This window comes from Beggiatoa leptomitoformis (genome assembly GCF_001305575.3).
In the GTDB taxonomy this organism is placed as follows: domain Bacteria; phylum Pseudomonadota; class Gammaproteobacteria; order Beggiatoales; family Beggiatoaceae; genus Beggiatoa; species Beggiatoa leptomitoformis.
This window is the reverse complement of sequence record NZ_CP012373.2, coordinates 1,787,819-1,845,489: the sequence shown is the minus strand read 5'-3', so window position 1 is coordinate 1,845,489 and position 57,671 is coordinate 1,787,819. Positions and strand designations below refer to the sequence as shown.

Below are 57,671 nucleotides of genomic sequence, written 5' to 3'. Positions count from 1 at the left end.
TGTTTTGTAACTATTATTATAGGTTTATATAAATAACTTAAACCGTAAACCTCACCAGTGCGAAGTCATTTGCACCTAACCTGTTCCCTCTTTTTAAGCTCCCAATACACCATGAAACGTTGGCTCAAACGCTTATTGCTGGTTTTACTGATTGGTTTAATCCTTGTGCTACTCATGGCAGGTTGGGGAGCAGGGACAGAAACAGGCTCACACTGGATGATTCGCCTTGTTCAACATTGGATACCCGGTGAATTAACTATCCAACAAATTGATGGCAGTTTATTAAATCGGCTGGTATTAAAAAACGTACATTATCAACAAGAAAGTGCAATCGTTGACGCAGAAACCCTTGTGTTTGCGTGGCAACCAACCGACCTATTTGATTTAAACGTACATGTGCAACAAATCATGGCGGAAAATGTCAATGTCATTATCCCGCCCAGCACAACCACATCCCCCCCCTCAAAAGACCCATTCACACTACCCGAAATCCGCCTGCCCGTTGGCATTACAATTGACGATGTACAACTAAAAAACTTCACTTTACAAACAGGGGATAAAAGCACGCCGTTTACCCTAACCCTAGAACAAGCCCAATTAGGCGCGACAATTAAAGAACAAATAAGCCTTTTAAATCTATCTATGACAGGCGTACAAACACAAGGTATTCATGCAGGGTTACAAGCCAAAGGACATTACGGATTAACACGTCCCCATGCCGTTTTACTAGATTTACAATGGACAGCACAACTACCACAAATCGGCGAGATTAATGGTCAAGGGAAAATTGACGGTGATATTAATAAATTATCACTAACACACCACGTTAGCGAACCGATAGCCTTACAACTTAACGCCAATGTAACCGAATTGTTCAACAAATTAGGTTGGCAAGCTGATATTCAATGGCAAGATATATTTTACCCCTTAGATAACTCGCCAAAACTGATTCGCAGTCAAGCAGGAAAAATTACCTCCAATGGCAATTTAGAAGCCTATCAACTGACTATTCAAACAGCACTAAGCGGTAAAGACGTTCCTGCAACCGCCTTACAACTCAATGCAAACGGCGATTTACACAGTTTGACGCTAGAAAAACTACGGCTGGCATTACTAGAGGGGGTCATTCAAGCACAAGGGAAAATTGACTGGCAAACCCTACTACAAGCGAATTTACAACTGGATATTAGCCAGTTAAAACTTAACAATTATATTCCTAACCTGCCAGAAAATGTGCGGTTAAATAACCAGTTAAGCGCGACACTGACCGACAAAAACTGGACAATAAATCAACAAACCAAACTCAGTAACACCACAACACAATTAAATTTGACAGGAAAAGGCACACTCGTTGACCTTAACAACCCTGATATTAATGTCGTGCTTGATTGGCAAAATGTGCAATATCCCCTTGTTGGACAAAGTATAATCAACATTCCAACAGGAAAAGCCACACTTGCAGGACAACTCCAAAACTATCAACTAGAACTCACAACCCAAGTAAAAACCCCCCAAATCCCCGATAGTCAATGGAAATTAACCGCACAAGGTGATTTAAACCAACTTCAACAAGGGCAATTAAAAGGCGAACTGCTGCAAGGACAAATCGTTGCAAACGTCAACGCGCAATGGGCAAACCAACTGCAAGCCATGCTCGATGTACAAGTATCAGAAATACCCCTTGCACCCTTCATGGCAGAATTGCCGCCTAGCGTTAAACTAAATGCTGCTTTTTCTGCAAATTTACAAAACGATAAAGTTAAGATTCAACAAGGACAAATCAGTTTACCGCCAACCGCTGCCCAAATAACGTTGGCAGGTGAAGGCTTATTAACCCCTGCGGATAACCCCAGTTTTCAAGCAGATTTAACATGGAAAAACCTGCAATTTCCGCTCATTGGCGAACCACAAGTACAAACCCAACAAGGCACGGTTAAACTTTCAGGCACACTGCAAGCCTACCAATTAACCTTAGACAGTGACTTAAGCGGACAACAACTGCCTAAAGGACAATGGCAAGCTGAAATAAATGGCGACACACAACATATTGAACTACAAAAATTACAAGGGGAATTATTGCAAGGCTTGGTGACGGCAAATGGCAAACTAGAATTACAACCATTAAAAGCCACTCTATTACTTTCCTTAGATAAACTGGTCTTAAATACACTTATTCCCGACGTTCCCGCTACCCATAAACTCAGCAGTCAACTCCGCGCCGAATTTGCCGACCAACAACTTCACCTTGCTGAATTTAAACTGACATTACCGCCTAGCAATATCAACATTGGAGCGCAAGCGGATGTAAATCTCAACGATGCAACCAATCCAAGCTTTACAAGTCAACTAACTTGGCAAGGTTTACGTTATCCACTAGAAGGTAAGCAATTATTACTAAAAGATGCAAAAGGCAATATCGAGCTAAAAGGGACGGCGAATGATTACCAACTGGCGTTATTAGCCGATATTGTCGGACAAGAGCAAATTCCATCAGGGCGCGTGACTGCGACAGGTAATGGCGATAAAAAAGGCTTTAAACTTAAACAATTACAAGGTAAGTTACTAGACGGTGTGCTAAATTTAACAGGGCAAGTTGCATGGTCACCGGCTGTGCAATGGTCCATGAACCTTATGGGGAAAAAACTTAATCTCGCACCCTACACCCAACAACAAAGTAATATTGATTTAGATATACGCTCCACAGGAAAATTAGAAAATAATCAATTAAATGCTGAAGTAAAAATCGTCGATATCAAGGGTAAAATTGGCACATATCCATTACAACTACAAGCGGAAGCCACTGCACAAGGCGAGCGTTATAACCTGAAAAAATTCAATTTTGTTTCAGGCAAAAATCACATTATTGCCCAAGCAGACTATGATAAAACCATCAATGCAATGTGGACGATTGACGCGCCCGCACTAGCAGAACTCCTGCCACAAGCGGGTGGTAGCTTACAAGGTAGTGGAAAAATTAATGGCTCACTCAATAACCCCAAAATTAATGCGACCTTACAAGCCAAACAACTCGCCTATGCAGAAAACCGCCTAGCCAGCTTAGACGTAAAAATCGACGCGGATTTACAAGGCAAACAAGGTTTAAACCTATCGTTACAAGCCGCCGATTTTTTTCAAAGTAATGAAAAAGTTATTGATAAAATAGAAGTTAATGGGCAGGGGCAACTGGCACAACATAGCCTAACAGCGACCATTAAAGCCCCTGAGAATAATTTATTCGTCAAAATTGACGGTGGTCTAGTCCTTACCCCCTTACGCTGGCAAGGACAAATCAGCCAAGTAACCGCTAATTTAGAAAAAGCGGGGCAATGGTCACTCCCAAAACCTGCACCTATCAACGCCTCAGCAGACGCGGCGCAGCTGTCTAATTTCTGCGTTCAAGGCTATTTAAGCCGTCGTCAACCCGATAGTTTGACTAGCATTTGTGTAACAAGTGGTTGGCAAGCCAAAACAGGCGCGAAAGGCGATATTGTGTTGAGCAAAATTCCTTTACGGCTGCTCGTGCCTACCGTAACAGGCACAATAGAAGGACATTTAAGCGGTACATATCAACCTGATGGCACACTCCGTGCCGATGCCCTGCTGGATGTTTCGCCCGGTCGATTGCTCCCCGCAACGGATGATCCTGCCACCAAGCCCATTGCACACAATGGCGGCAAAATAAAGCTAATTATTGATAATACAGGTTTAAATGGCAGCATATTTTTAGACTTAGCTAAACAAAATACGATTAATGGCACAATCACCATGCAAGGATTTAATCGTCTTCCCCTGCGTCCCGACCAACCTATTCAAGCAAATTTACAAGCAAACTTTAATGATTTAGGGTTGTTACCCGATATTTTATCGCAAGCAGAAAAAGCGAAAGGCGCGGCGAATTTTAATCTAACCATTGCAGGAACAGTTGCCGACCCGATAGTACAAGGACAGTTTTTAATCAAAAAAGTCGAGGTTGGTTTACCCGATTTAGGCTTAGAAATTAAAGACTTTAATGCCGATATAAAAACCACTAGCCGTGACACAATAGATATTAATATGGGTTTACAATCAGGCAAGGGACAACTAAAAATAACAGGCAACGTTAAATTACTCACCCTAACGGATTGGCAAGCGGCTATCGCCATCAATGGCGAAAATGTTCAAGTCGTTAATACCCCTGACGCAATCGCCGAAATCACCCCCGATTTACGCCTAACCATGAGTGCGGGCAAAATAGATTTAAGCGGAAAAGTCCTGATTCCCTACGCGAATATCACACCAACAGGTGCAGCGATTAGTGGCACTGGCGGTGGTAGTGTGATTGGTATCTCGCCCGATGTTGTCATTATCAACCCTGATAAACCCAGCACTGCCGAAAAAGCCACAAAAGGCTGGGAAATCACGAGTACAATTAACGTTGTGCTTGGAAATGATATTCATCTTGCCGTTATGGACTTTAATAGCAGTTTCACAGGGGCGTTATCCATTACCTTAAGCCCAAATCAAACCATGCCCAGAGCAACAGGCGAATTACAAATTTTAGACGGCACATATCGCGCGTATGGACAAGATTTAGAAATTGAACGCGGACGAATTATTTTTGCAGGGGGGGGGTGGATAATCCTGTATTAAATATTGAAGCTATTCGGAAAATTCGTGACCGAACCAAAAAAGTAGAATCTGCGGGTGTGCGCATTCATGGCACTGCGCAAGCCCCTCAATTGACTCTTTTTTCAACCCCACCCGTGCCAGAAGGCGATATTTTATCCTACATTGTGACAGGCACTGCATTAGGTGAAGATGTAAGCAACGCTATGTTAAGTTTAGGCACGTATTTAACACCTCAACTATATGTAGGTTACGGGCTGAGTTTGGTTAATCAAAATAGAATTTTTAACATTCGCTATGAATTAAGCCGTAAATGGGGTGTTGAAGCCTCCATAGGCACAGAAGATAAAGGGGCTGATTTTTCGTATATTTTGGAGTGGTAGAAAGATATTACCGCTTCAAATGCTTTCCCGTTTTCATGTATTCTTGCTTGTTGTGATAACAGCCATAAAAAAAGCGTGTGACCTTTAAAAATCACACGCTTATCTTTGGAGCAACCTTAACCCATTATGATTTAACTGCGCGGTTCGTCACTAAATGATCAACAACGCTTGGGTCTGCTAAGGTGGAGGTATCCCCTAAGTTTTCTACCTCATTCGCGGCAATTTTGCGCAAAATACGGCGCATGATTTTACCTGAACGGGTCTTAGGTAATGAAGGTGCCCATTGAATCACATCAGGCGATGCAATAGGGCCAATTTCCTCACGGACTAAACGAACTAAATCTTTTTTCAATTCTTCACTGGGTTCGATGTCTGCCATTAAAGTAACATAAGCATAAATACCTTGTCCTTTAATATCATGTGGATAGCCGACAACTGCAGCTTCCGCAACGGCTTCGTGTAATACCAGCGCACTTTCTACTTCTGCCGTTCCCATACGGTGTCCAGAAACGTTGATAACATCATCAACCCGACCCGTAATCCAATAGTAACCATCCTCATCACGACGTGCGCCGTCACCTGTAAAATAGTTACCCGGATAGGTTTTGAAATAGGTATCAATAAAGCGGTCATGATCACCAAATACTGTCCGCATTTGGCTTGGCCAAGGACGAGTAATAATCAAATTACCTTCAGTTGCCCCTTCTAATATATCCCCTTCATTGGTCACTAACGCAGGAACGACACCAAAGAAAGGCAGGGTAGCTGAGCCGGGTTTCAGCTTGGTTGCACCCGGTAATGGGGTAATTAAAATACCACCTGTTTCTGTTTGCCACCAAGTATCTACAATAGGACAACGGTCTTCACCAATAATATGGTAGTACCATTCCCATGCTTCAGGATTAATAGGTTCGCCAACGCTACCGAGTAAACGTAAGCTCTTACGGCTTGTTTTAGTGACTAATTCATTACCTTGTCCCATTAACGCACGAATGGCGGTGGGTGCAGTATAGAATATATTAACCTGATGTTTATCAATAACTTGCCAGAATCGTCCTGCGTCTGGGTAGGTGGGTACACCTTCAAACATTAAGGTAGTTGCACCATTAGCCAGTGGACCATAGACGATGTAAGAGTGACCAGTTACCCAGCCTACATCAGCGGTACACCAGTAAATATCCCCATCATGGTAATCAAAAACATATTTATGCGTCATCGCGGTGTAAAGAATATAACCACCTGTACTATGCAATGCGCCTTTAGGTTTACCTGTAGAACCAGAGGTATAGAGGATAAATAACGGGTCTTCTGCGTCCATTTCTTCGGGCGCGCATTCGGCGGAAACTTTTTCTATTTCTTCGTGATACCACACGTCGCGTCCAGCAACCATATCCATGTGACGACCTGTATGACGTACAACAATCACTGTGCGCACATTAGGACAATGGGCTACGGCTTTATCGACATTGGTTTTTAAAGGGACAGGACGACCACCCCGTAAGCCTTCATCAGAAGTGATAACAACTTCACAACCAGAATCTAATACGCGGTCTTTTAGGGCTTCAGGAGAAAATCCACCAAATACAATAGAATGAACCGCACCAATTCGTGTACATGCTAACATGGCAACGGCGGCTTCTGGAATCATGGGCAGATAAATACAAACGCGATCGCCTTTCTTAACCCCTTGTGCTTTTAACACATTGGCTAAGCGGCAAACTTTTTCGTATAACTCGCGGTAAGTAATTTTTTTATCAGATTGAGGATTGTCACCTTCCCAAATGATAGCGACTTGATCACCGCGTTTTTCTAAATGACGATCTAAGCAGTTGTAAGATACGTTTAATTTAGCCCCTTCAAACCAACGAATTTTCCCTTCATGGTAATTCCAATCTTGGACTTTATCCCACTTTTTAAACCAAGAAATAAACGCATCCGCCTGTTCAGCCCAAAAATTGTCTGAATCATTCACTGAACGCGCATACATTTCCTTGTATTGCTCGGCATTGATGTAGGCGTTAGCGGCGGCTTGTGGTAACACATCATAGACCTTTTCAGACATGCTTATTCTCCTTTGTTGTGTTGTAGCTCCACCCCTTGGGGCAGGGTTGGTAAGTGACCAAAAAATCTTATTTTAATGCCAGACTAGTTGACATATCTACTTTCTTAGCAGGTAGTTTTTCTACTTTAACAGTACGTTACATCTATTTTTTGTTTTTATAGAAATAACAAATTGATTTTATTATACATTACAAGCATTATCCCAGAAAGCACGTTTTATTGTAATCCGCTTTTTATAATGCTTCCTTAATATAAATAAATTTTAATGGTTTTCATAATATTTTTGATAGATGTAATGTGATTATTTATGGAAAATTTCTCAACTGAAACGCACTATTTTAGTGCAACCTTATCATGCAACCGCATTTTATGCAGCACAGCTTTTCATTTATATTAAATAAATTCAATAAAATAATGCTATTTTTTCAATCGGCATACTTATTGCGACATTAGCCACGATTTATTTTGGAACATAGGCATGATACAAGCAAAACTCGCACAGACTATTTTAGAAAATCTCACTATTGCAGTTTTATGGTTTAATCAGCAATTGCGCTTGCAAGCCATGAATCCTGCCGCTGAGACCTTGCTCGAAATTAGTGCAAAGCAAGCGAAAGGACAGTCTGTTAATGAATTGTTTCCTGACATGACATTATCAGGCAAACCACTGGTTGAACTCATGCAACACCATCGTGCAGTAATTGAACATGGTATCCGTTTACGCTTGCCATTGGCGCGAATGATTACCGTAGATTGCAGTATTACCCCGATATTAGACGAACACGCGCAAACCCATTTTCTTGTAGAATTCACAGCGATTGACCAACACCTGCGCATTGCAAGAGAAGAAAACTTGCTACTACAACAACAAGCCGCACGCAATATCGTGCGTGGACTCGCCCACGAAATAAAAAACCCCTTGGGTGGATTGCGCGGTGCAGCACAACTCTTAGAACGGGAACTCCCTGATCCACGACTGAAAGAATATACCACGATTATTATTGGTGAGGCTGACCGATTACAGAATTTAGTCAATCGTATGCTAGTCCCTAATACTGCAACGCACAAAAAATGGGCAAATATTCACCAGATTTTAATCCGTGTTAGCCAACTCATCGCCTCAGAAACACGAGAATGCATTACCATTGAACACGATTTTGACCCCAGCATTCCCGAAATATGGGCAGATGCTGACCAACTGATTCAAGCCGTCTTAAATATCATGCGTAATGCCGTACAAGCCATGAATGGCATTGGCGATATTATCCTGCGTACCCGTATCACTCGGCAAATGAGCATCGGCAATAAACGCCACAGATTAGTTATTCGTTTAGAAATTATCGATAACGGTCCGGGCGTTCCTGCGGACATGATTGACCATATATTTTATCCACTGGTGACAGGACACGCACAAGGAACAGGGCTAGGACTCTCAATAGCTCAATCGCTGGTCAATCAACATGGTGGCTTAATTGAATGTACCAGCAAACCCGGTGAAACGGTGTTCACCTTATGGTTACCAATGGAATATGGAGAAAATGGGGTATGAAAAAATCAGCAGATGTATGGGTTATTGATGATGATAAATCAATTCGTTGGGTATTAGAAAAAGCCCTCACCCAAGGCGGGTTTAATGTCACCTGCTATGACAGCGCGAATGGTATTTTAGCAAAGCTCAATCAACAACAGCCACAAGTCATCATGAGTGATATTCGGATGCCGGGCATGGACGGATTTACGCTTTTAGAAAAACTGCATGATTTGTATCCACATATTCCTGTTATTATCATGACAGCTTATTCCGATTTAGAAAGTGCGGTTGCGGCTTATCAAGGCGGTGCTTTTGAATACCTACCTAAACCGTTTGATGTGGACGATGCAGCAGAACTTGTACGCCGTGCTATTCAAAAAAGTGAAGAAAGTAGCCCTACGCCTGAAATTGACCCCAATGTCAAAGCCAGCGAGATAATTGGCTCTGCACCCGCAATGCAAGAAGTTTTCCGCGCGATAGGACGGCTTTCACGTTCTAATATTACCGTTCTCATCACAGGCGACTCAGGTACAGGCAAAGAACTGGTTGCCCGTGCATTACACCGTCATAGCCCGCGCGCCGAAAAACCATTTATTGCCTTAAATACAGCCGCTATTCCGCGCGAACTACTAGAATCCGAATTATTTGGACACGAACGCGGTGCATTTACAGGCGCATTAACCCAACGGCGTGGACGTTTTGAACAAGCTGATATGGGAACACTGTTTTTAGATGAAATTGGCGATATGCCCGCAGAACTGCAAACGCGCCTCCTGCGTGTACTTGCGGATGGTACATTCTTTCGCGTGGGTGGACACACCCCCCTAAAAGTAGATGTTCGCATTATTGCAGCAACCCATCAAAACCTAGAACTACGTGTACAAGAATCCACTTTTCGCGAAGATTTATACCACAGACTCAATGTTATTCGGATTCACCTGCCACCATTACGTAAGCGTCGTGAAGATATACCCGCACTTATGCGACACTTTCTTCTTTCAGCCGCTCGAGAACTCAGCGTAGAAGTAAAGACACTACACGCCAATACAGAACGTTATCTTACCCAATTAGATTGGCCGGGTAATGTTCGCCAATTAGAAAACGCATGTCGTTGGTTGACCGTCATGGCATCAGGACAAGAAATTTTATTAGATGACTTACCGCCAGAATTACGTTTACCCAGCGTTCAAATCCAAGACCGACTAAATTGGGAAGAAAGCCTAAATCAATGGGTAGAACAACGGCTTGCATTGGGAGAAGAAGGCTTATTAAATGATGCTCTGCCACGTTTTGAAACCGTAATGATTAATACAGCACTCAAATACACAGGCGGCAGACGACAAGAAGCCGCAAAATTATTAGGATGGGGACGTAATACATTAACCAGAAAAATTAAAGAACTAGGAATGGGTGAAGAAACGGAATAATGGATATAGGCTTAATTTGACAGATAAAATTAAACATTATTTTCGTTTAGCGTTATAAAAAACGGATACCACCGCCTAAAACGGTAGTATCCCTGTATTATTTAGACCGTTCTGATGCTTTATTTAGTGCCAATCATAAAAAACAAACTATTACTGTGATATCCATATCAATAAAAAAGCACCCAATACCAAACGGTAAATAACGAATGGCATCATTCCCATTTTTTCTAATAACCCCATAAATAAGCGAATACATAAATACGCACTTATTGCAGAAAATAAAACACCTAACCCCATATCTAACCAAACTAATTGGTCAGCCTGTTTTAATAATTTCAATGTTTCCATTCCCCCCGCCAAAATAATAATCGGGATAGATAATAGAAAAGAAAATCGAGCTGAAGCAGTGCGATTTAACCCCACCAATAATGCAGCCGTCATTGTAATACCTGAACGCGACACACCGGGAATAACGGCTATTGCCTGAGCAATCCCAATAATCGCAATATCACGCCATGTTAATTGATATTCTGTCCGCCGATGTGTTCCTGTTTTATCTGCATAACCCAATAATAAACCGAATATAATTGTTGTAATAGCAATAATTAAAGTTGTGCGCAGTGCTTCATCTACATCTAATACCGACATAATTAAACCAATTAATGCGACAGGTATTGTTCCTAATCCTACGCCCCATACCAGACGACTCTCATCCGTTAATTGACGTGTTAGACATGATTGCCACCACGCGACCAATAAGGGGCGTAAATCATGGCGAAAATACCATAAAATGGCGGTCAGCGTCCCAACATGCACGGCAACATCAAAAGCTAATCCTTGGTCTTTCCAACCCAATAATTGCGGAATAAAAACCAAATGCGCCGAGCTAGAAATAGGCAAAAACTCTGTTAGCCCTTGTATAACAGCCAAGATGATAATATGTGAAAGTTCCAATCTTTTTTCCTTTTTTAATACAGATGTTATAGATAATAAAACGGATAACACCGCTTAAAGCCGTGCTATCCGTGCTTGTTGATGGTTTACTGTAACAGCAAATAATTCACAACGACTATTAAATAAACGTTATCTACGCATCAAATAAAAAAGACCTGATGTCGTTAAACATCAAGTCTTTATTAATATTTCGCGTGAATTGTTTCGCTTTTATTCAAAAACAATTACATATCTGCTGGTTCTTCTTCTTTCACCATCAAGCGTTTTTCATCCGCTTCAAAGCGTAAGACAATATCGTCTTTTTCTTCTTTCACAATCACATGTCCGCCTTTCTCTAGCTTACCAAATAGCAATTCTTCTGCCATGGGTTTCTTGATTTTATCTTTAATCAAGCGAGCCATTGGACGCGCGCCCATTAAGGGGTCATAACCATGTTTTGCCAACCATTTACGCGCCGCATCTTCAACTTCAATCGTCACGTTTCTATCAGCTAATTGCGCTTCTAACTCAATAACAAACTTATCAACCACGCTACTAATCGTATCTTCTGCTAAGGACTTAAACTGGATAATAGCATCCAAACGGTTACGAAATTCAGGACTGAATAAGCGTTTAATCGCCTCCATTCCATCTGTCGTATGGTCTTGCTGATTGAAACCAATAGAAGAACGGCTGACTTGTTCCGCCCCTGCATTAGTTGTCATGATAATCATTACGTTACGAAAATCTGTCTTGCGCCCATTTGTATCGGTCAATGCGCCATGATCCATCACTTGGAGTAACAGATTAAACACATCAGGATGGGCTTTTTCAATTTCGTCCAGTAATAACACAGAATGCGGATGTTTATTAATGGATTCTGTTAATAAACCACCTTGGTCAAATCCCACATAACCGGGCGGCGCGCCAATCAAGCGTGATACTGTGTGGCGTTCCATGTATTCAGACATATCAAAACGTATCAATTCTATGCCAAGAATACGGGCTAATTGGCGTGTTACTTCCGTTTTACCCACCCCTGTAGGGCCTGCAAGCAAGTATGAACCTATCGGCTTTTCTTGATGTCCTAAGCCAGAACGTGACATTTTGATAGCGGCGGCAAGCATACCAATTGCATCATTTTGTCCAAAAACAACCATTTTCAAATCACGTTCCAAATTCAACAAAACATCTTTGTCGGACAGGGAAACGTTTTTCGGTGGAATACGGGCAATTTTTGCCACGATATTTTCAATATCCGCAACATTAATAATCTTTTTGCGTTTAGAAACAGGTTGTAACCGTTGTTTCGCGCCTGCCTCATCCAACACATCAATGGCTTTATCAGGCAGATGACGGTCGTTAATATAACGTGCAGAAAGTTCTGCGGCTGCACGTAGGGCTTGGCTGGCGTATTTAATATCGTGGTGTTCTTCAAGGCGTGATTTGATGCCCTTTAGAATTTGAATCGTTTCTTCTACAGAGGGTTCTGGCACGTCAATTTTTTGGAAACGACGTGACAATGCACGATCTTTCTCAAAAATACCACGATATTCTTGATAAGTGGTTGAACCAATACATTTTAACTCACCAGAGGCTAACGCAGGTTTAATTAAATTAGACGCATCCATTGCCCCACCCGATGCAGCACCTGCACCAATAATGGTATGAATTTCATCAATAAATAACACTGCATTGGGTTCTTTACGGAGTTGTGCTAAAACGGCTTTTAAGCGTTTCTCAAAATCACCACGATATTTAGTTCCTGCCAACAATGCGCCCATATCTAGCGAATAAATAACGCTATTTAAAAGCAATTCTGGTACTTTACCATCGGTGATTAATTTAGCTAATCCTTCTGCAATGGCCGTTTTGCCGACACCTGCTTCCCCAACAAATAAGGGGTTATTTTTCCGTCGTCTGCACAAAATTTGTAACGTGCGTTCGATTTCATTTTGCCGTCCAATCAAGGGGTCAATCTTGCCCATGATGGCTTGTTCATTCAAATTTACGGTATAGGCTTCTAACGGATTTTTACTGCCTGAAGGTTCAACCGTTGCTTCTTCATCTTGTGAAGGGGATAAATCCGTATGTTCGGGGTTGTTTTCAATTTTAGAAATGCCGTGAGAAATAAAATTCACGACATCTAAGCGGGCAACATTTTGTTTATCTAGGAAATAAACAGCTTGTGATTCACGCTCACCAAAGATAGCCACTAACACATTTGCGCCTGTCACCTCTTTTTTACCAGAGGATTGGACGTGAAAAACGGCTCGTTGTAAAACCCGTTGAAACCCTAACGTTGGTTGAGTATCACGGTCGTCTTTTTTCGACAGTTTTGGCGTACTTTCTTCTAAAAAGTTACTTAAATCACGCCTTAACATGTTCATGTCGACACCGCAAGCGCGTAATACCTGCACAGCAGACGAGTTGTCTAGCAGGGCTAATAATAAATGTTCAACCGTCATAAACTCATGCCGCTTTTGACGGGCGTTTTGAAAGGCGGCGTTTAAAGTTGCCTCTAGTTCCTTACTTAACATGTTTTTTATGACCTCTAATCAATTACGCGCTTATCAAGCCGTCTCCATCGTACAGAGGAGGGGGTGCTGACTTTCACGAGAGTAGTTATTTACTTGGGCTACTTTAGTTTCAGCAATTTCACGGGTGTAAGTACCACAAACGCCTTTCCCTTGCGTGTGGACTTGCAACATCACACGGGTCGCGGCTTCCCGATTCATCGTGAAAAAAACTTCTAATATATGCACGACAAATTCCATTGGCGTGTAATCATCATTCAACAGTACAACATTATAAAGCGGTGGACGTTTTAATTTTGGTTTGGACTCTTGAACGCTAAGATCGTCATCTAACTGGGGTGTTGGTAAATTTGCCATACGTATCAATTACTATAAAATTCAACTATGAAATGGGAGGTTGTATATCAGCGTATCTGGTTATCTACTATCTGACAATCCCTACGGCTCTGTCTATTTGGTAGCTAACTAAAGGATTTTACAATACAATTCTTTTTCATAATCAGTCTATTATTCACCGTTAAAATTATCTAACGGCTTTTGATCAAAGTTTATATTCAAGCGTAGAGATTTCAAGTATGTCACCGTGTATAAATCCCACAGAATTTTTTGCGGGTCAACCTGTCAGTTTGGCACGTCATGTCGCCGTTCTCGTTTATGAGAGTTTGTTACTCTTTGCCGTTTTGTTTATCGCGGGCTTATTAGTGTTGCCAGTGACACGGGGTAATCCAAGCATTTTTTATACCCTTTACTTATTATTGGTGAGCTTTGGATATTTTGCTTGGCATTGGCGTAAAGGATGCACTTTAGCCATGCAAGCATGGCGAGTTAAAATACGCTCTGTAGATGGTCAACGTATTACGTGGAAACAAGTGGTTATCCGTTTTACAGTTGCATTTTTATCCATTGCTTGTTGTGGGTTAGGTTTTTTTTGGTTGTTATTTGATAAACAAAAACGCACATGGCACGACATTGCCTCTTGCACACAGTTGGTGCATATTCCAAAAAGTAAATAGCAGAATCTTTTTAGCGTATAAAGTAAAAATGAATAACGGAGAATTCTGCATAACGCAGCGTTCTCCGTGCTGCTGTTGCAAAAAGTTTATTCAACCGATTTTTAGATTTATCTCCGCAATTTGTACTAATCCCTGCTAATATTTTTATCCATAAAAAATAATAAATTAAATCGTAAAATAGGATTTGATAGCGTAGGTATTTTCTCTCACTTTACAAAGTTGCATTTCTAAACTAAGATAGTTTCGTATAGAAAATAAGGTCGGGCAGTTAGATTATTTAATAACCCAGAGGTGAGTATTATCATGAATTTACAATTTCTTATCATAGACCCGCAAAATGATTTTGCGAATCCGAAAGGTAGCTTATTCGTTACAGGTGCAGATAAGGATTCTGAACGCCTTGCTGCCATGTTAAAGCGGCATATCAGCAAAATTGATGATATTCACGTAACGCTTGATTCTCATCACTGGATGGATATTGCGCACCCCATTTTTTGGATGGATAGCAAAGGCAATCATCCTGCACCTTTTACGACCATTACTGAGGATGATGTAAAAAACGGTAAATGGCGAACGACGCAACCTAACTGTCAAGCACGCGCGTTGGCTTATGTACAAGCGTTAAAATTGGGCGGACGTTATGATTTAACTATTTGGCCACCCCATTGTTTGATTGGGCATTATGGACACAATGTAGTTGACCCAATTGCGAAAATGTTAATTGAATGGGAAAACCAATTAGCCATCGTGGATATGGTAACTAAAGGTTCAAACCCTTGGACAGAACATTACAGTGCGGTACAAGCCGACGTACCCGACCCAGAAGACCCCAGCACACAGTTAAATACACGCTTGATTAATACCCTAGAGGAAGCGGATTTAATCGCCCTTTCGGGGCAAGCCTTATCGCATTGTGTCGCAAATACCATTCGGGATATTGCCAATAATTTTGGCGAAGCGAATATTTCTAAAATGGTGCTTATTGATGACACAAGTTCCCCTGTGCCGGGTTTTGAGGCGATGGCAGAACAATTTTTACGTGAAATGAAAGGACGTGGAATGCGGACAGCGAAGTCCACTGAGTTTTTAATATAAATAATCGTCTTTTTATTACACTGTTTTTAAAGGAGAATATATCATGCCTAAATTTGACAATATGCAAACTACGGTATTAGCAGGCGGTGGCAATTTCCAATTTTCCGCAATTCGTCCTGATAAGTTGGGCGCGACAGAATATACTTTAGTCTCTATCGTTGTAGATGTTAGCTCTAGCGTGAATAGCTTTAAAAAAGCCTTATTGGACTGTATTAAATCTATTATTCAAGGTTGTCAGCGCAGTCCACGTGCGGATAATTTGATGGTACGTTTATTAACGTTTAATGATAGTCGTCAAGAAATACATGGCTTTGTTCCGCTGAATCAGATAGACCCAAACAGTTACGCAGCCTTGCAATGTAGTGGTGCAACTGCCCTTTATGATGCGTGTTACGATGCTATTGCGGCAACCAATACCTATGGAAAAACCCTGTTTGACCAAGATTTTGGAGTGAATGCAGCCGTTTACATTATCACGGATGGTGAAGATAATCGCTCAACCGTTACGCCGAAAATGATTGCTAAACAAGTGCATGATATTAGCAAAGATGAGTTTTTAGAATCGATGATTACCGTCTTGGTTGGCGTGAATACGGCTAACAGTACGTCATCAGGATATTTACAGCTTTTTCAAACCGAAGCAGGGTTAAATCAATTTGTTGAAATTGACGCGGCAACGCCTGATAAATTAGCAAAATTGGCGGCGTTTGTAGATAAAAGCATTCGTTCACAAAGCCAAGCACTGGGTACGGGTTCAGCCTCACAACTGCTAACGTTTTAACCAACGACGCGCAAAAAAAACACTGCCCCGCTTTGTCTTATGCAAAATGGGGCAGTGTTATTTAAAAATCTTGTTCTACTAAATGACTGAGATTAGCCTTTAGATAAGGTGACTTGATAACTGGGGTCATTCTTTGGGTTAGATTGGTTAGTAAAGACAGAACGGTCGTTTTTTAACGCGATAACTTCAAAAAACGGCGTGAAGCGTGCCTCACTAATACCGAAGGCTTGTAAGAATTTCCCAAACATAGCCTGTTCTTGGGGTTCTGCCTGTCCATCAGATAAAGAAGAATCAATTAAATTAGTAAGAATACACATTTTTTGCGCGTCACTGAGTAAGGGCGTGGCTTCTGTTAAAAATTGGTCAACAGAATGGCTTCTCGTATAGCGTTGCGCACTGTCTAACAATTGCCGACTATTTGCCCCGACACCAATCGTTCCGCCACTTTCTTCCCCGCCTAATACTGCCAGCAGTTGTCCGACTTCTTCGTTATCAATTTCTCCATCAGCACTAATCATGTAAAGCAAGGAGGTTGCAAAGGCTAAGTGTGGTGTCATTGCCGCGCCTGAATCCCCTTTAAACATATCAAATAAACCCATCTTTAAGACTCCTTAATCAAAAATAGTTATGGTCATATTGCTAAACACAGAAGTAGCTAAAAACATACACATCATAAATAGCTTTGACATAATATGGCTGATAAAAATGAAGTCAAGGGGGAATTCACAAAGACAAAACACTTTTTAACGGATTACAACAGACACTCATCCCCTATGTCATACACCACTATTGTTTTTATCCGCATTAGAATTTACTGGGCTATTAAAACTTCCAGAATTAAAACAATGGGGTGTTTGCCACAATCTATCTATTTAATAATTCAGTTCTACATGGCTAAGTGCATTTTTTGGATGCGCTGGATTGGTAAAAACAGAACGGTCATTTTTTAACGCGATAACTTCAAAGAAAGGAGTGAAGCGTGTTTCACTGATGCCAAAAGCATGTAACAATTTACCAAAAAGAGTTTGTTCTTCTGATTCGGGTTCGCCATCAGCAAAAGAAACATCTATCAAGTTGACGAGAATACACATTTTTTGTGCATCACTTAATAACGAAGCAGTATCAGCAATAAACTGTTGCATAGTATGACTTTTTACGTAACGTTTGGCACTTTCCAATAATTGTCGACCATTTTCGCCAACACCAATCACATTATTCTTCTTTTTGCCACCTAACACAGAAAGCAACTGTCCTACCTCTTCATTATCCACTTCCCCATCTGCATACATCATATAAATCAATGCAATTGCAAAGGCTAAATGCGGAGTCATTGTAGTCCCTGCATCCGTTTTAAACGCATCAAATAAACCCATTTCAATGATACCCCTATATAAAATAACTGATTGACATAATATTATGGATTAACTTAACTTCGAATAAGATTTATACTGCGAAGATAAAGATAAATATTGTTAATATAAACAATTAAATATATTACTACAAATTGCTAAAAATGCAGATATTCCTCATGACGCTGAAACAGGACTAATCCTGTTTATCCCTTAGCACAGCGGTATGTATCCTTGCTACACTTTCAACATGATTATTTATACTTGTGCCGTACTTTAATAACGACAAATACATCATTTATACGACATAATGTATTTTCAAAACAGGGAATAGTACCATGATTAAACACAATAATAATGAAAAATCCGTGATAACACACTTACAAAAAGGTGTTCCACTGGACAAGCGAGTCACTGCGATTGAAGTAGAACAACTACGTCAGCAGAAAGATGTAACCGAAATTACCCTTGCTTTTCATGAAGCAACGGATTTATTTGGCGAGGATTTGGAACTAGGAAATATTTTGATTGAAGTTAGCGATGATTCATTGGCTAAAGTGATTGATGAAGAAACCGCATTAGCCTTAGCCAATATGCCCGCTATAGATAATCGTCGGGATAAGATAATTCCGAATATCGATACGAACACAATGCTATTAGGGTTGGACACAGAAATTGCTGAACCTGTTTTAACAGGTAATTATGTAATTCGCTTTCAATTTTCTAAAAACACTCCTGTTAGTGAATGGAATGATGAAACATTAGGATGGCGCGAAGCAGGGCAAGGCACACGTTTTCGTGATGCCGAATATGCAAAATTACGAATATTACAACTTAAGAATAAATGGCCTGACTATCCCATTGTTTTACACGAATTAACTAGTGAAGCCTAACACACAAAACATGCGATTAAACAATTGTTGTTCTGCCGATGTTTTTTAACTTGTCCGTAAGCAGGTGTTTTGTATGGAATGAGGAGGATTTAATTATCTTCCATTGTCAGCGTTGCGGATTCTTTTTTCCACTGTCTAATTGCCGATAACTGTCGACGTTTTAATTCCTCGCTGATGGCTGCCCCTGTTATGCCTTCCGCAATAATCGTTTGCACGCTAACATTTTTGGCAGCGATAAAGGCTTGTTGAAAGATTTCTGCTTGTGGATAAGCAATATCCTCCATACCCGTCCGTCCTTTTGCATCTGCCTCACACGCTAATAAAAAGTGCTTAAACCGTTGTGGACGGCGAAACGCATCTAATGCTTGCAACGTTTCCAGTAACGTTTTAGCTTTTAAAGCCGTTACTTGATGACAATGTGTATGGTAACGCGCCACTAAAACCGCCAATTCGCGGTAGTCTGTCGGCACATGGTATTGGGTGCATAATTTTTCGATCAGTGGCACGCCTGCACCCTCATGCCCGTAATGGTGCGGTAAAATCTCAGGCGCGGTTACGCCTTTCCCCAAATCATGGGTTACTGCGGCAAATAGCACACTTGGTTCATTCGTCAGCCGACGCGCCGCTTGCAAAGACAATAGGGTGTGAATTCCCGTATCAATCTCAGGGTGATATTTTTCAGGTTGCGGAACGCCGAATAGTTTATCAATGGCGGGGAAAATACGGGCTAGTGCGCCACATTCACGTAATACTTGAAAAAAACGTTGCGGATTTTCTTCGGTTAAGGCTTTTTGAGTTTCTTGCCATACTCGTTCAGGGACTAGTGCGTCCACCTCTCCATTTTCTACCATTGTTTGCATTAAGTGTTGGGTTTCTTCTGCAACGGTAAAACCAAAACGCGCAGCAAACCGAGCAACCCGTAAAATTCGCACAGGGTCTTCTACAAAAGCAGGGGAAATATGGCGCAATAACCCTAATGCTAAATCAGCTTGTCCATTGAATGGGTCATATAGTTGCCCTTTATGGTCTTGCGCAATGGCATTAATGGTTAAATCGCGTCGTTGCAAGTCGTCTTCAAGCGTGACATCGGGCGAGGCATGAACATCAAAGCCTGTATAGCCTTTGCCTGTTTTTCGTTCAGTGCGGGCTAGGGCATATTCTTCTTTAGTTTCAGGATGTAAGAAAACAGGGAAATCTCTGCCTACTTGTGTGTAACCTAACTGTTGAAGTTGTTCAGGGCTTGCCCCAACCACAACCCAATCATGGTCTTTAACAGGACGATTCAATAACTTATCACGAACCGCCCCCCCCACTTGATAAATATCCATTTATTTATAACCTTGATATAAAAACACTATTTCTTTTTAAACGCATCTACTTTCTTAACAAAACCACTAAGCGTATCAACAAAGAATTGTCCCGCATTTTTCGTTTGTGTCATTAGTAATTGTCGCTGTTCAACTTTTTTATACTCATCTACACACCGTAGGTATTGATGTTCCTGCGCATGAGGCAGATGATGCAGTATCGCAGGCATTAAGCCTTCTTCAATATTATAGTGTCTATCGGGATGTGTATTAACAGGCACGATGGTTGTAGCAGCATCCTGTAATTCGGTTTTAACAACATCAATAACCGCACAAATCATTTGTGCTTTTTTCGAGTTTTCAGGATTTAATAAATCATAAGGCGGTTGCCATTCTTTAACAGGGCTGAGTTTATCAATTTGCGTTAATGCAATGATAATCGGTGGTAAAGCATGTGAATTGTCAGTTTGATAAATCGTATGAATACATTGCAATATCGCTTTGTCCGCACTTCGTGCAGCCGTATTAGCCGCACAAACCAGAAGAATAACATCCGCATTTAATATTTGTGATGTCAACTGAACGGCTAATTGTTGTGCATTTTCTACCGTATCATACCCTTTTGTATCAAGTAATAAGGTCAATCTATCCGCTAACAACATTTGATAGGGTATCACTGCCTCTTCTTGTTTGGTGGGTAATAGATTAGTTTCTGCCTGTACATTATTTGATAACGCATTAATTAAACTGGATTTACCTGCATTAACCTGTCCAATCACCAAAACCCGCAATGGTTCTGCCACAATAATCGGCGGTAGATTTAAATCTTTTCGGCTGATATTGCTAATAAAATCGCTTGGTTCTGTCAAGATTAAGGTATTGCTGTATAAGCGAATACTGTAATAGCCCACTTTTTCTACATACATTTTTAAGAGCTTCTTTTTCACCTCATCACTGACGGAATTAATAATTTTTTCCGTTGCGATACCTTTTAATTCACGAATAATTGCCGCAACAGGGCTGAGTGTAAAGGATGCAACCCGATAAACATTATAATATTTTTCTAATGAGGTCGCCCATTGATACCCTTGAAAGACATCTGACAAACTCGTGATATGGCTCATCGGAATATTTTCAGCAACATATTTTTGTAAGTCCGCGCTGACTAATTCAATGATTTTTAACAAATGCGGTAAAGGAATATCCCAGACGGGATGCGCTGAGTCAGGTTTATAATGATGTGCAACTTTAGATAAAACACGCTGTCCTAGCATAAATAATTTATTTGTATCTTCAATCGGATAATCTTCAACCTTAACAGTATTAGCCATGTTTAAGATGTCTTGCCATAGTGCTTGGGTTGCCGTATTGCTTGGAATGTAAGCAGGAAAAACAGCGTCGTTTGTCTCGGGGTTATATTTTTTTATATATTCTTGTTTAAGATGAACTATCCACCACCACGCCAGCCCAGCCCAAGCCGCGCCCAAGCCTAGCCACATAATTAATAACTGCTGTTCCCATAGCCATAAACCACCTAAAATCAATAAAATAACAAATGGTGTAATCAGCAAACCGAATGCAATAAGAAAACGTACAAAAGAGGTCACTTATCAATCCCCTATCATTGAGTGAGTTCCACGTTGCAACATTTCTGTTGCGTGAGCAAGCGTTTGCGGTGTCATTTCCACACCGCCCAACATACGCGCAATTTCTTCAATCCGTTGTTGCACATTAAGGGCTTTGATTTGGGTTTGAGTCACTTGTTTACGAACGGTTTTACTCACTTGTAAATGATGATGTCCTTGACAAGCAACTTGGGGTAAATGCGTAATGCACAACACTTGACGGTTTTCACCCAGTTTTTGCAATAATTGCCCAACAATTTCCGCCGTCCCGCCGCCAATCCCAACATCCACTTCATCAAATACCAGCGTAGGCACACCGCTTTTTTGAGCAGTAATCACTTGAATAGCTAAACTAATACGGGATAACTCGCCACCCGATGCCACTTTTTGCAAGGATTTAGGGGCTTGCCCGGGATTTGCACTGACGAGAAATTCAATTTTATCCATTCCCAAAGGGCTTGGGCTTGCATCAATATCGGGTGTAACCACTATTGATAACTGACCACTGGGCATTCCTAAACATTGCATATTGCGCGTGATTTGTGCGGCTAAGGTAATCGCCATTTGGCTGCGTTGTTGCGACAAGACAAGTGCTGCCTGTTGATAGGTTTGTAATGCTTGTTTTAATTCAATTTCTAACAAATGGGCGCGTTGTTCATAATTTTCTAATCCGTCTAACTGCTCGCATAACTGCGCGTAAACTTGAGGTAGGGCTTGTACTTTTACCTTATGTTTGCGTGCTAAGGTTTGCAAACCTGCAATTTCTTGTTCTAATTGCACTAACCGACTGGCATCAATATCTAAATGATTTAAATAGCTATGTAACTCACTAATAGCTTCTTGTGTTTGAATAATGGCACTGTCTAACAAGGTGTTAATACTGGTTAATTGTGCATCATGTTGTTGAACGCTACTGATTTCTTGTCCTGCTTGTACCAAGCTAGACAGCACAGCATAGCCCTCATCTGCATCTAATAATTGCAACGCGCGTTGTCCGTTTTCCAATAATTGACTGGCATTTGCAAGTCGGCGATGTTCACTGTCTAATTGCGTAATGGCTTCATCGGTCAAGGTATAATTTTCTAATTCTTGTACCTGATAACGTAAAAAATCTAATCGTGCTTCTCTATCCGCAGCATTACCGCCTAATGCTATCAAGTCTGTTTTGCACTGCTTCCAGTGTTGATAGGCGTGAGTCGCCGCTGTCAGCAAGCCTTGATTATCACTCATATCATCTAATAATTGCCGTTGAACTTCTTGTTTTAATAAAGACTGATGCGCATGTTGTCCATGAATATCAATAAGTAATGCACTTAAATCCCGCAATAACTGTACATTTACCGCTTGTTGATTAATAAAGGCTTTAGAACGACCATTATTACTGATAATCCGTTGTATTACACACTGTTCTGGATGTTTAACTTGTAGAGAAATATCATGCTGTTGTAACCATGTTTGTAATGTTGGCGACAACAGAAAAGTGGCTTCAACTAGCGCACTGTTTGCCCCTTGTCGGACAAAATGACTTTCCGCCCGCTCGCCCAATGCCAAGCCTAACGCATCAATTAAGATAGATTTACCTGCCCCTGTTTCCCCGCTAATAATGGTTAAACCAGTGGCTAAGGGTAAAGTGAGTTTTTCAACAACGGCGAGATTTTCTATGTGAAGCGCATGTAGCATATTAAGAATTAAATCTTAAAATAAGTGGGTGAGAGTTTAACAGCGGTGAATATATACACATTGATTTTTCATAAGTTTTTAATATAACGACAGGTTGGATAACGACTACAGCCTAAAAATTGTTGTCCGCGATGGCTGCCTGTTTTTGCAGTTCTTAATGTCAATTTTGCACCGCATTGAGGGCAAATATCTGTAGATTCAAAGCGTTTTTTTAATGCGTCGACATGTTTTTGTGTATTTGCAAAACTGTTTTTTAATTTTCCCGTGCTTAATTTGTCACAAATTGTTTTAACCTCACTGTCAGATAATAAAACGACTTTTTTACTTTTTATATAACTGGTATAAGAATGGGTTAGTACATTATCAGGCATCGCCGTTTTTAATTCAGCCGTTCCCCAAAACATCACAACGGAGTGGAATTTGTTTTCTTCTAATGCAAGTAGTTCGGATAATGTTTTAATATGTAAATAATTTTGTCTAAGCGGGTTTTGAAAAGTATATTTTTCTTTGAATAACGTTTGTGTCCAAGTTGCTTGTTTTTCATCGCCAAAAATCCAACCTTTCATATTTTTAGCTTCTGTTACAAATATGCCATATTTAGACACAATAATATGGTCGATTTGCGTTGTATCGCCATTTACACGCGGAAGTAACACATTATTAAAAACATGATAAATTGAGTTATCTAAGAAAATAAATTGACTAAATGCCCCTAAAAACTCCCCAACGTGTCCTTTTATAGCAGTAAACAAACTTTTCATAATCCCCCCAAAATTATAAAAGACATTTAATGATACGTTATCTATTATAAATGACAACGCTGTGTAACCATTGCGTTTTACTCGCTGCGTATTTTAGCCATTACAAGCAAATAGTTATCTGTGTATCGCCGACCCCTTTTACTTTTAATTTGATGATTTTCATGATGAATCTATGTGGTTTTCCCATTGGCTTAAATAGCCCACTTTTCCTTATTGCAGGTCCTTGCGTTATTGAATCTGAACAGCTTGCCTTAGATACAGCGGGTACTTTAAAAGAAATTACCCAAAAATTAGGTATTCCGTTTATCTATAAATCCTCTTTTGATAAAGCAAATCGCTCATCACACAATAGTTTTCGCGGGTTAGGCATTGAACAAGGACTGGCTATTTTAGCCACTGTTCGCCAACAAATTGGTGTTCCCGTTTTAACTGATGTGCATGAAGACAGTCCATTAAATGAAGTTGCAAGCGTTGTGGATGTCTTACAAACCCCTGCGTTTTTATGTCGTCAAACTAATTTTATTCAAAATGTTGCCCGTCAAGGCTTACCAGTGAATATTAAAAAAGGACAGTTTCTCGCGCCTGATGATATGCAAAATGTAGTAGAAAAAGCAAAATATACTGGAAATCATAATATTATGGTGTGTGAACGCGGTGTTTCTTTTGGCTATCACAACCTCATTGTCGATATGCGTTCCTTAGCCATCATGCGTAAAACAGCTTGTCCTGTGGTTTTCGATGCAACCCATGCCGTGCAACTACCCGGTGGACAAGGGCATTCATCGGGGGGACAACGTGAATTTGTGCCTGTTCTTGCGCGGGCTGCTGTAGGGGTAGGCGTTGCAGGATTATTTATGGAAACCCATCCAACCCCTGAAACCGCTTTAAGTGATGGTGCAAACTCATGGCACTTGCACAGAATGGCAGAGTTATTGGAAACTTTAAAAGAATTAGATGATACCGTGAAGAAAAAAGCGTTTATAGAAGAAACAATGTAATTCTATTTATCCATTATCGGTAACAAAAAAGGCTGGCAGTTTTAAAGCACTGCCAGCCTTTAATACGCTTTGCAACACATCAGGGATTAGACGGTAACAAAATGTCCTGCAATTGCTGCTGCTGCCGCCATCGCAGGACTGACTAAATGCGTCCGTCCGCCCTGACCTTGCCGACCTTCAAAGTTCCGATTAGAGGTAGAAGCACAACGCTCACCGGGTTGTAAATAATCGGCATTCATGGCTAAACACATAGAACAACCTGGTTCACGCCATTCAAAACCTGCCGCTCTAAAAATTTTGTCCAGCCCTTCTTTTTCTGCTTGGGCTTTTACCAACCCAGAACCCGGTACGACTAGGGCAAGTTTGATATTACTGGCCACTTTTTTACCTTTTACCACGTCAGCCGCTGCGCGTAAATCTTCAATGCGTCCATTGGTACAGGAACCGATGAAAATTTTATCGGGTTTAATCTCGCTAATCGGTGTGCCTGCAATCAGCCCCATGTAGTCTAAGGCACGACGCACGCCATCTGCACGGGTTGGGTCACTAATTTTAGCGGGGTCAGGTACATTTCCATCAATGGGCAATACCATTTCGGGAGAAGTTCCCCATGTCACTTGTGGTTTAATCTTGCTTGCATCTACATGTAACACATGGTCAAACACAGCATCTGCATCGCTGTGTAAGTTACGCCACACAGCAATCGCTTTGTCTAAGTCTGCGCCTTTAGGAGAATAGGGACGACCTTGCACATACTCGATGGTTTTATCATCCACCGCAATCATGCCCGCGCGCGCGCCTGCTTCAATCGCCATGTTACAAACCGTCATGCGACCTTCTATTGATAAGGCTTGAATGGCAGTACCGCCAAATTCAATCGCATAGCCTGTACCGCCTGCAGTCCCGATTTCGCCAATAATTGCAAGAATAATGTCTTTTGCAGTGACACCAGCATTAACTTGTCCATCAACGCTAATCAGCATATTTTTAGATTTTTTCTGGATTAAGCATTGCGTTGCTAAAACATGTTCTACTTCTGAAGTCCCAATACCAAAAGCTAACGCGCCAAATGCGCCATGGGTTGCGGTGTGTGAATCACCACAAACAATAGTCATACCGGGCAGTGTTGCACCTTGTTCAGGGCCAATAATATGTACAACCCCTTGACGTGGGTCGTTAATAGTAAATTCGGTAATGCCAAAGAATTGGCAATTTTCATCTAACGTTTGCACTTGCAGACGAGAAACAGGATCAACAATCGCAGAAACGCCGCCACTGCGTTCTGCGGTGGTGGGAACATTGTGATCGGGAACGGCAAGATTTGCACCCACGCGCCAAGGTTTGCGGTTTGCCAAACGAAGCCCTTCAAAGGCTTGGGGAGAAGTCACTTCATGAACGAGTTGACGGTCAATATAAAGTAAAGCAAAGCCATTTTCATCAATCCGTACAACGTGTTCATCCCACAATTTATCGTATAAAGTTTTTCCAGACATGCTGTGTTATTCCTGACTTTTTGTTGCTATCAACACCCGTTAGGTTTAACGGGCGATACAGGCTTAATTATGGATGAAGTATGGCAATTTCACAATTATGTGGGCGGGAAGTTTTTTTCTGAACGTCTTGGGTGTAATCATTACACGCAGCATTATAGAAAATATCAACGTGCATTAAACGTGTCCCACTCGACACCAAACGTGAAATTTTGCCCTTGTTGCATTTGTAATTGATAGTAGGGCGTATTATTCTCATTAATTTTAACGGCTAAACAAGGAATCACTAATTTACCCGTTGCGGGTGAATAGGTTGCCGTGCATTCATTTTTTGATAGCGGATTTTCTGTCATCAGCTCTTCATATTCAATAAGGTATCCATTCGCAAACAGCGGCTGCGTTACTGGGTTATACCAAGCTAACTCATAGGTGCTGGCTGTCATCAAGGGAATGAATCCTTGAAACGTAGGTTCTTCAGAATAATATGCTGGGAATGGGGGCAAACTAAACGTATTTTCTTCCCCAGTTATCCACGCTACTTTTAAGGTATTATCCCATTGTCCGCCTAACCAATAAGAATACCAAACTCTACTACAAATTAAGCTAGGAACAATACAAAGACTATTGCTTCTCTCTCCCAAAAAAGCGGTTACTAAAAACGCATTTTCTTCCGCGCTGGTGATGGTTACTAAATGTCCTCTCATCCCTTCCCATGTTGCAGCTTCTGCCGCTATTCTCGCGCTGTTCCAATCAATAGAGTTGATTATGATTCGCTGATACCAATGGTCATTTCCACCTTCTGCTTTGCGCCATTGTAACGGTACTGTGACAATATAGCCTGATTTATCGGGTGGGGTTTCATACTCAATGACAAATCCTTCTAATATCGCGTTACAGTTCTGGTCATTCCACTCGCCAGATAAGGTCATTGCTAGGCAATTTTCATTATTATCCGTGTCATTCGGTTCGCCTGCTTTCCATAGGCTATAGGTAAAACTTGTTCCATCAGACCATCCCCACGCGCCTGCTGGTTCATTGTCCACATTGGCTTGTTTACCCCCTAGCCACACACCATGCGTAAAAGTAGCCCGACAATCCGCATCGTTATTACAGAACCATAACATGGGATGATTCTGAATAATAAAATTATTTTCCTCAGCACTGTCAATTTTAGCTAAATGCACAGTCGGATCACCCATTGACGCAACTAACCTTTCTGCCGTTGCATAATCAGCCCGATATTGCACCACATCATAGTAATGCCCGTCACCACCGCCCCAATAGATGGGGATTGATAACGGTAACGCATTTGCATTTACGCTAATAAATAACAGTAAAAACATTATATTTGCTTTAAACATACGCATAATGAACCCCCAATAATTCAAAATGGAAAAATCTAATCCAATGAATTAAAGCTGTTTTTTATTTCATATTGAAAGTGTAGCAGATTTTTATATTTTTACGCTGTAGTAAAGCAATATTATGCAGATAAAATAGCTTATTAGCGTTGTTTTAGCGGGGGAGTGACTTGGGGCGCGTGGGGTTCGTTGATTTTATCTGTCTATGGAATACAAACTAGTCAGTGATATGATTGATTTTATAGCGGATATAGTGACAAGTATTGATGCGTTGCTTAATATTTCGCCCGATTAATAGCGTAATATGTGACCAATGAGTGTGTTACAGTGCAAAAAGACACACTGATAACACACCCTGCTTGTTAAACCACGCCTTCCGATTGTTCTGTTACGGCTTTCTCTTGATAATCCTTAATCGCTGCTTTAATTGCGGATTCTGCTAAAACGCTGCAATGGATTTTCACGGGGGGTAATGCCAGTTCTTCTGCAATTTGGGTGTTTTTAATAGAAGCGGCCTCTTCTAAGGTTTTGCCTTTTACCCATTCGGTTAATAACGAACTGGACGCAATAGCAGAGCCACAACCATACGTTTTGAATTTTGCATCTTCAATCACGCCTTGCTCATTAACCTTGATTTGTAAGCGCATTACGTCACCGCAAGCAGGCGCGCCAACTAGCCCCGTGCCAATTGAGGGGTCTTGTTGATCAAATGTACCCACGTTACGGGGGTTTTCATAATGATCGATAACTTTGTCGCTGTATGCCATTTGTATTCTCCTACATGCAACTGAAAATAAAATAAATTAATGTGCTGCCCATTGGACGCTTTTAATGTCTATACCTGCTTTGTACATGTCCCATAAAGGGGATAAGGCGCGTAATTTGGCAATTTTGTCACGAATTAAAGGGATAGCGTAATCGATATCTTCTTCTGTCGTGAAGCGTCCGAGCGTGAAACGAATAGAGCTGTGAGCTAATTCGTCATCACGTCCTAACGCACGTAACACGTAGGACGGTTCTAAACTCGCTGAAGTACAGGCAGAACCAGAGGAAACAGCTAAATCCTTGAGTGCCATGATTAACGATTCGCCTTCAACATAGTTAAAGCTGACATTGAGATTACCGGGAATACGGTGCTGTAAGTCGCCATTGATATAGACTTCTTCCATGTCTTTGATGCCATTCCACAGTTTATCGCGTAGGTATTGAAGGTGTTTGCATTCGTCTGCCATTTCTAGTTTAGCAAGGCGAAAGGCTTCTCCCATGCCGACAATTTGGTGGGTAGCGAGTGTGCCTGAGCGCATACCGCGTTCATGTCCACCGCCGTGCATTTGGGGTTCTAGGCGCACGCGGGGTTTGCGACGCACGTATAATGCACCCATGCCTTTAGGGCCATAAACTTTGTGGGCAGAGAGGGACATTAAATCAACTTGCATTTTTTCTAAGTCTATAGGCACTTTTCCCGGACTTTGTGCTGCATCAACGTGAAAGAGAACATCACGCGCACGGGTGATTTCGCCAATCGATTGAAGGTCGGAGACAACGCCAATTTCATTGTTGACGTGCATAATGCTGACAATAATAGTGTCTTTGCGAATAGCCGCTTCTAATTTTTTGAGGTCAACTAAGCCGTTAGGTTCGGGGTCTAAATAGGTGACTTCGAAGCCTTCGCGTTCTAAGTGTCGACAGGTATCAAGAACTGCCTTGTGTTCGGTTTTACAGGTAATGAGGTGTTTGCCCTTTTTTTGGTAAAAGTGGGCTGCCCCTTTGAGGGCTAAATTATTGGATTCGGTCGCGCCCGATGTCCAGACGATTTCTTTTGCATCAGCATTGAGTAGTGCGGCAACGTGTTCACGGGCTTCTTCAACTAATTTTTCTGCATCCCAGCCAAATTTATGGGAGCGAGAAGCGGGATTACCGAAATAACCTTGCATCGTCAGGCATTGCATCATTTTCTCAGCAACTCGGGGGTCAACGGGTGTGGTTGCGGAGTAATCCATGTAAATTGGAATATTCATAATTCACCTTTCATTTTAAGGTTTAAGTCTCTGGAAATCGGTAGTTGTTTTGTATGACATTAACCCAATGCCATTAATAATTGTGTTTGTTCAATTTGTTGTTTAAGCGCCTGATAAAACTGTTGAATATCTTCTGGTGTATTTTGATTACCTAAACTAATTCTAATCGCACTTTTAGCGGTTGTTGCGTCTATACCCATTGCCATTAGGACGTGGCTGGGTTCAGTTTTTTCGCTATGACAGGCAGAACCGCTAGAAACGGCGAAGCCTAAACGGTCTAAGCCCATGAGGATGGTTTCACCCGTAAAACCTGCGACACTTATCATCAGCGTGTTAGGCAAGCGTTCTACGGATTCAGCGAAAATATTAACACTGCTTAAAGTGTGTAAAAGTGTTTCTAAGGTGTCGCGTAGTTGTCGGGTATGGCGTTGGCGTTTTTCTAGTTCGTCTGTGGCAAGTTCTGCCGCTTTACCCAGCCCGACAATTGCCGCGACATTTTCTGTACCGCCGCGCAGTCCTTTTTCTTGTCCACCGCCATGAAGTAAGGGTTCTAGTAGCGTGGTTTTATCGGTAATTAACGCGCCACTGCCTAAAGGAGCATAAAATTTATGTCCTGATAGGGTCATCAGATTTGCGCCTGTTGCAGTAAAATCAACAGGAATTTTACCAATGGCTTGGCTTGCATCGGTGTGAAATACAATATTGTGTGTGCGACAGTATTCGGCAATATCAGCAATGGGTTGTATCACGCCTGTTTCGTTATTTGCAGTCATCACAGAAACAAGGCGTGTATCAGGCGGAATGGTTAAGTAGTCTTGTTTAACCCGTCCTGTGTTATCTACGGGCAAATAGTCAACTATCCAACCTTGTCGTTCTAAACTCAGCGCGGGGGTATAGAGGGACGCATGTTCGATACGGCTAATCATCAGCCGTCCAACTTCAGCATGGCAGGCTGTGCCTTTAAGCGCGAGGTTGTTGGCTTCGGTGCCGCTGCTGGTAAAGATAATGTTTGAAGGGTGGGCATTTACTAAATTGGCAACTTGTTCACGCGCATGGTCTATGGCGGTGCGAACGCGCCGTCCAAAGTGGTGGACGCTGGAGGCATTGCCATGGATGGTTTGTAGATAAGGCAACATCACTTCTAAGACACGCGGGTCTAGGGGTGTGGTTGCGTTATAATCCAGATAAATACCCATACTTCATTATCTACCGTAGGTTAGCGGTGAGCAACACGGCTTTCTATGTGTTGTGTATAGTCTTGTCTAATAGTGGCAATGTCTCTATTCACTTCTTTAGCGCGTTTATCAACGACTTGAGCAAGAGAAATATTGCTTAAAAATTCACGAATTTGGTCGCTTAAATCTTCCCATAATTCATGCGTTAAACAGGTGTGGGCATCATGGCAGTTTTTCATGCCTTGGCATTTGGTTGCATCAACTGATTCATCAACCGCAGAAATCACTTGTGCAACTGTAATTTCGTCAGCACCACGACTTAAGCGATAACCGCCACCGGGCCCGCGCGCGCTGTCAACTAAGTTATGCTTGCGTAATTTAGAGAATAATTGTTCTAAATAAGATAAAGAAATACCTTGCCGTTGAGAAATATCTGCCAGTGTCACAGACTTTTGTTCGCGATGAATGGCTAAATCTAACATTGCGGTGACGGCATACCGTCCTTTTGTGGTTAATCTCATTTTTAATTACCTTGGAATAGTGTGTGAATAGTTGCAGGTGCAAGTATTACATCACCTACTAAAACAATCAAGTAAAATACCAATTAAATTACTCAGGTAATAAGTTCGTGTTTTTCTCATTTTTTTATCCCTGTTCTGTTCTTATAATATATATCATAGTAAAATACTCAAGTATTAATCAAGAAAATACCTTAGATTTTTAATGGCGAGCAGGTTTAATTTGGTAAATGGTTTTAACTTGATGGATAACCGCGTTCTATTTACAGAACGCGATAATTAGGGGAAATAAATTAAATCAAAATAGGTAAGCCCAATTCTTTTAAGAAAGCATTGTGGCGGTCTTTAGCCGTTGCGATAGCTTGGTTAATGCTTGCCAGTTCCGCATTAACGGCTAATAAATCAATCTCTTCCTCGGGTTGTGTCGTGCTGATGTAGCGTGAAATATTCAAATTAAAGCCGTTGCTTTCTAACTCTTCCATTGACACACGGCGCGCATAATTCTCTTCTTCTTTGCGGAATTGATACGTTTCTACAATTTTGTCTATGTGTGCGGGTAATAAACGGTTTTGACGTTTACCTTTCTCAAAATATTCTGACGCATTGATAAATAACACATCATCAGGTTTTTTACATTTTTTCAGCACGAGAATGCACACAGGAATCCCCGTAGAATAGAATAAGTTAGGTGGTAAACCAATAACAGTATCGATATTGCCATCTTTTAATAATTTGGTACGAATACGTTCTTCTGCACCGCCGCGAAATAGCACGCCATGTGGCAGAATAATTGCCATTACGCCATCATTTTTTAAATAATGAAAGCCATGCAGTAAAAAGGCAAAATCGGCGGCAGATTTTGGCGCGAGTCCATAATTTTTAAACCGCATATCTTCGCCCAATGCGTCGGTAGGTTCCCAGCGGAGGCTAAAGGGTGGATTTGCAACGACTGCGTCAAATTTTGGCATTTTTGCGGGATTCATTTCGCGTAAATAATCCCATTCATTCATGAGGGTATCGCCGTGATGAATTTCAAATTCGGAATCTTTCACACCGTGTAATAGCATGTTCATCCGTGCCAAGTTGTAGGTAGTGACGTTTTTTTCTTGTCCGTAAATTTTGCCGATGCCTTTTATGCCCATACGGTGGCGGATATTTAGCAGTAACGAGCCTGAGCCACAGGTAAAATCTAAAATAGACGATAAATTTTTCTTTTGTCCTGTTGCGGGGTCTTGGCTGTCTAAGGTCACAATGCCCGATAGAATGCTAGAAATTTGTTGCGGGGTGTAAAATTCGCCCGCTTTTTTGCCCGAGCCTGCGGCGAATTGTCCGATTAAATATTCGTAGGCATCGCCTAGCGTGTCTTTATCGGTTGAGAATTGTGCAAGTCCCTCTGCCAATGCTTTGATAATATTACAAAGTTTTGCGTTGCGCGTTTCGTAATTCTTGCCGAGTTTTTCCGAATTTAAGTTAATTTCGGAGAATAAGCCGTTAAAAGTGCTAGAAAAAGATTCATCTTCAATATGTTTAAAAGCATTTTCTATGGTGTGTAATAGTTCGCTGTTTTGCGTGCGCGCCAGTTCAGCAATGCTACTCCATAGATAGTTGGGTTCTATGATGTAGTGCGTTTTGCGACGCATTTGTTTTTCAAATTCGGCAACGTCTTCTTTATTTTGTTCGTACCAAACGACTAAGGGCGGACGGCGGTCGTCTTCTGCTAAATGGGGATAATCTTGTCCCAGTTCTTTTTGGGTGGCTGTTTCATAGTTATCAGAGAGATAGCGGAGGAACAGGAAGGACAGCATGTAGTCGCGGAAGTCGTCGGCATTCATTGCGCCGCGTAGCTGGTCGGCGATACTCCAGAGTAGTGTACCTAGTTGTTTTTGGTCTTGGTCGGTCATTGTGGGTTTTTACTTTGGATTTTTGTGAGGGGGGCTTTATATTTTTTGTTATTCAGTCGTTTAAAATTTAGGCTGAGTTCTCCAAAATTTATTAATAAGCCAATTTCTAGGTTGTAGGCTTCTAGGTAGTTGATAGCTTGGGCAAAATGTACATTTTCTAATTGGGTGGTGGCTTTTAATTCTACAGAAATAACATTTTGAACTAAAAAATCGACTCTTCGCGTGCCAATTTGTTGTTCACGGTAGAAAATGGGCATTTCGAATTCTCTGTTAAAGGCGATGCCTTCTAAGTTCATTTCTATTGCTAAGGCTCTTTGATAAATGACTTCTCGAAAGCCACTGCCTAACGTGGAGTGTACTTTCATGGCACATCCGATAATTTTTGAGGTTAAATCGGAGTATTTGTATTGTTCTTTAATCATGTCTAAACTGTGATTTTTTTGATTAAGATGATTAGTATGATTATAACGATTTTAATCAGTTAATCATATAAATCAGATAAACCGCATAAATCATATAAATCACAGTTCAGACGTTTTGGGAAAGAGTTGTTGCATCAGTCCTTTTTTGTGTTTTTTCAGTGCCGCAATTTTTTGGGCTTGGGCGGTGATGAGGTCGTCAAGGGAGGAGAGGCAGGAGGCGATTTTTTGTTGTTCGGGGAGAGAAGGTAAAGGAACAGGAATAATATCTAATTTAGCCCTATTTAATTTAGGTTGTGCCATTCCTGTTAAATATGAGTCTAATCTTATTGAGTTTAAATAGTTTTCTACCATTGACTGTGTTGATTTATTTTTGAATCTTAAAATATGCACGTGATTATTTACCCATGTTTTTCCCGATATTGAAAATGCAATAGGATATGTACGTGTAACTAAATTCGCGCCATCTTCTGAGATACAGAGTAAATCCTCATCAAAAATAAAATCTTTAACAAAATCTATGATGCCAGATGCACCATAATATGGAATTTTACCTTTAATTCGATATTGTTCTGTTATAGGAACTCTTTGAGAGTCTAAATTTTCTCCTATTTCCCCCAACGTTTCCCCCTCCCACTCTCCCGCCTCCAAAAACTCAGGAAAGCGCAATTTAGGAACAGTTTCGCCTTCTGCGGGAAAAAGCTGTTGCATCAATCCCTTTTTATGACGTTTAAGCGCGTCGCGCTGTTGCGTCTCTGAAATGATGAGGTCGTCAAGCGAGGTGAGACAATCGGCAATTTTTTGTTGTTCGGGGAGAGAAGGTAAAGGAACAGGAATAATATCTAATTTAGCCCTATTTAATTTAGGTTGTGCCATTCCTGTTAAATATGAGTCTAATCTTATTGAGTTTAAATAGTTTTCTACCATTGACTGTGTTGATTTATTTTTGAATCTTAAAATATGCACGTGATTATTTACCCATGTTTTTCCCGATATTGAAAATGCAATAGGATATGTACGTGTAACTAAATTCGCGCCATCTTCTGAGATACAGAGTAAATCCTCATCAAAAATAAAATCTTTAACAAAATCTATGATGCCAGATGCACCATAATATGGAATTTTACCTTTAATTCGATATTGTTCTGTTATAGGAACTCTTTGAGAGTCTAAATTTTCTCCTATTTCCCCCAATGTTTCCCCCTCCCACCCCCCCGCCCCCAAAAACTCAGGAAAGCGCAATTTAGGCACTAACAAATTCTTATTACTGTTCATACACCACTAACCCCGAAATTTCCCGACCTTTAGCACATTTATGCAATAATGGAATTAAATCATCCATTAAAGCCGACTCTTTTTGTCCTCGGGCTTTCCAACCTAAACCCAAGGGAGCGAATAATTCATTAAGCTGTTCACTATCAAAAACCATTCGACGCAACACAGCATCTACAAAACTTTGTAAGCTACTCAGTTCTAAACCATATTTATCTGCAATCGTCATTAATTGGCGCGTTTGTTTCCCTGCCTTAAAATGTTCATAACCCGTGCGAATGTTCTGCACATCCAAGCCGTTGCCTGTTTCTAAGGTTTTGATATATTCGGCAATATCTTCACGCTCATCGATAAATTTAGCATCGGATTGAATCAAATTAATCAATTCTTCACGGCTCATTGCCTGTTTATCAGGCGGTTGTTGCGAATAGCGCGCAATCAACGACATAATGTAATCGTAATCGATAATGCTAGATGCGAATAAAACAAACTCAAAATCAAGTTGTTGCACTTCTGCGGGGGCTGTATTGCCTTTTTTATCTTGTAATTCTCTCAGTTGTTGCGCCGTTTCTAAATAAACCCCTTTAAAACCTTGCAACTGGTCTTTGGGCAACATTTGCTCGATGTATGCTTTATTCTCTGCCGTTAAATCGGTGTATTGGTCAAGTCGCGTTTTAACGCGCTGTATTTCCTTAAATGCTTTAATAAACTGACTGCGGGCCACATCGCCTTTTAAATTAGGCACTGCACTGGGTGTATTCTCTAACCCCTGAGAAACCATAAAATTATCCAAGTTTCTGATGGCATCTTCTAACGCTGTTATCACCGTCGCAGCATCATCAACTAACCAAATTTCTTTAGCCGATTTAGCCGTATGTCCAGAAAACAATTCGATAGCCGTATCAACAGCGGTTTGTTGCTGGCGAAAATCCAAAATATTGCCATAAGGTTTAGTATCATTGAGAATGCGATTTGTACGCGAAAATGCTTGTATAAGATTATGATATTTAAGTTTTTTATCAACATACAACGTATTTAAATACTTAGAATCAAAACCCGTTAATAACATATCTACAACAATAGTGATGTCTATTTTTTGCGTGTGTGGCAAATCGCTATTAGGATATTGTTGGTCTTTAATGCGTTTTTGTACGTCTTGATAGTACAAATCAAATTCGTTAATGCTGTGATTAGTGCTATAACGGGCATTATAGTCGTCAATGATGATTTTAAGCGCGGCTTTCTTTTCTTCGGGGTTTTGTTCGTTATCCGCTTTTTCCTGTAACAAATCATCCTGTAATTGTTTTACATCCTTGTTGCCTTCCGCAGGTGGCGAAAAAATACAGGCAATATTCAGCGGTTGAAAATCATTATGTTCGCTGTGCGCTTGTGTTTGTAAGGTTTTAAATAATTCATAATATTCAATCGCATCATTAATTGAAGCCGTTGCCAAAATCGCGTTAAATTTGCGTTCATTCGTGGCAGTGTTGTGTTTGGTAAAAATCGCATCGACGATGGCTTGCTTGGCAATAATGGTGTCTGCATTTGGGGCGTTTTCGCCCTCAGCTTTGTAATAATCAATATGAAAGCGTAAGACATTACGGTCTTCAATCGCGTGGGTGATGGTGTAGGCATGTAGTTGGTTTTGAAAAATATCTTTGGTTGTTTTATGAGAGGCTTGTTGTCCTTCTACCTGTTGATAACTGGCATTTTCTTCAAAAATTGGTGTGCCTGTAAAGCCAAATAATTGCGCATTGGGAAAAAAGGCTTTAATTGCTTTGTGATTTTCGCCAAATTGCGAGCGGTGGCATTCATCAAAAATAAATACCATGCGTTTATTCCGTTGTGTTTCTAAACGCGCTTTATAGTTGTGTTTCTTTTTTCCGTTGTCGTGTTTGCTATTGTCATCAAGCGCAAGCCCGAGCTTTTGGATGGTGGTAACGATGACTTTATCGGCGTAATCATCAGAAAGCAATCGTTGTACTAGGGCGGCTGTATTGGTGTTTTCTTCAACACAAGCTTCTTGAAATTTATTAAATTCTTCTCGTGTTTGGCGGTCTAAATCTTTGCGGTCAACCACGAATAGGCATTTATCAATATCAGGATTATCTTTGAGTAAGGTAGCGGCTTTAAACGAGGTTAATGTTTTGCCGCTGCCTGTCGTGTGCCAAATATAACCGTTGCCACAATGTTGATGAATGCAATCGACAATGGCTTTAACCGCATAAATTTGATAAGGGCGCATCATCAGCAATTTTTGCTCGCTGTTTACCAACACCATGTAACGGCTAATCATTTCGCCCAATGTGCATTTAGATAAAAATTCTTTAGCAAAACTATCTAAATGGGTAATCTTTTGATTATGTTCATTAGCGAATTGATAAATGGGTAAAAAACGCTCATCCGCATTAAAACTAAAATGCCGATGGTGATTATTAGCAAAATACCATGTATCGCTGCGGTTGCTAACGATAAACAGTTGTATAAAACAAAGCAGGGTTTTACTGTAGCCGTTGCCGATGTCGTTTTTATAATCAATAATTTGTTCGATTGCGCGTCGGGGACTAATGGCGAGGGTTTTTAATTCAATTTGTACCACAGGCACACCGTTAATCAGCAATATCACGTCATAACGATGATAACTATTATTAGTATTAATGCGTAATTGGTTGACAACTTCAAAGGTATTTTTGCACCAATCTTTAATATTAACAAGGGTATAATGTAGTGGCGTACCATCATCCCGCTCGAAACTATTCCGTTCACGTAAATATTTGGCCGCCGTAAAAACATCGGGGAGAGTAATTTGATTTAACAGCCGACTAAATTCTTTATCCGTTAGTTGAATATGATTCAACGCTTCAAAATGCTGGCGAAAGTTTTGTTCTAAGGTTGCGCGGTCACGAATATCAGCACGATAGATATATTTAAGGTCGTTTAATTTTTCAATCAATAAATCTTCGATGTCTTGCTCAAGCATAAATAATTCCTCTAACGTCAAAACTTAGCCACGTTCTACCTGCTACGAAACTTCGTAAAACCGTCTGGCAGCAGGCTTGCAAAGCTGCTCGAAATGCAGTGAATCAACAATATTCTTAGAGCGTGTCATCAAATAGTAAAAAGTGTTATATTATAGGTATATACCCAGATATCGCCAAGGATAAAACAATGAGTCGTCGCTATGCCTTAACCGATGAACAATGGTCAAAACTAGAACCGCTACTCCCTGGGCGTAAAGGACATGTCGGGATGACGGCTAAAGATAACCGCTTGTTTATTGATGCTGTTCTATTCCGTTATCGCAGTGGCATTCCTTGGCGCGACCTTCCCGAACGCTTTGGTGATTTCCGTGTTGTCCATACCCGCTTCAGTCGTTGGTCTCAGAAAGGTGTCTGGGAACGTGTTTTCAAGATACTAAGTGCCGATGCTGATAACGAATATGCCATGATAGACAGCACTATAGTTAGAGCGCATCAACATAGTAGTGGTGGTGGCGCGGATGAAGCCATTGGACGTAGCGCAGGGGGTTTAAGTACCAAGATTAACTCCGTTGTTGACGCACTGGGCAATCCGACCCTTTTTTTTTGACTGCGGGACAGGCAAGCGACCTTGAAGGGGCTGATGCTCTTATTCCTCAGATAAAGGCAAACGCTTTATTGGCTGATAAGGCTTATGATGCTGATGAACGGGTTAGAGATGTTTTAAAACAGAAAAGCATAGAACCTGTGATTCCGTTCAGGAAAAATCGTTTAAATCCACCTGATTATGATAAAGCTCTTTATAAGGCACGTTATTTAATCGAGCATTTCTTTGGTAAATTAAAGCAATATCGTGCAATAGCTACACGATATGATAAACGCGCTAGGAATTTCTTAAGTGGGGTTTATTTGGCTTCTACCTTGATTCTTTTAGCTTGAACCTTTAACCCTTCTTATTTGATGACAGGCTCTAGGGATAATCACCCGCCCTTGCCCTGAAATTTTAACCGTTGTTGCCAGCATAAAATGCACCTCATAAATTAAAATGTGGGTTATCTGCCGTACTCGTAGATTGTGGTCAGCTAATTGTTGAAGAAATCCACCGTTGAATGAAACCGCAATTCTGCGGTCTAACCGCACTCCAAAATCCTACTTGTATAAAATAACTATTAGTAAACATAGAGTTTCGCAACTATAGCCCAAAAACTTCTGTCTGACAAACACAGCCGTGAGCAATGTCCACCCTACAGGCTGAAGTTTAAAAAATTACGCGTCGAATGCAGGTTATTTTAGTTTTTTTTGTAGGGTTTTAATTTTGATGAATTAAGACAATAATAGGGCGACTCAAACTAAGCCGTTTGAGATAACACAATAAAAGTGAACCCCCAAAGGAGTTTTTATGATTAAGATAACCCGCTGGTTAATGCCCTTGTTAGGTGCATTAACAATGCTAACGGCTGCCTTGCCAAGCTATGCCGCTGATACGTTTAATTGGAAAATGGTGACGACATGGCCACCTAATTTCCCTATTTTTCAAACAGGGGTTGTGCGTTTTGCCAAAGATGTCGAAACCATGAGTAATGGACGCATCAAAATTCAGGTGTTTGCTGGTGGCGAATTAGTGCCTGCATTACAAACATTTGATGCCGTTTCGCAAGGTACTATCGAGTTAGGACATGGGGCTGCGTATTATTGGGCGGGTAAAGTGCCTGCAGCGCAGTTTATGACCGCCGTTCCGTTTGGGATGACGGCAAAAGCCATGAACGCATGGTTTTATTATGGTGATGGGTTAAAATTGTGGCAGGAAGTTTATGCTCCATTTGGGGTTGTGCCTTTTCCCGGTGGGAATACGGGCGTACAAATGGGCGGGTGGTTTAATAAGAAAATTGATAGTGTTAAAGACTTACAAGGTCTGAAAATGCGGATTCCCGGTTTAGGTGGCAAAGTTATTGCTAAAGCAGGGGGAACACCTGTTTTACTCGCGGGTGGTGAGATTTATACGGCGTTAGAACGGAAAACTATCGATGCAACGGAATGGGTTGGGCCTTTCCATGATGAACGCTTAGGGTTGTATCGTGCAGCACAATATTATTATTATCCCGGTTGGCATGAACCCGGTACGGTATTAGAGGTTATTGTTAATAAGAAGGCATGGGATTCTTTGCCACCTGATTTACAAAAAATTGTGGAAAGTGCGGCAAGTTCTTTAAATGTTACCATGTACGCAGAATTTGAGGCTTCTAATAATAAAGCACTGCGTGAGTTGAAAGAGAAATACAAAGTACAAATATTGCCCTTTCCTGCTGATGTGTTAAAGGAATTGCATCGTTTAACAAAAGAGGTTTTAGCCGAAGAAGCAGGAAAAGACCCTTTGTTTAAAAAAGTTTATGATTCTTTCTTGGCATTCCAAGCAGATAATGACGCATGGACCGTTGTTTCAGATGATGCTTATAGCAACGCGTTGAAAGAATAAGCGGTATTATTAATGTTGTTAAAGGCAAGTCATTAAGGGAAGAACCCTTTATAACTTGCCTTTTTATTTGTTCGGTTTTATTCAGATGATACGTATAAGATATTATTTATATTAAGATTATTGAATGGAAATTATGGATATTAAATTAATTGGTTTGGTTGTATTGGGATTGTTGTTAGTTATCATATTGATTTATGGGTATTATCAGCGACAACAGGATAGTTTAGCTTTTATTAATACACCGCGTGCAGGTTATAAAAATCGTAAGGGTTTTTGGTGGTATAGAAATTTATATCGGACTAATTTACCTGATGTTGCTATTTATGGCGAAAGCGATAAGAAGCAGGTATTAACACATCCCGCTGTAATTACATCAGAATATCCAATAGCACAACAGCTACAAACAGGGCATTTAGGCGAGCATAGTTATCCTTATCAGGCAAAATTAACATTACTATCCGTCGCAGAAATGGTGTTATTCAATGCGTTACAGCAAGCATTGCAGCGGCAACCATATATCTTATTGGCTAAAGTACATCTTGCTGAGGTGTTAGAAACTATTCCTGATTTGGAGGTGAAGGCGAAACGAATCGCCCTTGAACGGCTACGACAAAAACGGTTAGATTTTGTTATTTGTTCAAGCGACACGGCATCGATATGTGGGGTTATTGCTGTTGAGGAGGTATTTGATGCGGAAAAACCGTTAAGTACGCAGTTGCATGATAAATTTGTTGATAAGGTATTAGAAACGGCAAATATTCCTATTGTGCATATTGTGTTACGTGAGCAATATGATAGCCAAGAATTACAGGCACAATTGACAAAAATATTGAAGTTATCACTACAAGCTGTTAATACAGTTACAGAAAAATTATGTCCTACTTGTGGAGCAACTATGAAACGTGTTTCCCCAAAAAATGGACAGTATGCAGGAAGGCATTTTTTAGCATGTAGTCATTATCCACAGTGTAAAACCGTTTTTCCGTTGTAGAATAAGTAAAATACGTTTAATAAGCTTCTATAAAGTGTTTATCAGTAAAACGGTGTGCAATCTCCGCCGTAACCAGTATGATTTAACTATGAATAATTTTCGTGCATGAGTAGCATTAGGTAATCAAAGTTAAAAAAATGCTTTTTAAGCTGCTGCTTTTAAGAAGGATTTATTCAGGTGCTTATTCCCGCTCTGTAAACGAAGTAGGTTAAAGAGCGGGCAAATTTGGTAATTGTCCTTCAATGTATCCCTTTATTTTATACAGTTTTCAGGTAATACACTGATTTCTAGTATATTTACATATTGTCCCCATTGATGAATTCCGACGGTTGTTTCGGTTTTGCGGGCTTTTAGCCAAACCAACAGCCCTTCTTTTTGTAATAAAACAGGTAAATTCAATGGTTTTATTTTCTCTCCCTGTGTACCTTCTATGCCAAAAAATCCACCTTCTATGGATAAACTGACAACTTTTCCTGTTATTTCTATCATTGCGTCATCAGTTTCTGCTGTTACTAGCAGAGGATGCGCACTCAAAAAAAACGCAATAAATGCCCATATTATTTTTTTCACACTATTCTCCTTAAATTTGCATTAAACTGTCGTTGATAGCGAAGTAACCTATGAAAAAATTCAACTTGTTATATCAAAAAAGCCAATTATTAGTTATTGCTAATATTCTGCTATAGGTGTATAGTTCAAAGCGTATATTAGATGTTTCTAATAGATGATTTCTGCATTGACCAGTGACGCTATATTATTACTGACTGGACAAGATTTGTGCTTACTATATTTAGCACAATGGTCTAAGTGGTCGTTGCTTATGTTACGTATTAATTGAAACAAACAAAACCTTAGGAGAAGTCTAATGTTAAAAATTGCCAAAGTGTTAGCATTATCTACCGTTCTTGGTGCAGGTTTTGTGGCTGCGCCTGCTCATGCATGGTGGGGCGGCCCTGGTTCAGGTTGGGGCAACAATGAATGGGGTCCCTTTGATGGTTCAGGTTGGGGTGATTTCAACATGAGCATGGGCGGTGGCGGTCGTGGTTATGGTCGTCAATATAACAATTACAACTATAGTGGCTATCCCGGTTATTACGGTGGCTACGCGCCTGCACCTGCATACGGTGCTGCACCTTATGGTGGTTACGCACCTGCGCCTTATGCTGGTTATGGTGTTGCGCCCGCGCCTTATGCAGGTTATGGTGCTGCGCCTTATGGTGGTGGTTATGCACCCGCGCCCTACGCAGGCTATGGTGTCGCCCCTTATGGTGCAGTTCCTCCAGCGAGTGTTCCTGCCCCCGCCGCGCCTGAAGCAAAATAAAAATAATGCAGTGTTATTTTTAGAAAAAAGGGGTGATGTATTTGCCCCTTTTGCATTTCTGGTTTACTTGCCTTATCCTCCTTGTTTATCTAATGATTCTTGTTCTTCTAGCATAATAACTGCTTGTTGATGTAAACGAATCAATAAATCCATTAATAATTGTTGTTCTGTAATAGAAACATTGGTAAGCAGTCGTTTCTGTCGCTTTGTAGCCGCGCTTATGCCTTCTTGATGAACAGCAATCCCTTCAGTTGTTAAGGTCAGTTTTAAAATACGTCCATCTTCAGGATTCGGCTCACGAATAATCCAGTGACGGCTGAGTAAACTATTCACTGCGCGACTCACCCAACCTTTATCAACCCCTGTGCGTTTACTTACCTCTTGTGCTGAAATGGGCGCATAACGAGCGATAGTTGCTAATACACGCCATTCTGTTAAACCAATATTAAAACGTGTTGTGTAATAACGAGATGCTCCAAGTGCTAACACGTTGGATAAACGCATCAGTTGAAAAGAGAATAAGTCTTCTAAGTTCAACGTTTGTGTATTTTTATTTATCATGAGTATGCCATGCCTAGAAAGGAGTCTTGATGTCTAGCTGTTTATCCACGATGTTCTGTGGCAAAATGACATCGTTTAGTTGTTTTAACTACCGAATTAGCAATGCGACTTTACTAATACCACTGTTTAATGCCAATCCTTGTTTTGAGAATACCTTTTTCCGTCAGGAGAGAGATGAAAAAAACATAACTGCGGAATAGGGCTAAAGAAAAAAGTGTGGTCAAGTTCAGCTTTAATCCTTAGTTTCAAGGTTAATATCTAAATAGGTATTAATAAATGCTTATGTATATAACAAGAATTCAATCTGTTTCTTAATAACACAGCAGATAACTTGCTCACTTTGTGCTTTATTTTCTCGTTGTAAAAGGCAAAATGGTCTATTTTGCAGGTGGATATTGCGTATTTATTGAATCATTGGGGGACTGGAAATCATCATGCAAAAATCTGTTTTTTATAAGATGGCGATAGTAATCGTATTGAGTATAACCAGTAGCTGTAGTAATCATAAACCATCGATGAATACGGCAACCCGTCAATCACAACCAACAGAATCAAAAGTGATTGACCCCGTTGTAGAATCGCCACGTCAACTCGACCCTGCATTAGCCGATGAGCTAAAAAATAAACCCGCTGTAGAGGGTGTCGCAGTGCCAACAACACCGACTCCACCGCCCGCCATTCCTGCCCCTGTTTCAGTTGAACCACAACCAACCCTTGCAACGCCCGTGTTACAATCCTCTACTGTAACAGAAGATGTTAATGAACCCGCTGCGTTTAAGGGAATGGTTGCAGCGCATAATCGTTGGCGGCAAAAGGTAAATGTTTCTGCCGTTCGCTGGTCTGTGGATGTTGCAAGTGTTGCGCAACGCTGGGCAAATCAATTACAAACAAAGGGATGTCCTTTAGAACATAGCTATCAGGGCGGATATGGTGAAAATATCGCCGCTAGCACAGGTATGGGTCTTACCCCTGAGCGTGTTGTTGATTTGTGGGCAAGTGAAGTTGAAGATTATGATTATGTTAATAATCGTTGCAAAGCGGGTAAGGTTTGCGGGCATTACACTCAAGTCGTGTGGCAGGCGAGTGCAGAAATTGGGTGTGGTAAAGCCAGTTGTGGCAATACGGAAGTATGGGTTTGTAATTACAACCCACCCGGTAATTATGTGGGGACTAAACCTTATTAGGGATTATCATCAAATAACATCATTGATAAGGCTAAACAATTTCTAAACGGTGGCAATTTTATCCTTGTTCATGTAAAGGGTTGAGGAGCGTGCTTAGGTTCTGTGATTACCCTTACCATGTTAATGTTATCGCTTCAGTATTTGTTAGTTGATGACGACCTCTTAAAGTGATTGCGAATTTTCTTTTCGTCCTCTCCTTTTTATAATTAAAATAAGCAGATATGGTTGAGTATCTGCACTTAATATAACAACTATGCGACAGATTGAAGCTAAAATTATTAATCCACTGATTGGAAATAGCATTCCTTTACCCACTTATGCAACGGATGGTGCAGCGGGCATGGATTTGCGGGCTTGTTTAAGTGAGCCAGTCATTCTTGAAGCAGGGGAAACACGATTAATTGGTAGTGGGATTGCCATTAATATTCATGATAAAACACTGGCGGCAGTATTATTACCCCGCTCAGGTTTAGGCACGAAATATGGTATTGTTCTCGCCAATTTGGTTGGGCTATGTGATTCTGATTATCAAGGCGAAATTCAAATTGCTGTCTGGAATCGCAGTCAGCAAGCCTTTACAATTAACCCCGGTGAACGTCTATGTCAATTGGTGTTTGTGCCAATTATCCAAGTACAGTTACAGCTAGTTGATACCTTTAGCCAAATGAGCCAACGGGGTGAAGGTGGATTTGGACATACTGGCAGACAATAGGTTTTCCCTTCCCTCACCTTACAGCATGTAGTGAACTATGATAGACCAACTTTCTAACCGCCCTCTTATCCTCATCATTGATGACAGTTCACTGAATTTAAAGATTTTGGATGTCATTTTGCGTAAGCACAATTTTGAGGTCATTATTGCCCATCATGGTGATGCTGGCTTAGAAGCCGCCGTTAAATACAATCCTGATTTAATTCTTTTAGATGTCATTATGCCGGGAGGCTGGGATGGTTATGAAACATGTCAGCGATTAAAACGCATTCCTAGCTTAGAACAAGTACCTGTTCTATTTCTTTCAGCCTTAGATGATACGGAAAATAAAGTTCGGGCATTTCTGACAGGTGGCGTGGATTATGTCAGTAAACCCTTTCAAGAAGACGAATTATTGGCACGAGTGCGTACCCATTTGGAACTGGCGCATTTACGGAAAAATTTAGAGCGTGAAGTGCTTTATAAAACCCAAAAAATCCAATCGTTATTAGAAGTTTTACACTTATCTTATGACCGAGCGCAACAAGCCTCGGTGATGAAATCAGAGTTTTTACATAAAATCAGTCATGAATTTCGTACACCCATGAATGTCATTCTTGGCATGACAGACACCCTTATTGAAGATACTAATTTAGACGACGAGCAAATACATTGCGCTAAAGCCGTGCGCAAAGCGGGTAAACAATTAATGGGAATTTTGACGGATATGTTAAATTTCTCCCAACAGTCTAAAGGTGACCCGCGTCAAGTTATTTCTGAATTTCGGATTGATGAGTTAATTCGTAATGTATTACAAGGGGATTTAACTGAACGTGCCGAAGTGAAACAATTAAATATTATTATCGATGTTGCTCCAGCCTTAAATAAAACGGTGCGCGGTAATCATGATTACCTTTTTGAAACGGTGACTAAACTAGTAGATAATGCAGTCAAGTTTACCCGTCAAGGTAGTGTTATTATTAAAGTAATGCCTTTAGAACAAATTGAAGGTGAACAACGTGATTTATGGATACACCTTGAAATTATCGATACGGGTATAGGTATTATGCTTGAAAAACAACAGCATGTTTTTGACCCTTTCACACAAGCAGACAGTTCAACAACCCGTATTCATGAAGGCATGGGCATGGGACTCGCCCTTGCTAAATTATTTGTAGAAAATATGGGGGGACGCATTGGTTTAGAAAGTGTTTTGGGTGAAGGGAGTAATTTCTGGTTTGATGTTCCCCTAGAATCCGCCAATCACACACCATAAGCACAGACGCTACTCCATTAATCTGGTGCGGTTTATCCTCGCGCATACCAACTATTAAAACGGTTTTGTGCATATAACGCCGCGCCTACATTCAGCTTAGCCGAATGGCAGATGCACCGCCCTTACAATTGCCATAATCTCATTATCTACTCATATCCATTATGCTAAAAATCCGTCGTCGTAGAACCACCACCGTTGCTTTACGTCTTTCTATTATTATTCGTACCAAAGACCGTCCCCAATTATTAACCCGCAGTCTGCGCAGTTTAACGGAACAGAAACGTCGTCCTGATGAAATTATCGTGGTCAATGATGGCGGCGTTGCACTGGATGATGTGATTGCCCAATTTCCTGATTTAAATTTACATTTAATTAATCATGCAACCAGTCAAGGACGTGCGAAAGCAGGAAATATTGGTGTTTTAGCGGCACAAGGCGATATGATTGGCTTTTTAGATGATGATGATATTTATCTATCTGACCATTTACAACGTTTAGAACAAGTTACACTACATTTTGATGCGCCTGTGGTTTACTCAGGTTGCCGTTTAATGCAGCGGGATTTATTAGGTGAAACAGTACTCCTCCAAGAAAACCCGCTAAAAGTTTTTAATGATGGTTTTGATGCCAATCGCCTCCGTTATGAAAACTATATCCCATTGATTAACTTACTGATAGACCGTGATTTATGGTTAGAACTGAATGGCTTTGATGAACAATTTGACGCGTTTGAAGACTGGGATATGCTCATACGCCTATCAACACACTGCCGTTTTTACCATCTTAACCGTATCACGACAGAATACGCAGTGTGGGGAAATAGCCAAATTACCCGCGAAATGGATAAAACCCGTTGGCACGCGGCATATCAACAAATCATTGCTAAACATATTCTTTCTTTAACAGAAGAACAACAACTCAACGTTTTAACTGATTATTGGATGATTAGCCAAGAACGTCGTGCAACCGCTCAAGACGCGCAACAAGATAAGTATGAATTACAATATAAATTACAAGAAAAGCAACTAGAAACGCTACAATTACAAAATCAACTGTTAGAACACCGTGAACAGTCAACGGCAATGCAAAACCGTTACGAAAATGAATACAGTATCGTTAGAGAGCGTTACGAAACGGAATATACCAAACTGCAAGCCTTATATAACGAACAAACTCAAAAATTTGCGCAACAAGAAACTTATTTTTATCAACAACAAACAGCATTACAGCAACAGTTGGTTACTGTGCAAACGGCATTCACCGCCTTGCAAGAAGAATACAGCCACGCACAACAAAAATCAGCCAAGCAAATTAATCGCTTACAAATCACTCTTGCACAAGTTGAAGAAGAAGCCTCTGATTTACAACAACGCGCTATTCAACGTGAACAACATACACAACAATTACAAAATACACTCCATCAATTGAGTAAAGAAATCACGGTAGGCATGGGAAGACCTGCCTTTGACCGATTATTAGAACGCTATCCTCATGCTTATACCTTAGCAAGTTCACCAGACAGTGTATTAAGTGATTATCAACATCTCACGGAATGGATTCGTAATAAAGTAAGTGAGTTAACGGCATGGGAACAACATCAACAACAACAATTTATTCCTGCGATAACAGAAGATTATCAACGCTTGCAAGCACATATCATGGAGTTACTCCATCATTTGACTACCTCGCGTTGGCATTTTGTGCGACGTTATCGAGGGTTAGCTGAAGCCGTTGGACATCAAGCGCAACAACTCCATCAACATGTGGAAGGCTATGTTAATGCAACCAGCCACATTGCCAAACAATTGGCACTAACCAGTGTCCAAAAACAAGGGTTAACCTTACCTATTCCTAAACCGCGCCCTTTATCTACGGTTTATCCAACCTATATGTGCATTGCAGGCAGCGTAGAAAAACCACAATTTATGGAAGGTGTGGCAAAATTAGGAACTATCCCTTTTTTCCTGTTGCCAGAAAAACCCTTAGTTTTTACAACCTATTGCGCGTTAAATAACTTTTTTAGAATTGATTTATTATTAGCGACTTGTGTAAGAGTTAATCCTAGCCGTGTACGAGTATTAATCCGTTTATTAGACACAGGGGACGTGGTTCGCGATATCTCTTTTGAAGCCATGGAGGTTTTTGATAATCGCTACTATCCTGTCTTTTTTGAACCGCTTACAGACTCTATGGATAAAACCTACCAAATTGAAATTGAGTCGCCCGATGCAACTGATAGCACCTGCATTGCCGTATGGTGTCATCCAAATAAACCTGTTATTAATCAATCACAACAACTTTCTGATGTCGTTATAGACACAACACCGCATCTGTTACCTAAATGGCTCACCCAAAAATTGCTGGATTTACCTTTTCCAGACACATTAGGACAAGCCAACGCACCGCATCTCTTTTTCATTACTGAGTTAGTACCCAGCACTTTACTGTTAACCTTGCATAATTTAATAACCCATCTTGGTGAGGCATTGGCACGTACCAAGACACAAGGGCAACTTGTTTTATCAGGCACAGTCAGTGGCGAAATACAACGCTATTGTCAGCATCATGGAATTACTGTTTTACAAACACATACATTTCTTGAAGATTTACGCGGGATGCAACAACATAGCTCAGGGCATCAATTGCTTTGGCGTATTGCAGTTACGGCACTTCCTGATGAAAGTCTTATACAGCAAGCAATAGATATTTTTACGCAAACAAATGTTGCCTTGTTAGTCCCTGCGGAACAACAATCAAATGGCATCATCCGTGCTGGATATGCTGTTGTTTTATCAGAAGGAATTATTCATTGCGCGCCGACGGGTGAGAATATTCATCATCCTTATCATCGTTTTGAACGTGAGATTCAAGCAGGCAATAGTACCCTTATCACCTTACGCGCCAACAGCTTAAAAAACGCTAATTTAGAACGCCTCAATGCTTACAGCACCTCGCTATATCAACTCACTGACCTGATTTGGCAACTGCGTGAACAGGGCTTGAGCAGTCATTATCAAGCAACTTTCTGTTATTACCACGAACAAGCCTCTTTATACTTCACAGAAGCAGAACTGAATACAGACGCACGCCATTTCTATCACCACTGGCAAGCGGCACTTCCCACTAAACACACATTTTTTGCCAATAGCTTAGATGCGGTTATAAATCCATACACTAAACCCAGTATTCTCGTTATTGATGCCACGTTACCCACATTTGACGAAGATTCTGGCTCACTTCGTATGTATTGTTGGCTAAAAATGATGGTAACAATGGGTTATCGCGTTACCTTTTTTGCGGACAACCAAGATGGTAACCCAAAATATCGTCATCCTTTAGAACAGCACGGCGTGGAAGTTTTTTATGGTAATTACTCTATTGCAGACGCACTTGCACACCGTCACTTTAACTATGCAATTATTTGCCGTGTTGACGTAGGACACCGTTACATACCTTTTGTGCGTCTGGTCAGTCCAAAAACCAAAATCCTCTATGATACGGTGGATATTCACTACGTGCGCGAATTGCGTCGTGCTGAAATTGAAAACGACCCCGAATTAGTGATTCACGCCCACGCACTAAAACGTAAAGAATTGGCTAATTGCTTATTGGCTGACCATGTACTCACCGTCACAGACGACGACGGACAGCATTTACAGCAAGAATTACCTAATCTAGCCTATTCGCTCGTTCCCAATATCCATTTACCCGTTCCCCCCGCACCAACAAGCTATGCAGAACGTGACGGACTGGTTTTTATTGGCAACTATAACCACCAACCGAATGAAGATGCTGTTTACTACTTCATAGAACACGTTTTGCCTAAAGTACAAGCCCGTTTACCTGACATAAAACTATACATTCTTGGCAGTCATCTCCGTGACAAAATGCGTACACTTGCCAATCAACACATTAAAATAATCGGTTGGGTGGATAAAGTTGACCCCGAATTTGCCCAACGGCGCGTTTTTGTCTCCTACTTACGCTATGGGGCAGGAATGAAAGGCAAACTAGGACAAGCCTTAACGCTAGGATTGCCCGTTGTCAGCACAACTATCGGTGCAGAAGGCATGGGATTATTACATGGAGAAACCGCCCTCATTGCTGACGACCCCGATAGCTTTGCAGAGGCAGTTTGTCGCTTGTACACGGATGCTGGATTATGGGAAAAGCTCGCTAACAACGGGCGCGAATACATAGAAGAACACTATGGCGAAACAGCGATTAAACGCTACTTACAAACCCTATTTGAACGAGTAAAACCTACTTAATCAACATATTAACACAGATGACGCGATGTCTTTACAGATAAAACACCGTGTTATACCATACCCACTACAATATTTTGTGGTTATAGCTAAGGTACAGATAAATAATGAAAAGCTACTATGACATTATCGGCGTAACACCCGAAGCAACGGAAGAAGACATTAAAAAAGCGATGGGTTTTGCACTGCAAAAAGCCAGTAATGACCGCCAGAAAATGGCGATTAAACGCATTTATCAAGTGCTGGCGGCGGACGGAAGTCGGAAAAACTACGACAAAGCGTTACGCTACTACAACATCTTAGGGCTTGATTTACCTGTAGAAGAAAAACAACTTCAACAAGCCGCAAACAAAAAGCTCCAAGCCACCAAAGAAGGCTCTAAACAACTACTGATTAATCGCGCACTAGAAGAACTCAGTAAAAACTATGGTGCTTATAGCGATGTCCTGCTCACTAGTGAACAATTTACTGCTGTCAGCAAACTCAGTGGTATTAAAAAGGCGGTCGTAGAGGGAGAAGCTGGCAATAATAAAACGTTATTCATTCTCATTGCTGCTGTTATGATTGCGGGTGGTGCAGCCGCTTATTTTTTCCTGCGATAAACCCTTCTTACTCAAGATGGTGAGTTCATTCATTGCTTGTGTCAATCAAGACTTGCTAACCAATCTGAGAAATGAGATGCCCTGCAACGGTATAAAAGGAAATGTACAACGGATAACACTGCTTAATACAATGATATCCATATTACTTTTGCAAGGTGTCTATTTAACACAGATAAAAAAACATCACTTCCTAGCACTTAATGAATTTTCGCAACATCCCTGTCTCTAACACGATTAAACAAACAAGAACAAGTTGCTTTTTTGATGCAAAACGCGCTGAATCAGCATTTTCCAGGTTATCCGACAACCAGAATTTTTAACATTGTCACTTTTATCCCCCTCCAGTCTAAAAATTCTAATATAGACCAATTATAACAGTTATCCTTTTCTATTTAGCACGATTCGTAAATGACATCTTTATAAGCTATTTAATATTCTTGCATTTTTAAAACGAATAAAGTCGCTTGACTTCTCTAAGCCAACAATCTAATTTAGTATATTAGTGATAAATAATTTACTAATATGTTGCAATGCAAAACATTTTTTCTCAATTCTCTTCTGTCTATTGAAGGAGAACACATGAAATTTACCATTATGGTGAATGAATCGCCTTATCAACATCAAGCATCTGATTCTGCTTATCAATTCGCTCAAGCTGTGTTAGCCAAAGGACATAGTATTTTTCGCATTTTTTTCTATCACGACGGCGTGAACAACGCAACGCGCCTAACCGTTCCGCCACAAGATGACCGTCACATCGTTAATCGTTGGTCAGCCTTAGCTAAACAACATCAAATTGATTTGGTTGTTTGTGTCGCCGCCGCTCAACGACGCGGGATTTTGGATGCGAAAGAAGCCCAACATAATGGCAAAGATACAAATAATATTGCTGAAGGCTTTCGCATTTCTGGATTAGGACAACTCATTGAAGCAGGTATTCAAGCGGATAGACTGATTGTCTTTGGCGATTAAGAGAGGCGTTATCATGAGTGATGAAATGGATAGTGGTAAAGTTAAAAAATTTCTTTATGTGAATCGTCGCGCACCTTATGGCACTATTTACGCGCTGGAATCCTTAGAAGTGGTATTGATTGCCGCCGCATTTGAACAAGATGTGAGTCTTGTTTTTTTAGATGATGGCGTTTTTCAACTGAAAAAAAACCAAGATACACAAGGGATTGGTATGAAAAACTTTTCACCTGCTTATCGCGCGTTAGACGATTATGATGTCAATAAATTATATGTTGATAAAACGGCGATGACCGCCCGTGGTTTAAGCGAAGATGACTTAATTGTTCCCGTTACCGTCTTAGAAACCGAACAAATAACGGCATTAATGGAAGAACACGACATTATTTTCAGCTTTTAGGAGGGCTTATGTTACTGCATACGGTGAATAAATCGCCTTTTGAAAAAAATTCATTAGAGAGTTGTTTACGCTTTGCACAAGCAGATAGCAGTATTTTGCTATATGAAGATGCCGTTTATGTGGCATTGCAAGGCACAAACTATGAAAAATTAGTTTCTAGCGCGTTACAAACGCACAAAATTTATGTACTAACCCCCGATTTATATGCCCGAGGAATGCACGATAAACCGCTCATAGACGGCATTCAATCTGTTGATTATGCGGGATTTGTTGATTTAACCATTGCCCATCATGCTGTACAAGCATGGGTATAACTACATAACACGAGGATGACACCATGACCGTTGAAGTCAATGGCAAGCTATTAGACACGGACGAGGAAGGCTATTTGAGCAATTTGGAGGATTGGAGCCCTGAAGTTGCTAACGCATTAGCCAAACAAGATGAGTTAGAACTCACTGATAATCATTGGGAAGTGCTTAACTTCCTACGTGAGTATTACAAAGAATATCAAATTGCGCCTGCAGTGCGTGTTTTAACCAAAGCCATCGGCAAAAAATTAGGGGCTGAAAAAGGCAATAGTAAGTATTTATATGATTTATTTCCCTTAGGTCCCGCTAAACAGGCTTGTCGTTTTGCAGGATTACCCAAACCAACGGGTTGCGTATAATCGTTTACGCAGACGCTCAAAATAAGTAAGAATAGACGAATTAATAACAGTAATATGGATATAGCAAACGCGCCATAACGTGATTTAAATTTAGGGTTAGCAGCCCTCACAGGATTGCTAACCCGCTGTATTTTTTATAGTGCATTTACTATAACATCGCTGCAAATGGTGTTATCCGTCTGCTTATGTTATATAAAGCGCAAACCCTGTTTGTATCAGAACACAAGTAATTTTGTAACAACCTGTTTACCATGATAACTACTATACTGACAGCTTTTTATACATTACTTTTCTACATTGCAAGCACCGTTTTTGTTTTAGGCGTAACTGCAAAAGTCTATCAATACGCCAAAACACCCGCCCCACTCAATATCCCCCTGATGCCTGCACCATTAACCCGTCGGGGTGTTGCATTGCGCTTATTGACAGAAACTATCCTGTTTCGCAGCCTTTTTCGTGCAAATAAATGGCTTTGGTTATTTGGCTGGCTGTTTCATACCGCTTTAATTTTTATCATGTTACGGCATTTACGCTATTTTCTTGACCCCGTTCCTACATGGGTGTTCACTGTACAACCAATGGGTAAATATGCGTCTTTTATCATGTTATTCGCACTAATTGGACTCTTATTACGGCGTATTATCCTTGAACGTATTCGCTATATCAGCAACCCATCAGATTACTTATTACTGATTTTATTTCTGTTTATTGGCATCACTGGCTTATTGATGACATTTGTCATTCACACCGATATTGTGCAATTAAAAACATTTATTATCAGCTTATTACAATTAAATTGGCAACAACCGCCTTTACCAACAGACATCGTATTACTGCTTCATCTCAGTAGTGTTATTCTTCTCATGCTCATTTTTCCCTTTAGTAAATTACTTCACGCCCCCAGCATTTTTTTTACCCCCAGCCATCAGCACGTTGACAACCGCCGCAAATAGCCTCATTTTGCATCTTTACCGCAGTGAAATACGCTATTTTTGGAGCATTCTATGCCAACGGTTGACGTTCCCTTATTCAGAGCCTACCCCACTGCACCCGCGCTCAAGCCCGATGCAATGCGCGATACAGCCCCCTATATTGCCAAACCTGCGGTACAAACTGCCTTAGGCTACCCCGCAGAATTACTGGACAATTGGCAACCGATAGCCATCCAGAAAATGGGCGAATTAATTAAACAAAATAAAGCATTACGGGTTTATTTAGATGCTTGTGTTAAATGTGGTGCATGTACAGATAAATGCCATTACTTTATTGGTACGGCTGACCCTAAAAATATGCCTGTTGCCCGACAAGATCTATTTCGCAATGTTTACCGTCGTTATTTCACCCTTGCAGGGCGATTTTTTCCTAAATTAGTTGGTGCAACCGATTTAACCAAGGCTGTCCTAGACGATTGGTACACCTATTATCATCAATGCTCCCAATGCCGACGTTGTGCGGTCTTTTGCCCTTATGGCATAGATACGGCAGAAATTGCGATGGCAGCGCGAGAAATTCTCGACGTGGTTGGCAAAGGACAAAAATATTGCAATGAAGTGATAGGTAAAGTTTTAAAAACAGGAAATAATTTAGGGATTCCAGAGCCAGCATTACGCGACACGCTCGCCAGTTTAGAAGACGATATTTATTTAGAAACGGGAGTAACTGTCCGTTTACCTTTGGATAATATTGGCGCAGAGGTGTTACTCATCACACCATCAGCCGACTTTTTTGCAGAACCTCATATTGATGGTTTAATCGGTTACGCCAAAGTTTTCCATCAAGCGGGGATTGCATGGACACTCAGTTCTTATGCAGCAGAAGCCGCAAACTTTGGATTATTCACGGGTAGTTATGAAAATATGCAGAAAATTGCCCAACGGATTCGTGAAGCGGCGATTGCTTTACGTGTAAAACGCATTGTTTTTGGTGAATGTGGTCATGCTTGGCGGGTTGCCTATCATTTTTTGCAAACACTGGTTGGTGATTTTAATTTTCTCGACCCACGCTACCCCATTCCACAACATATTTGCGAAGTCACATACGATTTATTACAACGTAATGCACTGCGACTAGATAAGTCCGCAAATGATAAGCGAATTCTTACTTTTCATGATTCGTGTAACATCGCACGTGCGTCTCGCATGGGACAACAAGCGGGCGGACAATTCACCATTCCCCGCGAGATTATTAAACAGGTTGCAAACCATTTTTATGAAATGCCTGTAAATACAACGCATGACAAAACATTTTGTTGTGGTGGCGGTGGCGGTTTGCTAACAGATGATTTATTAGCCTTGCGGGTAAAGGGCGCGTTACCGCGTATGGAAGCCTTACATGCTGTGGTAAAAGCACATGAAGTAACGCACCTCATTGCAATCTGTGCTATTTGTAAAACACAATTCAATACCGTAATGCCTTATTATGGCTTTAATACTGTGCAAGTAATGAGTTTGCATCAATTAGTCGGAGATGCTCTGGTGATGAGATAAACGGGTTTTGGTTTGGTAGCCTTTCTTCACGCGGGGACATGTTGTTATGCCTGTTTGTCGCGTGTTACAAGGCTTCCATCAGTCAATCACTAATGGCTTTCTCGTCCTATCACTTCTGCACCATTAGGATTAACGCTGTGACAAAACCACCAGCTATAGACTTGTTCCTGCTCATTTAACGCTTTATGAATTTCATAACCTGCTTGATTTGCTTCTTCAATTGAACCTGTCATTACATACATAGTAGGGCCAGAACCGCTAATACCGAGTGCATAACGAGGGTTTTCTGGGTCGTTTGCATTCATCTCTTGTACAACCGATTGCGCGGTTTTATAGCCCTTAATATGTTGCCCACGTATGGGTTCAATAATGGTATTTGTCGCGTGTTTTAATAACAAGTTTAAATCTTGTGTCAGTAACGCACGCATCACTTCCATTTTATGATCGCCTGCCGTTTCAGCCGTTTGCCAACCAACGGTTTTATCTTTCAAGACAGCCGTCATGTGTGATGTGCTAATAGCAAAATCTGGCGTAATTGTCACCACATGCAAATTTGGCGGACAGTTAAGCGAAAAAACATTCGGTTCACCCGTTAGTGTCGGCGGAATATAAATTAAATCTCCTTTGACAATTAATGGCGCAACGTTATCAAAGAAAATCCGTCCTGCGGCAATGCGTTCCCCTTCTGCCGCTAAACGTAAGAGCGTTTTTTGTCCTTCATTACTATCCGCAATTGGCGAACCATACAGCGCGTCAATCCCTATGACAATTGCCGCACTCGAAGCACTACCGCCTAAGCCTAAGCCTGTTTGTCCATTTGGGGTATGAATAATAATGGTAATACGAAAACCATCTTGTATCGGTTTGTCTGTCAACTCTGCGATTTTGTGGCAAGTTGCCTGCGTGAGTAAACGAACTACATCTTTTTCAGGATGTTGACGGATTTCATCCAATAACTTACTGAATGTTACAGGGTTATCCCAAAAACCATCAGCATCACATTTGCGGACAAGAATATCGACTTCGATAACCCCTTTTTTGCCTGATAAACGCTCAATTTGCATCCAGTTACCAGGTCCACCTTCCGCATCATACGCACCCAGTGGTGGACGACAGCATAGTTTTCCCGCGCGGTCAAACAGTCCCCCAAAGTTTGCAATTTGAGCAGGGGCAATCATGGTTATTTTGTTGTAAATGAGCTTCGACATAAATCCTCATGTTTTTATACGTTATTTATCAGGCACGTGTTTTTTACAATTACCAAGAAAATAAAATCCATTGGTTCAAATAAGGGCTGTTATCCAACGCAAAACGACTGGTTTCTAACGTTCCATCACCATCCATATCAACAAGATAGTAGGCAACACCTACTTTAGGCGTTACTTTAATGAGGGTTAATTGTCCATTAACACGATATTCTTCTATCGTTTTGTCCGCTTTACGAATAACGGTAACTTCGGGTTCTATTCGTTCAATGGGCTGTTCTTCAGTTGTTTGGGTTGTCTTTTCCACTGGTGCAGTGGGCGTAGCCAAAATGTTAGGCGGGGTAGGTACACTGTCTTCTGCCTGAAGGCTACAAGACAGGCAAATAAACACAAGAAAATTGTATATTTTTCGCATAATAATATCCCTATCATTTACAAGTTAAATAAATCGGTGACTGTTTCG

General features: G+C 40.9%; 50 protein-coding genes and 1 pseudogene (2 of these 51 running past the window's edge). 25 read left to right on the top strand and 26 right to left on the bottom strand.

The genetic code is table 11. The features are described from left to right. The 3 genes and pseudogenes from AL038_RS07725 to AL038_RS18940 all read left to right on the top strand — a co-directional run. Window positions 1–10, top strand: partial view of a PilZ domain-containing protein gene (locus tag AL038_RS07725; protein WP_062151347.1) — the end only. Its footprint begins 653 nt before the window's first position; 10 of the gene's 663 nt are visible here — the last part of the coding sequence; its start codon lies off the left edge, out of view; the stop codon is at window positions 8–10. Window positions 11–111: 101 nt separating this feature from the next. Then, window positions 112–4,733: pseudogene (locus AL038_RS18780) on the top strand (translocation/assembly module TamB domain-containing protein); the annotation flags it as partial. 78 nt (window positions 4,734–4,811) lie between these two features. After that, window positions 4,812–4,988: a translocation/assembly module TamB domain-containing protein gene (locus AL038_RS18940; RefSeq protein WP_236839513.1), complete on the top strand. Its 177-nt coding sequence runs from the start codon at window positions 4,812–4,814 to the stop codon at window positions 4,986–4,988. Window positions 4,989–5,112: 124 nt separating this feature from the next. On the opposite strand, the gene acs is transcribed toward AL038_RS18940, so the two are convergent. Beyond that, entirely contained in the window at window positions 5,113–7,050 is a 1,938-nt protein-coding gene (gene acs / locus AL038_RS07710; RefSeq protein WP_062151341.1) for an acetate--CoA ligase, read from the bottom strand. 477 nt (window positions 7,051–7,527) lie between these two features. On the opposite strand from acs, the gene glnL reads away from it, so the two are divergent. Both glnL and ntrC read left to right on the top strand, forming a co-directional pair. Next, complete coding sequence (glnL, locus tag AL038_RS07705) at window positions 7,528–8,598, top strand: nitrogen regulation protein NR(II) (RefSeq protein ID WP_062151339.1); 1,071 nt, start codon at window positions 7,528–7,530, stop codon at window positions 8,596–8,598. Next, window positions 8,595–10,007 carry a nitrogen regulation protein NR(I) gene (gene ntrC, locus AL038_RS07700; RefSeq protein WP_062151320.1) on the top strand — a complete coding sequence of 471 codons (1,413 nt, stop codon included), beginning with the start codon at window positions 8,595–8,597 and terminating at the stop codon, window positions 10,005–10,007. The genes glnL and ntrC overlap by 4 nt, the downstream gene beginning before the upstream one ends. Before the next feature lie 150 nt (window positions 10,008–10,157). On the opposite strand, the gene AL038_RS07695 is transcribed toward ntrC, so the two are convergent. The 3 genes from AL038_RS07695 to clpS all read right to left on the bottom strand — a co-directional run bounded on the left by AL038_RS07695 (window position 10,158) and on the right by clpS (window position 13,834). Continuing rightward, window positions 10,158–10,961 carry an undecaprenyl-diphosphate phosphatase gene (locus tag AL038_RS07695; RefSeq protein WP_062151317.1) on the bottom strand — a complete coding sequence of 268 codons (804 nt, stop codon included), beginning with the start codon at window positions 10,959–10,961 and terminating at the stop codon, window positions 10,158–10,160. 224 nt (window positions 10,962–11,185) lie between these two features. After that, complete coding sequence (gene clpA / locus AL038_RS07690) at window positions 11,186–13,480, bottom strand: ATP-dependent Clp protease ATP-binding subunit ClpA (RefSeq protein ID WP_062151314.1); 2,295 nt, start codon at window positions 13,478–13,480, stop codon at window positions 11,186–11,188. 33 nt (window positions 13,481–13,513) lie between these two features. Then, on the bottom strand, window positions 13,514–13,834 hold the full coding sequence (gene clpS / locus AL038_RS07685; RefSeq protein WP_062151311.1) for an ATP-dependent Clp protease adapter ClpS: 321 nt from the start codon (window positions 13,832–13,834) through the stop codon (window positions 13,514–13,516). Between the two features lie 218 nt (window positions 13,835–14,052). On the opposite strand from clpS, the gene AL038_RS07680 reads away from it, so the two are divergent. The 3 genes from AL038_RS07680 to AL038_RS07670 all read left to right on the top strand — a co-directional run bounded on the left by AL038_RS07680 (window position 14,053) and on the right by AL038_RS07670 (window position 16,366). Then, entirely contained in the window at window positions 14,053–14,490 is a 438-nt protein-coding gene (locus AL038_RS07680; RefSeq protein ID WP_062151308.1) for an RDD family protein, read from the top strand. A 303-nt stretch (window positions 14,491–14,793) separates the two neighbouring features. Then, entirely contained in the window at window positions 14,794–15,585 is a 792-nt protein-coding gene (locus tag AL038_RS07675; RefSeq protein WP_062151305.1) for a cysteine hydrolase family protein, read from the top strand. Between the two features lie 43 nt (window positions 15,586–15,628). Then, on the top strand, window positions 15,629–16,366 hold the full coding sequence (locus AL038_RS07670) for a VWA domain-containing protein (RefSeq protein ID WP_062151302.1): 738 nt from the start codon (window positions 15,629–15,631) through the stop codon (window positions 16,364–16,366). A 92-nt stretch (window positions 16,367–16,458) separates the two neighbouring features. On the opposite strand, the gene AL038_RS07665 is transcribed toward AL038_RS07670, so the two are convergent. Then, complete coding sequence (locus AL038_RS07665) at window positions 16,459–16,965, bottom strand: tellurite resistance TerB family protein (RefSeq protein WP_062151298.1); 507 nt, start codon at window positions 16,963–16,965, stop codon at window positions 16,459–16,461. A 273-nt stretch (window positions 16,966–17,238) separates the two neighbouring features. Continuing rightward, window positions 17,239–17,739, bottom strand: a complete 501-nt coding sequence (locus AL038_RS07660) for a tellurite resistance TerB family protein (protein WP_062151295.1) — start codon at window positions 17,737–17,739, stop codon at window positions 17,239–17,241. Between the two features lie 314 nt (window positions 17,740–18,053). Here AL038_RS07660 and AL038_RS07655 point away from each other — a divergent pair, with 314 nt between their 5' ends. Beyond that, window positions 18,054–18,608: a hypothetical protein gene (locus AL038_RS07655; RefSeq protein WP_062151292.1), complete on the top strand. Its 555-nt coding sequence runs from the start codon at window positions 18,054–18,056 to the stop codon at window positions 18,606–18,608. 89 nt (window positions 18,609–18,697) lie between these two features. Here AL038_RS07655 and AL038_RS07650 read toward each other — a convergent pair whose 3' ends face one another. The 4 genes from AL038_RS07650 to AL038_RS07635 form a co-directional block, all read right to left on the bottom strand. Then, window positions 18,698–19,936 (bottom strand): multifunctional CCA addition/repair protein, encoded by a 1,239-nt coding sequence (locus AL038_RS07650; RefSeq protein WP_062151289.1) that lies wholly within the window; start codon window positions 19,934–19,936, stop codon window positions 18,698–18,700. 26 nt (window positions 19,937–19,962) lie between these two features. Further along, on the bottom strand, window positions 19,963–21,522 hold the full coding sequence (locus tag AL038_RS07645; protein ID WP_062151286.1) for a GTPase family protein: 1,560 nt from the start codon (window positions 21,520–21,522) through the stop codon (window positions 19,963–19,965). A 3-nt stretch (window positions 21,523–21,525) separates the two neighbouring features. Continuing rightward, a complete protein-coding gene (recN, locus tag AL038_RS07640) occupies window positions 21,526–23,220 on the bottom strand; it encodes a DNA repair protein RecN (RefSeq protein ID WP_062151284.1) in 1,695 nt (564 codons plus the stop codon). 68 nt (window positions 23,221–23,288) lie between these two features. After that, the gene (locus AL038_RS07635; protein ID WP_201800141.1) at window positions 23,289–23,972 is read right to left on the bottom strand and encodes a nuclease-related domain-containing protein; all 684 of its coding nucleotides are present in this window, start codon (window positions 23,970–23,972) and stop codon (window positions 23,289–23,291) included. 173 nt (window positions 23,973–24,145) lie between these two features. Here AL038_RS07635 and kdsA point away from each other — a divergent pair, with 173 nt between their 5' ends. Further along, window positions 24,146–24,979: a 3-deoxy-8-phosphooctulonate synthase gene (gene kdsA / locus AL038_RS07630; protein WP_062151280.1), complete on the top strand. Its 834-nt coding sequence runs from the start codon at window positions 24,146–24,148 to the stop codon at window positions 24,977–24,979. Between the two features lie 86 nt (window positions 24,980–25,065). Here the strand turns inward: kdsA and leuC are convergent, their stop codons facing one another. The 10 genes from leuC to AL038_RS07580 form a co-directional block, all read right to left on the bottom strand. After that, complete coding sequence (gene leuC, locus AL038_RS07625) at window positions 25,066–26,472, bottom strand: 3-isopropylmalate dehydratase large subunit (protein ID WP_062151278.1); 1,407 nt, start codon at window positions 26,470–26,472, stop codon at window positions 25,066–25,068. 164 nt (window positions 26,473–26,636) lie between these two features. Then, entirely contained in the window at window positions 26,637–27,812 is a 1,176-nt protein-coding gene (locus tag AL038_RS07620; RefSeq protein ID WP_161575452.1) for a C-type lectin domain-containing protein, read from the bottom strand. 380 nt (window positions 27,813–28,192) lie between these two features. After that, complete coding sequence (iscU, locus tag AL038_RS07615; RefSeq protein ID WP_062151276.1) at window positions 28,193–28,597, bottom strand: Fe-S cluster assembly scaffold IscU; 405 nt, start codon at window positions 28,595–28,597, stop codon at window positions 28,193–28,195. Window positions 28,598–28,633: 36 nt separating this feature from the next. Then, window positions 28,634–29,848, bottom strand: a complete 1,215-nt coding sequence (locus AL038_RS07610) for an IscS subfamily cysteine desulfurase (RefSeq protein WP_062151274.1) — start codon at window positions 29,846–29,848, stop codon at window positions 28,634–28,636. 59 nt (window positions 29,849–29,907) lie between these two features. Then, window positions 29,908–31,044, bottom strand: coding sequence for a cysteine desulfurase family protein (locus AL038_RS07605; RefSeq protein ID WP_062151272.1), 1,137 nt, complete (start codon window positions 31,042–31,044; stop codon window positions 29,908–29,910). Between the two features lie 20 nt (window positions 31,045–31,064). Next, a complete protein-coding gene (gene iscR, locus AL038_RS07600; protein ID WP_062151270.1) occupies window positions 31,065–31,544 on the bottom strand; it encodes a Fe-S cluster assembly transcriptional regulator IscR in 480 nt (159 codons plus the stop codon). Window positions 31,545–31,834: 290 nt separating this feature from the next. Beyond that, a complete protein-coding gene (locus AL038_RS07595) occupies window positions 31,835–33,442 on the bottom strand; it encodes a type I restriction-modification system subunit M (RefSeq protein WP_062151268.1) in 1,608 nt (535 codons plus the stop codon). After that, window positions 33,439–33,864: a GxxExxY protein gene (locus AL038_RS07590; RefSeq protein ID WP_062151266.1), complete on the bottom strand. Its 426-nt coding sequence runs from the start codon at window positions 33,862–33,864 to the stop codon at window positions 33,439–33,441. The genes AL038_RS07595 and AL038_RS07590 overlap by 4 nt, the downstream gene beginning before the upstream one ends. A 99-nt stretch (window positions 33,865–33,963) precedes the next feature. Continuing rightward, a complete protein-coding gene (locus AL038_RS07585) occupies window positions 33,964–35,136 on the bottom strand; it encodes a restriction endonuclease subunit S (protein ID WP_062151264.1) in 1,173 nt (390 codons plus the stop codon). Further along, the gene (locus AL038_RS07580) at window positions 35,126–38,113 is read right to left on the bottom strand and encodes a type I restriction endonuclease subunit R (protein ID WP_062151261.1); all 2,988 of its coding nucleotides are present in this window, start codon (window positions 38,111–38,113) and stop codon (window positions 35,126–35,128) included. Before AL038_RS07580 ends, AL038_RS07585 begins: the two co-directional genes overlap by 11 nt. Window positions 38,114–38,301: 188 nt before the next feature. On the opposite strand from AL038_RS07580, the gene AL038_RS07575 reads away from it, so the two are divergent. After that, a protein-coding gene (locus AL038_RS07575) for an IS5 family transposase (RefSeq protein WP_201800096.1) occupies window positions 38,302–39,050 on the top strand; the annotation gives its coding sequence in 2 pieces (ribosomal slippage) (window positions 38,302–38,716 and window positions 38,716–39,050; 750 coding nt in all). Here the strand turns inward: AL038_RS07575 and AL038_RS07570 are convergent. Next, on the bottom strand, window positions 39,042–39,251 hold the full coding sequence (locus tag AL038_RS07570) for a hypothetical protein (protein ID WP_145917073.1): 210 nt from the start codon (window positions 39,249–39,251) through the stop codon (window positions 39,042–39,044). The two genes, AL038_RS07575 and AL038_RS07570, sit on opposite strands and share 9 nt — an antisense overlap. Window positions 39,252–39,510: 259 nt before the next feature. Between AL038_RS07570 and AL038_RS07565 the strand changes: the two genes are divergently transcribed. Both AL038_RS07565 and AL038_RS07560 read left to right on the top strand, forming a co-directional pair. Beyond that, window positions 39,511–40,584, top strand: coding sequence for a TRAP transporter substrate-binding protein (locus AL038_RS07565; protein WP_062151258.1), 1,074 nt, complete (start codon window positions 39,511–39,513; stop codon window positions 40,582–40,584). Between the two features lie 133 nt (window positions 40,585–40,717). Next, on the top strand, window positions 40,718–41,575 hold the full coding sequence (locus tag AL038_RS07560; RefSeq protein ID WP_161575451.1) for a DUF2726 domain-containing protein: 858 nt from the start codon (window positions 40,718–40,720) through the stop codon (window positions 41,573–41,575). Window positions 41,576–41,827: 252 nt separating this feature from the next. Here the strand turns inward: AL038_RS07560 and AL038_RS07555 are convergent, their stop codons facing one another. Beyond that, window positions 41,828–42,145 carry a hypothetical protein gene (locus tag AL038_RS07555; RefSeq protein WP_062151253.1) on the bottom strand — a complete coding sequence of 106 codons (318 nt, stop codon included), beginning with the start codon at window positions 42,143–42,145 and terminating at the stop codon, window positions 41,828–41,830. A 295-nt stretch (window positions 42,146–42,440) separates the two neighbouring features. On the opposite strand from AL038_RS07555, the gene AL038_RS07550 reads away from it, so the two are divergent. After that, window positions 42,441–42,896 carry a sulfur globule family protein gene (locus AL038_RS07550; protein WP_062151251.1) on the top strand — a complete coding sequence of 152 codons (456 nt, stop codon included), beginning with the start codon at window positions 42,441–42,443 and terminating at the stop codon, window positions 42,894–42,896. A gap of 72 nt (window positions 42,897–42,968) precedes the next feature. Here AL038_RS07550 and AL038_RS07545 read toward each other — a convergent pair whose 3' ends face one another. Continuing rightward, entirely contained in the window at window positions 42,969–43,457 is a 489-nt protein-coding gene (locus AL038_RS07545) for a MarR family winged helix-turn-helix transcriptional regulator (RefSeq protein WP_062151249.1), read from the bottom strand. A gap of 434 nt (window positions 43,458–43,891) precedes the next feature. Between AL038_RS07545 and AL038_RS18270 the strand changes: the two genes are divergently transcribed. The 11 genes from AL038_RS18270 to dsrK all read left to right on the top strand — a co-directional run bounded on the left by AL038_RS18270 (window position 43,892) and on the right by dsrK (window position 56,003). Continuing rightward, window positions 43,892–44,641 (top strand): pathogenesis-related family 1 protein, encoded by a 750-nt coding sequence (locus AL038_RS18270; protein ID WP_062151247.1) that lies wholly within the window; start codon window positions 43,892–43,894, stop codon window positions 44,639–44,641. Window positions 44,642–44,894: 253 nt separating this feature from the next. Beyond that, on the top strand, window positions 44,895–45,353 hold the full coding sequence (gene dut, locus AL038_RS07535) for a dUTP diphosphatase (protein ID WP_062151245.1): 459 nt from the start codon (window positions 44,895–44,897) through the stop codon (window positions 45,351–45,353). Between the two features lie 37 nt (window positions 45,354–45,390). Continuing rightward, window positions 45,391–46,608 (top strand): ATP-binding response regulator, encoded by a 1,218-nt coding sequence (locus AL038_RS07530; protein WP_062151243.1) that lies wholly within the window; start codon window positions 45,391–45,393, stop codon window positions 46,606–46,608. A 161-nt stretch (window positions 46,609–46,769) separates the two neighbouring features. Further along, window positions 46,770–50,879 (top strand): glycosyltransferase, encoded by a 4,110-nt coding sequence (locus AL038_RS07525; RefSeq protein WP_062151241.1) that lies wholly within the window; start codon window positions 46,770–46,772, stop codon window positions 50,877–50,879. A gap of 104 nt (window positions 50,880–50,983) precedes the next feature. Then, the gene (locus tag AL038_RS07520; protein WP_062151238.1) at window positions 50,984–51,478 is read left to right on the top strand and encodes a J domain-containing protein; all 495 of its coding nucleotides are present in this window, start codon (window positions 50,984–50,986) and stop codon (window positions 51,476–51,478) included. A gap of 579 nt (window positions 51,479–52,057) precedes the next feature. Beyond that, window positions 52,058–52,450 (top strand): sulfurtransferase complex subunit TusD, encoded by a 393-nt coding sequence (gene tusD / locus AL038_RS07515; RefSeq protein WP_062151235.1) that lies wholly within the window; start codon window positions 52,058–52,060, stop codon window positions 52,448–52,450. A gap of 13 nt (window positions 52,451–52,463) precedes the next feature. Continuing rightward, window positions 52,464–52,847 carry a sulfurtransferase complex subunit TusC gene (gene tusC / locus AL038_RS07510; RefSeq protein ID WP_062151232.1) on the top strand — a complete coding sequence of 128 codons (384 nt, stop codon included), beginning with the start codon at window positions 52,464–52,466 and terminating at the stop codon, window positions 52,845–52,847. A gap of 8 nt (window positions 52,848–52,855) precedes the next feature. Next, window positions 52,856–53,161, top strand: a complete 306-nt coding sequence (tusB, locus tag AL038_RS07505) for a sulfurtransferase complex subunit TusB (protein WP_062151230.1) — start codon at window positions 52,856–52,858, stop codon at window positions 53,159–53,161. Window positions 53,162–53,184: 23 nt separating this feature from the next. Continuing rightward, window positions 53,185–53,517 carry a TusE/DsrC/DsvC family sulfur relay protein gene (locus AL038_RS07500; RefSeq protein ID WP_062151227.1) on the top strand — a complete coding sequence of 111 codons (333 nt, stop codon included), beginning with the start codon at window positions 53,185–53,187 and terminating at the stop codon, window positions 53,515–53,517. 251 nt (window positions 53,518–53,768) lie between these two features. Beyond that, window positions 53,769–54,470 (top strand): respiratory nitrate reductase subunit gamma, encoded by a 702-nt coding sequence (locus tag AL038_RS07495; protein WP_062151225.1) that lies wholly within the window; start codon window positions 53,769–53,771, stop codon window positions 54,468–54,470. 51 nt (window positions 54,471–54,521) lie between these two features. Next, a complete protein-coding gene (gene dsrK / locus AL038_RS07490; protein ID WP_062151222.1) occupies window positions 54,522–56,003 on the top strand; it encodes a sulfate reduction electron transfer complex DsrMKJOP subunit DsrK in 1,482 nt (493 codons plus the stop codon). An 89-nt stretch (window positions 56,004–56,092) separates the two neighbouring features. Here the strand turns inward: dsrK and AL038_RS07485 are convergent, their stop codons facing one another. The 3 genes in view from AL038_RS07485 to AL038_RS07475 are tightly spaced (at most 49 nt apart) and all read right to left on the bottom strand, a layout consistent with a single transcriptional unit that may run on beyond the window. After that, complete coding sequence (locus AL038_RS07485) at window positions 56,093–57,211, bottom strand: homoserine kinase (protein ID WP_145917072.1); 1,119 nt, start codon at window positions 57,209–57,211, stop codon at window positions 56,093–56,095. Between the two features lie 49 nt (window positions 57,212–57,260). Continuing rightward, entirely contained in the window at window positions 57,261–57,623 is a 363-nt protein-coding gene (locus AL038_RS07480; protein WP_083991463.1) for a DUF2782 domain-containing protein, read from the bottom strand. Between the two features lie 17 nt (window positions 57,624–57,640). After that, window positions 57,641–57,671, bottom strand: the final stretch of a protein-coding gene (locus AL038_RS07475; RefSeq protein WP_083991462.1) for an LOG family protein. 692 nt of this gene lie beyond the right edge of the window; only the last 31 of its 723 coding nucleotides appear in the window; its start codon lies off the right edge, out of view; it ends in the stop codon at window positions 57,641–57,643.

Coding starts and splice junctions, on each gene's coding strand:
- AL038_RS07660 (WP_062151295.1), bottom strand. CDS start 17,739: ATGGGTTTATTTGATGCGTTTAAAACGGATGCAGGGACTACAATGACT.
- AL038_RS07610 (WP_062151274.1), bottom strand. CDS start 29,848: ATGAATATTCCAATTTACATGGATTACTCCGCAACCACACCCGTTGAC.
- AL038_RS07580 (WP_062151261.1), bottom strand. CDS start 38,113: ATGCTTGAGCAAGACATCGAAGATTTATTGATTGAAAAATTAAACGAC.
- AL038_RS07500 (WP_062151227.1), top strand. CDS start 53,185: ATGACCGTTGAAGTCAATGGCAAGCTATTAGACACGGACGAGGAAGGC.
- AL038_RS07620 (WP_161575452.1), bottom strand. CDS start 27,812: ATGTTTTTACTGTTATTTATTAGCGTAAATGCAAATGCGTTACCGTTA.
- clpA (WP_062151314.1), bottom strand. CDS start 13,480: ATGTTAAGTAAGGAACTAGAGGCAACTTTAAACGCCGCCTTTCAAAAC.
- AL038_RS07585 (WP_062151264.1), bottom strand. CDS start 35,136: ATGAACAGTAATAAGAATTTGTTAGTGCCTAAATTGCGCTTTCCTGAG.
- AL038_RS07550 (WP_062151251.1), top strand. CDS start 42,441: ATGTTAAAAATTGCCAAAGTGTTAGCATTATCTACCGTTCTTGGTGCA.
- AL038_RS07655 (WP_062151292.1), top strand. CDS start 18,054: ATGATTAAACACAATAATAATGAAAAATCCGTGATAACACACTTACAA.
- AL038_RS07480 (WP_083991463.1), bottom strand. CDS start 57,623: ATGCGAAAAATATACAATTTTCTTGTGTTTATTTGCCTGTCTTGTAGC.
- AL038_RS07495 (WP_062151225.1), top strand. CDS start 53,769: ATGATAACTACTATACTGACAGCTTTTTATACATTACTTTTCTACATT.
- AL038_RS18940 (WP_236839513.1), top strand. CDS start 4,812: ATGTTAAGTTTAGGCACGTATTTAACACCTCAACTATATGTAGGTTAC.
- iscU (WP_062151276.1), bottom strand. CDS start 28,597: ATGGCATACAGCGACAAAGTTATCGATCATTATGAAAACCCCCGTAAC.
- AL038_RS07560 (WP_161575451.1), top strand. CDS start 40,718: ATGGATATTAAATTAATTGGTTTGGTTGTATTGGGATTGTTGTTAGTT.
- AL038_RS07530 (WP_062151243.1), top strand. CDS start 45,391: ATGATAGACCAACTTTCTAACCGCCCTCTTATCCTCATCATTGATGAC.
- ntrC (WP_062151320.1), top strand. CDS start 8,595: ATGAAAAAATCAGCAGATGTATGGGTTATTGATGATGATAAATCAATT.
- dsrK (WP_062151222.1), top strand. CDS start 54,522: ATGCCAACGGTTGACGTTCCCTTATTCAGAGCCTACCCCACTGCACCC.
- AL038_RS07525 (WP_062151241.1), top strand. CDS start 46,770: ATGCTAAAAATCCGTCGTCGTAGAACCACCACCGTTGCTTTACGTCTT.
- AL038_RS07670 (WP_062151302.1), top strand. CDS start 15,629: ATGCCTAAATTTGACAATATGCAAACTACGGTATTAGCAGGCGGTGGC.
- AL038_RS07590 (WP_062151266.1), bottom strand. CDS start 33,864: ATGATTAAAGAACAATACAAATACTCCGATTTAACCTCAAAAATTATC.
- clpS (WP_062151311.1), bottom strand. CDS start 13,834: ATGGCAAATTTACCAACACCCCAGTTAGATGACGATCTTAGCGTTCAA.
- AL038_RS07665 (WP_062151298.1), bottom strand. CDS start 16,965: ATGGGTTTATTTGATATGTTTAAAGGGGATTCAGGCGCGGCAATGACA.
- AL038_RS07675 (WP_062151305.1), top strand. CDS start 14,794: ATGAATTTACAATTTCTTATCATAGACCCGCAAAATGATTTTGCGAAT.
- iscR (WP_062151270.1), bottom strand. CDS start 31,544: ATGAGATTAACCACAAAAGGACGGTATGCCGTCACCGCAATGTTAGAT.
- tusD (WP_062151235.1), top strand. CDS start 52,058: ATGAAATTTACCATTATGGTGAATGAATCGCCTTATCAACATCAAGCA.
- glnL (WP_062151339.1), top strand. CDS start 7,528: ATGATACAAGCAAAACTCGCACAGACTATTTTAGAAAATCTCACTATT.
- tusB (WP_062151230.1), top strand. CDS start 52,856: ATGTTACTGCATACGGTGAATAAATCGCCTTTTGAAAAAAATTCATTA.
- AL038_RS07650 (WP_062151289.1), bottom strand. CDS start 19,936: ATGGATATTTATCAAGTGGGGGGGGCGGTTCGTGATAAGTTATTGAAT.
- acs (WP_062151341.1), bottom strand. CDS start 7,050: ATGTCTGAAAAGGTCTATGATGTGTTACCACAAGCCGCCGCTAACGCC.
- AL038_RS07595 (WP_062151268.1), bottom strand. CDS start 33,442: ATGACCGACCAAGACCAAAAACAACTAGGTACACTACTCTGGAGTATC.
- AL038_RS07545 (WP_062151249.1), bottom strand. CDS start 43,457: ATGATAAATAAAAATACACAAACGTTGAACTTAGAAGACTTATTCTCT.
- AL038_RS07680 (WP_062151308.1), top strand. CDS start 14,053: ATGTCACCGTGTATAAATCCCACAGAATTTTTTGCGGGTCAACCTGTC.
- recN (WP_062151284.1), bottom strand. CDS start 23,220: ATGCTACATGCGCTTCACATAGAAAATCTCGCCGTTGTTGAAAAACTC.
- tusC (WP_062151232.1), top strand. CDS start 52,464: ATGAGTGATGAAATGGATAGTGGTAAAGTTAAAAAATTTCTTTATGTG.
- AL038_RS07605 (WP_062151272.1), bottom strand. CDS start 31,044: ATGGGTATTTATCTGGATTATAACGCAACCACACCCCTAGACCCGCGT.
- AL038_RS18270 (WP_062151247.1), top strand. CDS start 43,892: ATGCAAAAATCTGTTTTTTATAAGATGGCGATAGTAATCGTATTGAGT.
- AL038_RS07485 (WP_145917072.1), bottom strand. CDS start 57,211: ATGTCGAAGCTCATTTACAACAAAATAACCATGATTGCCCCTGCTCAA.
- kdsA (WP_062151280.1), top strand. CDS start 24,146: ATGAATCTATGTGGTTTTCCCATTGGCTTAAATAGCCCACTTTTCCTT.
- AL038_RS07520 (WP_062151238.1), top strand. CDS start 50,984: ATGAAAAGCTACTATGACATTATCGGCGTAACACCCGAAGCAACGGAA.
- dut (WP_062151245.1), top strand. CDS start 44,895: ATGCGACAGATTGAAGCTAAAATTATTAATCCACTGATTGGAAATAGC.
- leuC (WP_062151278.1), bottom strand. CDS start 26,472: ATGTCTGGAAAAACTTTATACGATAAATTGTGGGATGAACACGTTGTA.
- AL038_RS07565 (WP_062151258.1), top strand. CDS start 39,511: ATGATTAAGATAACCCGCTGGTTAATGCCCTTGTTAGGTGCATTAACA.